This window comes from Halomonas cupida, assembly GCF_900142755.1.
Taxonomy (GTDB): domain Bacteria; phylum Pseudomonadota; class Gammaproteobacteria; order Pseudomonadales; family Halomonadaceae; genus Halomonas; species Halomonas cupida.
The window spans coordinates 284,765-332,590 of the sequence record NZ_FRCA01000002.1 but is presented as its reverse complement, the minus strand read 5'-3'; the positions used below and the strand labels follow the sequence as shown (position 1 = coordinate 332,590).

Below are 47,826 nucleotides of genomic sequence, written 5' to 3'. Positions count from 1 at the left end.
GACGTTGCGGTCAGTGACGATGGCGCCACGGTCACCGGTTCCGGTGAGCCGGGCGCAACCGTGACGGTAACCGACCCGGATGGCACGGTGGTTGGTGAAGGCACTGTCGGCGACGGAGGTCAGTTCGAGGTCACGCTGGATACCCCGCAGGTGGATGGTGAAGCGCTGGAAGTGGTCCAGGCTGACCCGGCAGGCAATGCGTCGGAGCCCGCCACCGCGACTGCACCAGACAACACTGCGCCGGCGGCTCCTGCCGACGTTGCGGTCAGTGACGATGGCACCACGGTCACCGGTTCCGGTGAACCGGGCGCAACTGTAACCGTGACTGACCCGGATGGCACGGTAATCGGTGAAGGCACTGTTGGCGATGGTGGCCAGTTCGAGGTCACGCTGGATACCCCGCAGGTGGATGGCGAAGCGCTGGAAGTGGTCCAGGCTGATCCGGCAGGCAATGCGTCGGAGCCTGCCACAGCCACGGCACCGGATAATACCGCGCCGACTGTGTCGATGGATCCGCTGACCACCGACGATGTGACGCCGGCACTAAGCGGTACGGTGGATGACCCGGACGCGACCGTAACGGTCAGCGTGGATGGCACGGATTACGATGCCACCAACAACGGTGACGGCACCTGGAGTCTGGCGGACGACACCCTTGCGGCACTGCCAGTCGGCGATACTACCGTCACGGTGACGGCTGCCGATGCAGCAGGCAATGAAACGGCCGTGGATGCGACGATCACGATCTCCGACAGTGGCGGTGGGGTCACCGCCAGCCTGAGCTTCGATGATGGCGGTGACGAGCTGTTGAGTGCCACCGAAGCGGCCAATGTCACTCTGAGTGGTGAGTTGGAGCCCGGCAGCACTATCACCAGCCTGATCATCAGTGATGGCACCACCGAGGTTACAGTGGCCCCGGCGGATATCAGCATCGACGCGGACACCGGCGCGATCACGGTCGTTGGTCAGGATCTGAGCAGCCTGGTGGATGGCGAGATCACCGTCACCGCCGAGGGCACGGATGCTGCGGGCGGCGCTCTCTCGCTGACTGATACCACGACCCTGGATGCGACGGCACCGACCGTGGCACTGGATCCGTTGACCACCGGCGACGCGACGCCGGCACTGAGCGGTACGGTGGATGACCCGGATGCGACGATTACGGTCAGCGTGGATGGCACGGATTACGATGCCACCAACAACGGTGACGGCACCTGGAGCCTGCCCGACGATACCCTGGCGGCACTGCCGGAAGGGGATAACACCATTACCGTGACGGCCACCGATGCGGCCGGTAATGAAACGGCAGTGGACGCGACAGTGAGCGTGGACACTACCGGTCCCTCCGATGGCGATGGTCTCAACAGTATTGCCTTTGATGATGGCGGCGACGAGCTGCTGAGCGCCGATGAAGTTGCCAATGTCACCCTGAGTGGCCAACTGGAAGCGGGCAGCAGCATCACCAGCCTTGTCATCAGTGACGGCACCAATGAGATCACTGTAGCGGCCGCCGATATCACGGTAGATGGCGCGGGTGTGGTGACGGTCGCAGGGCAGGACCTGAGCGGTCTGGCGGATGGCGAGATCACCGTTACCGCCGAGGTCACGGATGCTGCAGGCAACACCGGTACCATCACCGACACCACCACCCTGAGTGTTACGGCCCCCGACGCTCCCACCATCGCTTTGGCTAACGATACAGGCGTCGCCGCTGATGACGGCATTACCAGCGATGGGGTTGTTAACGTCACAGACCTTGTAGCCGATGGCACATGGGAATACTCAACTGACGGGGGGGCGACCTGGGAGGCCGGTTCTGGCGGTAGCTTTGAGTTGCCGGAAGACAGTTACGCTGACGGTAATGTGCAGGTGCGCCAGAGTGATTCGGCTGGCAACATCAGTGCTGTTGCCTCACTTGGTGCGATAGTGGTCGATGCGACCGGCCCTGGACAGCCAACTCTGGCGATCGCCGAGGCGGATGACGGTCTAATCGACTCAGGGGAGATGGGCGATGGCATTCAGACCGAGGTAACGCTGGGGGCGAATACTGAAGCAGGGGATACCCTGACCCTGATGGTTGAAGACGGTGCGGGAAATACCGTCAACACTATCGATTACACCGTGACCGAAGACGACGTGGCGGATGGCGCCTCCAGCGTGACCATTCCCGTCTGGCTGGATAATGGCAGTTATAGCGTCACGGCCAGCGCTTCTGATGCGGCAGGTAATGTCTCGGCTGCTTCCGGCGCCGTAAGCTTTGATGTCGATGCTACCGCTCCGTTTGTCAACGTCAGCAGCAGCGGGCTGTTGGGCTTGATCGGTGTGGATGCCCTGGGGCTTGTCGATCTCAGCAACCAGGTGTTCTCGGCTTACGATCCGAACAATAATCTGCAATCCGTCACGATCGAAATGAGCACTGTACTTTCGATCACTCAGATATTGAGTCTGCTGGGGGTTGGTGAGGACTCCTTGAACTACTCGCAGGACCTGGCTAACGAATTGGGGTTGAACGTCGAATTCGAAGAAATGTTCATGCTGTTGGGCATAGGTAACCCTGCGACGCTGACAATCACTGCTGCGGATGGTGGCACCATCGACAATCTGGCCATTAACGAATTTCTGGCCACGGTAAGTATGGGAGGAGGCCTACTCGGAACCGACGTCAATGTGCTGCCAACCTTTGCTATCACGGGGACCGCTGCTGATGGGCAGTCGGGAACGGATACGGCAACTGAACTGGCTGATCTTAGCCTGCTGAACCCGAATAGCAGCTTCATCACGGAAGGTACCAGTGGTGCTGACACCCTTGAAGGTACAGATGATAGCGATCGCCTGTATGGCTATGAGGGCAACGACACTCTGATCGGCGGTGGGGGCAATGACATCCTGCGCGGCGGTGCTGGTGATGACACGCTGCAGATAAGCGATGACACCTTCATCATGGTCGACGGTGGCGATGGCTTCGATACCCTCGAACTGGATGGTGGCTTCGATCTGGATGTCACTCAGGTTGAGGGCAGCCTGGAGAATCTGGAGCGCATCGACCTGGTGGATGGTGATGCCGGTTCAACCCTGACGCTGGACGAGGACTCGGTCATCGAGCTGACCGATGCCGACAATATCCTGCAGATCGCGGGTGACGAGGCAGATACCCTCAATGCCTCGGGGGCCGCTGCTACCGGTAATCAGCAGACCATCGATGGTTCCGTCTATGCGGAATACTCGCTTGGCAGCACGACCTTGCTGGTCGACGAAACTGTCAACGTGGAGGTGGCCTGATCGGAAGAAACCGGAAGAGAGGTGGTGGAAGGCGCTTCGGCATAGCGCCTCTCTTCCGGACAGCCGTTCTTCAGCGAGGAAATCGTCTGTCGGGAAATAGCTGTCCGTCGGGAATGAGTGGTCTGTCGGGAATTCTGGTTGCTGCCATGGCGATGTCGCCTGGCAGCATTCAGGCCATGACGTTGTCCGAGGCAGTGAGCCGCGGGCTGGCCATCAACCCTGCAGTGATGTCAGCAGAGGCGGAGGCACGTAGCGTGGCGACGGAAGTTGATATCGCCAGGGACAGCTATTGGCCGTCCGTCAGCATGTCTGCTGGTCCCGAGAACGAGGTATTCGGTGAAATCGGTTACGACGTCACCGCCACCCAGGTGTTGTATGACTGGGGGCGCATCGCTGCTCAGGTGGACACGGCATCGGCGGAGCACCGTGAGAGCCTTGCTGCTCTCAAGGTCACCAGTGACGAAGTCGCACTCGATATCATCGAGCTGTATCTGGATGTCATCGCTGCGCAACGGCGTGTTGCCGTAGTGGAGGAATATCTTCAGCGTCTGGATGAGCTGGCGGCGATGACTCAGGAGCGAGATGTCAGTGGCTATAGCGACCGTAGTGAAAGCGAGCGGGCCAGCCTCGATCTGGCCCGGGCTCGGGAGCAGCTATCTATCGAGCGAGGCAGCCTGAGTGAAGCACAACGACAGCTGTCGGTGTTGTTGCAGCGCGAATTGCTGACGACTCAGGAACCCGTGCCGCATAGTGACCTGCTGGAGACACTGGAATCTCCCCAGGTGCTGGACGATGCCATTGCCGAGGCACCGGCTCTGAACCGGAGTCAGGCCGGCGTGGTGGCTGCAGAGGCGCAGTTGGATGAATCGCGTGCTGCGCTGAAGCCGCAATTGAATCTGGAAGGCTCTCTGTTGCGCCGTGAAATCGGTGGCCAGGTCGAAGATGACCAGGTCATCGCCTTGCGTGTGCGTATGGAACCGATCCAGGGCCTGTCCAACTGGCGTCGTGCCGAGGCGGCAACACAGCGAGTCGAGGCTTCAAAATACACCCATAGAGCGACCTTGATGGATCTGGAGCGTACTGTCAGCGGCCTGCTGGAACAGCGCGATGTATTGATGATGCGTCAGGATGTGCTGCAGCAGCAGGTGCGCAGCGCCGAGGGTGTGGCGGCCACCTATCGCGAACAGTTCGATGCCGGTCTTCGCGATGTAGCGGATCTGCTCAGTATCGAACGTGAACGTTTCGAGGCAGCTCGCCAGAGCGTGGACCTGAAGGTCGAACTCTATCGGCTGCAGTATCAAGCCGCTTCACAGTTGGGAATGCTGGATGCCGTAATGCCGGGCATACCAGCACACATGGCAGGAGACAGGAATGAATAGGCCATGAACAGGACGTCAGGTTTGAGGAGGTATGTGACTTGGGCCTTGATGCCGTGGAATGGCAGAGTGATATCGAGACAGACAGTCATCAAGGGCAGGGCGTTAGATAATCTCAGGAGACAGAAAAGCCGAGAACTCAGCGGTATCCGATGTTTTATGCGTCTGGATGTTCGGTTTCTTTACTATATGTAAAAGAGTTTTGAGTGGACCACATATCTCTATGCCTATGGCTTTGTCGAGAGAGGGATATATGCTGTAAGTGGTGCAGTTCTGATGTAAGGCGTTGTTTTTATGGAGAGTGTTGTGCTGCTGTTTTTTTGTTTGAATGACTGTGAATAGAAAGTCGCGATATAGGCTATTGCTCTTTGTTTTTCTGTAACCAAGTGTGTTTTTTTGGATTCCATATGTTTGTTTTATTGTTTTATTTGTTATTTCTTCATTAATACTGGCGTTATTGTAATTAACTGCATAAGCTGGTGCTTAAGTGTATTCAGAGTCGTATAGAAATCCATTTTCTACATCCAGGCTATTGAAATGAGTAGAAAATAACTACAAAAGGATTCGATGAATGAATATCAAGACCACGCCGCTTAATGCAGGGTTTGAAGAAGCAGCTTCCTGGACTTTAGTTGGAGATGTGGCTGTTCAAGAGCCTTCGAAAGTTCTGCTGGACCTTGCTCCAGCCAATATTCAACAGCTAACCAGAGACGGTTCCGATCTTGTCATCGAGACTGTGGACGGCCAGTCCATCAAGATCCTCGACTTTTATGTAGATAGTGGCTCTGGAACCAGCCAGCTCTACCTGGTGGATGAAAGCGGGGAAATAGTCTGGGCTCAACTGGGCCCGGCGGCAGCGGATGGAAGCGTTGCTGTGGCGAGCTATATCCCTCAGGGAGAGATGGCTGACTTCGCCATGGTGACTGCTGCAGAGCCATCATCTGATGATGGTGTAGCTGGGTGGGCAATCCTGGGGGCCCTCGGAGCTGCTGGCACCATCGCGGCTGTCGCCTCCGCGGGTGGAGGTGGCAGTAGCGGTGGTGGAAGCGATGCAGATACCACCGCCCCGGATGCTCCCGCCAATGTCGCGGTAAGTGATGATGGCACCACCGTCAGCGGGGATGGTGAGCCGGGCGCCACCGTGACGGTCACCGACCCGGATGGCGTGGTGATCGGTGAAGGCACGGTTGATGATGATGGTCAGTTCGTCGTCGAGTTGGATGAACCGCAGACCGATGGTGAAGCGCTGGACGTCACCCAGACGGATGCGGCGGGCAATGAGTCCGAGCCGACCAATGTGGTAGCTCCGGATACCACCACCCCGGATGCCCCCGCCAATGTCGTGGTAAGTGACGATGGCACCACCGTTAGCGGTGATGGTGAGCCGGGCGCAACTGTAACCGTGACCGACCCGGATGGCGTGGTGATCGGTGAAGGCACGGTTGATGATGATGGCCAGTTCGTCGTCGAGTTGGATGAACCGCAGACCGATGGTGAAGCACTGGACGTCACCCAGACGGATGCGGCGGGCAACGAATCCGAGCCGACCAATGTTGTTGCTCCCGATACCACCGCCCCGGATGTAACTCTGGACCCTCTGATTACCAACGACACCACACCGGCCTTGAGCGGCACGGTGGATGATCCGGACGCCACCATCACGGTCACCGTGGATGGCACGGAGTACGATGCCACCAACAACGGCGACGGTACCTGGAGTCTGCCTGACGACACCCTGGCGGAGCTGCCGGAAGGCGACAGCACCGTCACCGTGACAGCCACCGATGCGGCGGGCAATGAAACGGTCGTGGATGAGACAGTGACCGTGGATACCACCGGTCCCTCCGATGGCGATGGCCTCAACAGCATCGGTTTCGATGATGGTGGCGACGAGCTGTTGAGTGCCGACGAGGCGGCTAGCGTGACGCTGAGCGGCCAACTGGAGCCCGGCAATACCATCACCAGTCTGGTCATCAGTGACGGCACCAACGAGGTTATTGTCGCGGCGGCGGATATCAGTATCGATGCCGCGGGCGTGGTAACGGTTGTCGGCCAGGATTTGAGTAGCCTGGACGACGGCGAGCTCACTGTGACGGCCGAAGTCGAGGATGCGGCCGGCAACACCGGTACCATCACCGACACCACCACGCTGGATGCGACCGCGCCTGATGTGGCGCTGGATCCGCTGACCACCAACGACACCACACCGGCCCTGAGCGGCACGGTGGATGATCCGGACGCGACCATCACGATCACCGTGGATGGCACCGACTACGATGCCACCAACAACGGCGACGGTACCTGGAGTCTAGCCGACGACACCTTGGCGGCGCTGCCGGAAGGCGACAGCACCGTTACCGTGACGGCCACCGATGCGGCGGGTAATGAGGTCTCGGTGGATGAGACAGTTACTATCGACACCACTGGTCCCTCCGATGGCGACGGCCTCAACAGCATTGCCTTTGATGATGGGGGCGACGAGCTGCTGAGTACCGATGAGGCAGGCAGCGTGACGCTGAGTGGCCAACTGGAGCCCGGCAATGCCATCACCAGTCTGGTCATCAGTGACGGCACCGACGAGATCACCGTGGATCCGGCGGATATCAGCATCGATGCCGCGGGCGTGGTAACGGTGGCCAGCCAGGACCTGAGCGGCCTGGTGGACGGCGAGATCACCGTCACTGCCGAGGTCACGGATGCGGCCGGCAACACCGGCACCATCACCGATACCACCACGCTGGATGCGACTGCTCCTGCTGCGCCACTGATTGAGCTGAGCAACGATACCAATGTGGATGGAGATGGTATTACCAGTGATGGAAACGTCGCGGTGACTGGCATAGAGCCTGAAGCAAGTTGGGAGTTCTCGGTTGATGGTGGCACGACCTGGGAGCCGGGAGCCGGGGATAGCTTTGTCTTGCCAGAGGGTGTGTACGCCGAGGGTGACGTCCAGGCTCGCCAGACCGATGAAGCCGGTAATACCAGTGAACCAGGAGAGCTTGGAGCGGTGGAGGTGGACTCCACGGCACCTGCAGTGCCAGTGGTCGATGCCAGTGATGGAACTGTGCTGTCCGGCTCGGCGGAAGCGGGCACTACGATCAATATTGATGTCGATAACGACGGCAGCATAGATAGCACCGTTGTCGCCGATGCTGCGGGTAACTGGAGCGTTCTGTTTGATCCGGCACTACCCGATGCTACAGAGGTGTCCGTCACTGCATCCGATGAGGCTGGTAATACCAGCGATCCTGCGAGTGTCACGACCGATGTCGATCTCGCTGATACAACTCCGCCTTCTGCACCACTGATTTCTGCGGTTGATGATGTCGGTCCGGAAACGGGGGAATTGAGCAGTGGCGAGAGTACCGACGATCAGCAACCGACATTGATGGGTACGGCCGAAGCCGGCAGTATCGTGGAGGTATTTCAGGATGGCTTATCGATCGGCATAGCGACTGCCGATGCCGTCGGAAACTGGAGCCTCACCCCGGATGCTCTGGCTGAAGGTGACTATAGCTTTACTGCGGCGGCAACGGATGCTGTGGGGAATGTCAGCGTCGAAAGCAGTGCTTTCGAGCTGACCATCGATATTACTGCTCCGGATGTAACTCTGGATCCGTTGACTACCAACGACACTACGCCAGCCCTGAGCGGTACGGTGGATGATCCGGACGCGACCATCACGGTCACCGTGGATGGCACGGAGTACGACGCCACCAACAACGGCGACGGTACCTGGAGCCTGCCTGACGGCACCCTAGCAGAGCTGCCGGAAGGCGACAGCACCGTCACCGTGACGGCCACCGATGCGGCGGGTAATGAAACGGTCGTGGATGAAACAGTGACCGTGGATACCACCGGTCCCTCCGATGGCGATGGTCTCAACAGTATTGCCTTTGATGATGGCGGCGATGAGCTGTTGAGCGCCGACGAGGCAGCCAGTGTGACGCTGAGCGGCCAAGTGGAGCCTGGCAATACCATCACCAACCTGGTCATCAGTGACGGCACCAACGAGATCACCGTGGATCCGGCGGATATCAGTATCGATGCCGCGGGCGTGGTGACAGTCGCTGGCCAGGACCTGAGCGGTCTGGCCGACGGCGAGCTCACTGTGACGGCCGAGGTCGAGGATGCGGCCAGCAATACCGGCACCATCACCGACACCACCACGCTGGATGCGACCGCACCGACGGTGGCGCTGGATCCGTTGACCACCAACGACACCACACCGGCCTTGAGCGGCACGGTGGATGACCCGGATGCGACGATTACGGTCACAGTGGATGGCACCGACTACGACGCCATCAACAACGGTGACGGGACCTGGAGCCTGGCGGACGATAGCTTCCCGGCACTGGCGGAAGGCGACAACGATATTACCGTCACTGCGACGGATACCGCCGGTAATAGCCGCTCGGTGCCTGGCGTCGTGGTAGTCGATGTCACTCCGCCCGAGACCGGGGATGGCCTCAACAGTATTGCCTTCCTGGATGGTGACGGTGTCGTCGATGACGCCGAGGTCACCAGTGTTGCGTTGAGCGGCCAGGTGGAAGTAGACAGCACCGTCGATAGCATTGTGATCAGTGATAGCGACGATGCCACGGCAGATATCGTCGTTGATGCGGCGGATATCACGCTGGATCCGGATACCGGTGAGGTAACGGTGGAAGGTCAGGATCTGAGTAGCCTGACCGATGGTGGGCTTGTCGTCACCATGACGGTGACTGATGCCACAGGCAATACCGGTACGGTGACGGATACTTCCACGCTCAATGCGGTCGATGATGACCCTCAGGCATTCTCGACGGACACCAGCTTGCTGGGGCTTGTTGGGCTTGATGCGTTGGGCTTGCTTGATCTGAGTGACCAGGACCTGGCGGCCTACGATCAGGATGGTGATCTACGTGAGGTGGTGGTCACCAACAGTGCCTTGATTGGCGTGACTCTCGGCGCCATCGGCCTTGACTACTCAACCGCTCTTGCGGATGAACTGGGGTTATCCGTGGTTCCGGATTCCGATTCGGGGATACTTAATGTGCTCGGCCCCAGCTACTGGTTGACCATCACCGATGCTGGTGGTGGCGATATCGATAACCTGGCCATCAACGAGTTCCTGGCCACCGTGCACTACGCCAACAGTACGCTGGACCTTTCCCTGCTGGGTGGGACCGAAGTCGAGGTGACCGATAGCCGAGACGCCACGGACAGCGCGGACTCCGGTAGCCTGGTAGGTTTGACGCTACTTAGCCTGCAGAGCATGCCCGACTACATCCAGGAGGGCACCACTGGCGACGATACCCTGACCGGTGATGGAGGCCATGACCGCCTGTATGGCTATGAGGGCAACGACATCCTGATTGGCGGTGGAGGTAATGACATCCTGCGCGGCGGGGCTGGCGATGACACCTTGCAGATCGGCGATGACGGCTTTGTCATGGTCGACGGTGGCGATGGCTTCGATACCCTTGAACTGGACGGTGGCTTCGATCTGGATGCCACTCTGGTTCAGGGCGACATGCAAAACCTGGAGCGCATCGACCTGGTGGATGGTGATGCTGGTTCAACCCTGACTTTAAACGAGGAATCTGTGATCGAACTGACCGATACCGACAATATCCTGCAGATCGCGGGTGACGAGTCGGACACCCTGAATGTCTCGGGAGCTACGGCGACCGGCAATCAGCAGGACATCGATGGTTCCGTTTATGCGGAATACGACCTTGGCAGCACGACCTTGCTGGTCGACGAAACTGTCAACGTGGAGGTGGCCTGATCGGAAGAAACCGGAAGAGAGGTGGTGGAAGGCGCTTCGGCATCGCGCCTCTCTTCCGGACATCCGTTCTTCAGCGAGGAAATTGTCTGTCGGGAGATAGTTGTCCGTCGGGAATGAGTGGTCTGTCGGGAATTCTGGTTGCTGCCATGGCGATGTCGCCTGGCAGTATTCAGGCCATGACGTTGTCCGAGGCAGTGAGCCGAGGACTGGCCATCAACCCCTCGGTGATGTCAGCAGAAGCGGAGGCGCGTAGCGTGGCGACGGAAGTCGATATCGCCAGGGACAGTTACTGGCCTTCTGTGAGCATGTCTGCCGGTCCCGAGAACGCAGTATTCGGTGAAATCGGTTACGACGTCACCGCCACCCAGGTGTTGTATGACTGGGGGCGTATCGCTGCTCAGGTGGACACGGCGTCGGCGGAGCACCGTGAGAGCCTCGCGGCTCTCAAGGTCACCAGTGACGAAGTCGCACTCGATATCATCGAGCTGTATCTGGATGTCATTGCTGCACAACGGCGTGTTGCCGTAGTGGAGGAATATCTTCAGCGTCTGGATGAGCTGGCAGCGATGACTCAGGAGCGAGATGTCAGTGGCTATAGCGACCGTAGTGAAAGCGAGCGGGCCAGCCTCGATCTCGCCCGGGCTCGGGAGCAGCTATCCATCGAGCGAGGTAGCCTGAGTGAAGCACAACGGCAACTGTCGGTGTTGTTGCAGCGCGAGCTGCTGACGACCCAGGAACCCGTGCCGCATAGTGACCTGCTGGAGACACTGGAATCTCCCCAGGTGTTGGATGACGCCATCGCCGAGGCACCGGCTCTGAACCGGAGCCAGGCCGGGGTGGTGGCTGCAGAGGCGCAGTTGGATGAATCGCGTGCTGCGCTGAAGCCGCAATTGAATCTGGAAGGCTCTCTGTTGCGTCGTGAAATCGGTGGCCAGGTCGAGGACGATCAGGTCATCGCCTTGCGTGTGCGCATGGAGCCGATCCAGGGTCTGTCCAACTGGCGTCGTGCCGAGGCGGCAACACAGCGGGTAGAGGCTTCAAGGTACTCGCATCGGGCGACCCTGATGGATCTGGAGCGTACTGTCAGCGGGCTACTGGAACAGCGCGATGTATTGATGATGCGTCAGGATGTGCTGCTGCAACAGGTACGTAGTGCCGAGGGTGTGGCGGCCACCTATCGCGAACAGTTCGATGCCGGTCTTCGCGATGTAGCGGATCTGCTCAGTATCGAACGTGAACGTTTCGAGGCCGCTCGTCAGAGCGTGGACCTGAAGGTCGAACTCTATCGGCTGCAGTATCAAGCCGCTTCACAGTTGGGAATGCTGGATGCCGTAATGCCGGGCATACCAGCGCACATGGCAGGAGGTAGGAATGAATAGATCCGGGACAGGAAGCCGGGATCCATTGCGTGAAGGTCTGGTGCTGTTGTGTGAGCACCAGAACCAGACCAGCAGCGTCGCAGAACTGGGCGATGGTATGCCTCTTGAACAGGGGTGCCTGCCGCTGTCGCATGTGGCTCGGGCGATGGCAAGAGCCGGGATGAAGGCTCGGATGGTCGAGAGTCGGATAGAAACACTCAACGAGACATTGTTTCCCGTGCTGATCGAGCTCAACGATGATCGTTGGGTGGTGGTCGCGGCCCGCTCGAATGACCAATTCACCGTCTTGACGCCGGAAAGTGCTGGTGGCTGTGAAACCTGGCAGGAGAGCGAGCTCGCGGAGCGCCATACCGGCACGGTGGTAGTGGCTCGTCCACAGTTCAAGCCCGACCAACGCGCTGGCGACTATGCTCGGGAAGCACCGGGACACTGGCTCAAGACGCCACTGAAGGAGCGTCGTGGGATCTACGCAGAAGTGGGGGTGGCTGCATTGATGGCCAATCTGCTGGCCATCTCCACGGCGATATTCGCCATGCAGGTCTATGACCGGGTCGTCCCCAATGAGGCCTTCTCTACCTTGTGGATTCTCGCCAGTGGTGTGGCGCTGGCGGTGTTGCTGGAGTTTCTGTTGCGCAGCCTGCGAGCACACCTGCTGGATTCCACCGGCAAGGGGCTGGATCTGGAGCTGTCGTCACGGCTGTTCGACCAGGTGATGCAACTGCGTCTGGCGGCAAAACCGGGGTCGACCGGGGCCTTCAGCAGCCAGATTCGTGAATTCGAGTCCGTCAGGGAATTTCTGACCTCTGCCACGGTGGGGGCAATCAGTGATATTCCCTTCGTATTGCTGTTCCTGGGTGTGATCTTCTTCATTGGTGGCCCCATGGTCTGGGTGCCGATCGCTGCCATTGTATTGATGGTGGTACCGGGCCTGCTGGCTCAGGGGCGACTGTCCCGACTGTCGCGACAGAATCTTCGCGAAGGCGCGGTACGCCAGGGCGTTCTTCTGGAGTCGATCGAACATCTGGAGACGGTCAAGGCGACCCATGCGGAAGGTCGGCACCTCGCGCTCTGGGAGAACCTGTCCCGGGATCTGGCAGAAGCCGGTATGCAGCAGCGTAGCCTGTCAGCGCGCCTGGCCTATGCCGCCGCCACCGTGCAGCAGCTCACCTATGTCGGGGTAGTGATCGTCGGTGTTTACTTGATTGCTGCGGGTGAACTCACCGTCGGGGCATTGATCGCCTGCACCATTCTTACCTCGAGGACTGTAGCGCCGATGTCGCAGGTGGCCAACCTGCTGGCGCGCTGGCAGCACGTCAAGGTGGCCATGGAGGGGCTGGATGCCCTGATGGAAGCGCCGGTGGAACGTCCCCCGGGAAGAAATTTCGTCCGTAAGCCGAAACTCCAGGGCAACTATCAGCTGGAGAATGTGGCACTGTCCTGGCAGGAAGATGCTCCCGCAGCGCTGGCATTGGCGGCTCTGAGGGTGGATGCCGGTGAGCGGGTAGCACTACTGGGCGGCAATGGGTCCGGCAAATCGACCCTGTTGCGTCTCATGGCTGGATTGGTCGATCCTGGATCCGGCAGTGTGGTGCTGGACGACGTCCGCATGGAGCAGATCGACCCGGTGGATCGGCGACGGGCCATCGGCTATCTCCCCCAGGATATTGCCCTGTTCCATGGCACCCTGAGAGACAACCTGACTCTCGATGGCGGGGCACATGATGACGATGCTCTGCTCGAGGCGCTTAATGGCGTTGGGCTGGGCAAGTTCGTACGCCGTCACCCGCTGGGCCTGGATATGCCTATTGCCGGTAATGGCAGCCTCTCGGGAGGCCAACGCCAGGCCGTAGGGCTTGCCCGCGTCATCCTGCAGGACCCACGTATCGTGCTGATGGATGAACCCACGTCCGCTTACGACCAGACCAACGAGCAGCATGTGATTCACTTTCTCGAGTCCTGGCTCGAGGGGCGAACCCTGCTGGTATCGACACACAAGAAGTCGCTGTTGTCATTGGTCACAAGAGCGGTTGTTCTGAAGGACGGCAAATGTGTCATGGATGGCCCGGTGAATTCTGTTGTCAACGGCAACCGGGTGGAAGTCTCTGCCTCGCGTGATGCGAGACAGCGCCTCAATACAGTGAACCAGGATAAGGAAGATCGCCGCGATGTCGATGCAGGCTACACAACAGCACCTGGCAACTGAAAAGCAGGCCCTTGAGCAGCTTCGGCCGAAGGCAGGGCCACGTCGACTATCGCATCCGGTGCTTTGGCTGTGCGTATTGATCATTCTCGGTTTTGTGGCCTGGGCTTCCTGGGCCACGATCGAGGAAGTGACGCGTGGAGATGGCCGGGTAGTGCCATTGTCCCGAATGCAGACGATCCAGAGTCTTGAAGGGGGCATCCTCGCTGAGCTGCTGGTGAGACGAGGGGACGAGGTCGCGCGTGGGCAGCCGTTGCTGCGTCTCGACGATACACAGTTTCGCAGTGCCTGGCGTGAGACACTCAGTCAGACTCAGGTGCTGCGCGCGGCCATTGCGAGACTCGAAGCGGAGGTTCTTGAGCAGGAGAGTATCGAGTTTCCCGACACCATTGATCCCGATAGTGAGCTGGCCCGGTCCGAGCGTTCACTGTTCGAGGCACGCCGTTATCGTCTGAAAGAGGCGGAACGCTCGATTCAGAACGAGATGGCGGTCACACAGCAACAGATCAACATCCTCCAGCCATTGGTGCAGAGGCGTTCGGTCAGCGAAATGGAGTTGCTGAAGCTTCAGCAGTCTGTTGCCTCCCTGGCGGGAAAGCTGGCCGAGATGCGCAACACCTATGTCCAGGATGCCTACTCCGAGCTTTCCAGCAAGCAGGCTGAGTTGTCTGCCATGGAACAGACCCTGCTGCAGAGAAATGATCAGTTGCTGCGTACCGAAATCCATTCCCCAGTGAATGGCCGGGTCAATGAGGTCATGATCAACACGGTGGGCGGTGTCATCCAGCCAGGTGATCCAATCATGGAGATAACACCGCTGGAGGATCAATTGCTGATCGAAACGCGTATTCGTCCCGAGGACGTGGCCTTCATTGCGCCAGGTATGCCGGCCAGCGTCAAGATCACCGCCTACGACTACACGATCTATGGCGACCTGTCAGGTACCGTTGAGCAGATCAGTGCCGATACCATCGAGGAGGAAACGCCACAGGGCAAGAAATCCTTCTATGAGGTGCTGATACGTACTGACGAAGCCCATCTGGAAAGGAAGGGAGAACGTCTGGACATTCGCCCTGGCATGGTGGCGCAGGTGGATATTCAGACCGGAGAGCGGACTCTGCTCAGCTATCTGTTGAAGCCGTTGGTGAAAGCCAAGCTTTATTGAAGGAAAGCTATGCCGGCGGACATCATGTCTGGAATATAACGGATGTCCCCTGGTGTCTGGTATCCGACACTTGTCAGCAGCCAGGCGTTGAATACGGCAATGCCCCGCGTATCGCGGGGCATTGCCGTATCAGGAATCAGCCACTGTTGTTACGAGGCGTGCACCTGTCCTGGAGCCGAGCTGTCCTGCTGGGTACCTGACTGTGGCTTGACTCTCCAGATGGCGATGTTGGCGTAGCCATAGAAGATGGATATGGCGATGACCAGCATGTGATACCAGAGAAACGGCAGATAGCTGAGGGTCGATACGCCAAGGGTCGTGGCCATGAATACACCTCCATCGGTCCATGGCACCATGGGGGTGGTGATGGTGCCCCCGGCTTCGGCGTTGCGGGACAGGACTCGGCGGTCCACTCCCTGGTCATCATAGTTCTTCTCGGTAATGGTGCTGGCGGTAATCAGCGAAACATAAGCAGCGCCACCGAAGAAGTTACCGAAGAAACCTCCCAGCATGGTGGAGATCGTCAGGCGGCCCGGGTTGTTGGCCCAGCGCAGGAAACCATTGCTGATCGCCTGAAGAATGCCTACTCGCTTCATCAAGCCGCCAAGGCCAAGAGCGAAAAGGATCAAGGCCACCACTCCCAGCATGGACTCGATACCCCCGCGGTTGAGCAGCGTGTTGAGAAATTCGACATCCGACTGCATGGCATTGCCGACATAGGCAATGTTGATGGATTGGACGGGGTCAACACCCTGAACCCACCAGGCACAGAGACTGCCCAGTAGCGCGCCGAAGGTGATGACCGGTATAGCAGGGTAGCGCCGAGTCAGCAGAATGATGACAACAGCGGCGGGCAGGAGCAGCCAGGGAGTGATGGTGAAGTGGCTCTGCAGTGCCTCCATGGCGATAGCGGTACGAGAGGTATCAACACCGTCGCTGATATAGAAGAAACCGACAACGATGAACAGGACTGAGGCAATCAGGATTGCCGGAGCACTTACCCACATCATCGAACGTATATGGTCCACCAGGTTGACCTTGCAGAGAGAGGCGGTCATCACCGTGGTGTCCGAGAGAGGGGACATCTTGTCGCCAACGTAGGCGCCGGAAATGACGGCCCCCGCGACGAGTGGCAATGGAATACCGAAGCTATGCCCTATCCCCATCATGGCCACCCCAGCGGTTCCTGCGGTACCAAAGGAAGTGCCGGTCGAAAGGGAGGTGAGGGCACAGATCATGAATGCGGCAAACAGGAATATCTGAGGGTTCATGACCGTCAGGCCGTAGTAGATGATGCTGGGTACAATCCCTCCGGCAATCCAGGTCCCGATCAGAGCACCTACGGTGGTCAGGACGAGTACAGCCTCCATGCCATTGTGAATTCCATCGATCAATCCTCGCTGCATGCTGTCATAGGGAACCTTCAGGCGCAGGCCCAGCGCCATCACCAGAAACCACGAGGCAAAAAGCGCCAGCTGGATAGGAAGCTGAAGGACATTGATACTGAGAAACATGATGGCGATGAAGCCGATCATTATCGCCATGACTTCTGTCATGGTCGGTAGTCTTGAAGAACCCATGGGGGATGTCATGATCTCTCCTTTTGGAATTGTTGTCCGAGTGATGCTGCAAGGGCGAGGTCAGGCAAATCGATTTGCCTTGTAGTACTCCAGGTCGGGCAGGGGGAACGTTGCCGGAGTCTCTCCATCGGTTGCCAGTTGGGTGATGATCTCGGCGGTTACCGCCGCCTGGGTCAGGCCAAGGTGGTGATGGCCGAATGCCAGTAGTACCTTGCCGTCCTTGACGGAATCGATGATCGGCAGTGAGTCGGGAAGTGAAGGACGAAAGCCCATCCAGGCTGTCGCCGAACCAGCATCCAGTTCCGTCTTGAACAACCCCTGACTGAGCGGGTGCAATTGCCATGCGCGTTGCATGTTGGGAGACTGCTTGAGGCCAGCAAACTCGACGGTCCCTGCCAGTCGCAGGCCCTCCTCCATGGGGGTCATGATGAAGCGACGCTCGAGTGAGGTGACGGCCACCGGCAAGCGGTTCTGCTCACCTGGCAGCATCAGGTGATAGCCGCGTTCGGTGTCCAGAGGTACTCGAACGCCGGCCAATGCTTTTGCCAGAGACGCCGAGTGGGCGCCACAGGCCAGCACCACCTTGTGTGCTCTGATCTGTCCTGACTCCGAGGTCTGCAGGGTGACTCCCTGATCGTCAACCTTCCCTGTCAGCACTTCATTCCTCGTGAACTGCACGCCATTGTGGCGAGCGGCCTCGACCATGGCGTTGACAACGCGCCAGGGATTCACCACATGTGCCGTGTCCGGAAAGAAGAGTCCACCCCTGATGCGTTGCGAGAGTTGGGGGGCCAACTGTCGAATGGCATCGCCCTGCCAATGTTCCACGTTGACCTGCTGCTCGAGCATTCGTGTGTGGAGTGCATCAATGTCGTGGCGGGTATCGGCCCGTTCGTGGATCAGGAAGGAGCCCTGATCCTTGAGAAGATGGGAGTGATCAATGGATGCCAGCAATGCGCGCCAGGTACTCAGGCTTGATTGATTGAGCGCGCGGATTCCCGCGACCGTCTTTCGGTAAGGGGTCTTGCGCAGATTCCAGAGCAGGCGTGAAAACCAGGGGATTGCTCTGGGGAAGTAGCGCCAGTCAAGACGAAGTGGGCCCAGAGGATCCATCAGCATCCCGGGCAGACGCTTGAGTATTGAGGCATCGGCGATAGGAAATATCTGCTCTGTCGCCATGTGTCCTGCATTGCCCCAGGAAGCTCCCATTCCGGGATCGTTCTGGTCGATAACCAGCACGCGAAAGCCTCTCCGGCTCAGCATCAGGGCACATGCGGTACCTATCACACCAGCGCCGATAATAGCGATGTCAGCATCATTGCCAGAGAGGCCGCCTGGTGAGGGAGACACTTGCATATGGAGTCCTTGGTCTTATTTTTGTCGATTGTATAAAATATAAGATATGCCGTGATCGGGATCAATATGAATATCAATCCGCGTCGGAAACCAGAGTCGGAAACCAGAGTCGGAAACCAGAGTCGGAAACCAGAGCCGGAAACCAGAGTCGGGACCCGTCAGGTACAGGCCATACTGGCCGGAGAAATCAGAAAGATGGGCTGTGGTGGTGCCGGGAGTGAGGATACAGGTCGTCGAAGAGTGACAAGACAGCAGGGGAGTGCAGAGAGGCGCCAGGACAGGGTGTCAGTTTCCTCAGGCAGGGTCGCTCATACCCTGTAGTGACGAGTAACGGCGATCTGCACAGAACCACAGTCCCTCCATGTCCCGATGCACTGGGCCAGGGAGGGAATATGGCCTGGAAGGAAGATGGCCAGAATCAGCACTGCTCTGTCAGTGTGGTGCGTTCTTCCAGAACCGCCACGATACCTTCGCATGCTTCCTGAATATGGGTTTTCAGCAGCTCACAGGCTTGTTCGACATCACCCCTGCGAGCCAGTTCGAGAAGCCCATGATGCTCCCTTTCTGCTTTCTCTATTTCCTGGGTATAGAGCAGCTGCATGCGGATATAGCGATCCGACTTGGTGTTCAACTGGCTGATGATGGCGAGCGTCTCGGGCAGCTCGGAAGGTGCATAGAGCGCATGATGAAAGGCGAAGTTGTACTCGCTCCAATTACCGATCTCGCCCCCTGAGTCCAGAGCCTTGTCGTACTTCTCGAGAATATCTTCCGCCTTCTTCAGATCGGCATCCGTCAAACAGTCGATGGCACGACGGAGAGTATGCGTCTCGAGCAGAATGCGCAGTTCGAACAGCTCGCGAATCCTGGCCACGGACAGTTCAGTGGTGAAGGCGCCGCGGTGAGGGTGGAACTCCACGAGCCCTTCGGACTCGAGGGTCAGAAGGGCTTCGCGAACGGGAATTCGGCTGACATCATAGTCGCTGGCCAGGGCATCCTGTCGGAGTTGTGTGCCGCCCTGAAACTCGCCGCCAAGAATGCGTCCACGCAGGTCGTCGGCAACGAATTGTGCCCGTGTCTTGTAGGTGGCCATGGCCCGCGTTCCCCCAGGCAAGTAGTTTTGCACATTGTATACAAACTACAATGAAAGTCCATGTAGCCGTGCCTTCAGGACCCTGGAAGCTGGGGCGGGCCACTATCTCGAATGGGGCGGCAGGGTGTTCAGTTCTGCTGCTGCATTACTGATCTAGAGATGCCGACCACTGGGTATACCACTCGCGAAAGAGCTGATATTGCGTTTCGGCGTATCTACGTTGTGCGTTGCTCAGCGCATCCGTCTCGTTGAAATGCAGGGAGTACTCCTTGTCACCGTTGAGCACCATGAGGTGCTTGTAGTAGAGAACGAGGTCCGGTCCTTCATCGAAGGACGACAGCACCCCCAATGCTGACTCGAGTTCCAGTGCAAGTCGGCGTGCCTCGACATCACCCCGTGCTGCCTGTTTGCAGAGTGACACCAGATGCAGCACTTCTCGTGGCAGGGCGTTGCCGATGCCGGTGATGGCGCCAGTGGCCCCACAGTTGACGAATCCATGAAAGACATTGGTGTCGACGCCCACCATCAAGGTGATGTCATCGTCCTGTGAGGTGATGTTCTCCGCTGCATATCGCAGGTCGCTGGCCCCACCGAACTCCTTGAAGCCGATCAGGTTGGGGTGTTGGCGACGCAGTTCGAAAAACAGGTCGGCACGGGTGGCAAAACCATAGTAGGGGCTGTTGTAGATCACCGCCGGGAGTTGGGGAGCCGCGTCGAGGATGGCCGAGAAGTGGGCTCTCTGAGCGACAACGGAGGTTCCTCGAGACAGCACGCGAGGAATCACCATCAACCCCTGAGCCCCCACTTCGGCGGCATGCGCGGCATGGGATACGGCCTCTCTGGAGTTGACGGCGCCGGTACCGACAATGGTGGGAATACCTGCTTCAACCAGCCGTGCGACGCCCTGCTGGCGCTGTGCTTCCGTCAGTAGTGGCCAGTCCCCCATGGATCCACAGTAGACGACGCCACTCATACCGATATCGATGAGCTCCTGTCCCTTGGCGACCAGGGCGTCATAGTCCGGTTGGCGGTCTGAGTTGCAGGGAGTCATGAGAGCAGGAATACAGCCTGTGAAGATGGTGTCATTCATCTATCTGGTCCTTTTGGTCCGTGGTTTCATTGCGTGGCAGTCTGCCCGAGCTCACCGTGGTGGATGGGCAGTGGAAGGTTCCTGTCGGTCTGTTTACTCGGCTTGGTGCGAGCCTGTTGCAGAGCTTTATCGGGCAGGTATCACGATGCGCAGATTCCCCAGGCAAAGGGATCCTGTTCATCGATCAGCAGTGTGGCTTCGGCACTCAGGAAGGCTTGGCCCTTGATGTAGGGGCGCACGCGATCACCCTCCCACTCGTAGTAGCCTTCGAATTGACTGCCGGTGATGCTGGCTTGTGTCCAGCGGGCACCGGGAGCGAGCTTTCCATCGGCGGCAAGGCAAGCCAGTTTGGCACTGGTGCCCGTGCCGCAGGGGGAGCGGTCGTATGCCTTTCCAGGGCAGAGTACAAAATTTCGGCTATCGGCCACCGAGTCGTCGCTAAACAATTCGATATGGTCGATCAGCTCTCCATTAGCCCCGGTGATGGCCTGGGCTTCGAGTGCCTGGCGAATGGCCCAGGTATATTCGGTCAGTGATTCGACGTTACTCAGTTCCAGGCTGTGACCATGCTCGCTGACAAGGAAGAACCAGTTACCTCCCCAGGCAATGTCGCCGTAGACCGTGCCATGTCCGGGAACGTCGACGGGCACCTGCTTTCGGTGGCGCCAGGACAGAACATTGCGCACGACCACCGAGCCGTCGTCCATGAGCGTCGCGTCGACCGGGCCCACGGGTGTGTCGATTCTATGTGAGCCGGGGGCCATCAAGCCGAGATGGTGCAGGGAAGCGACGAGGCCGATGGTGCCGTGGCCACACATGCCCAGATAACCGGTGTTGTTGAAGAAGATGACTCCGCAGGTGGCGTCTGCCGACTCTGGCTCGCAATACAGGGCGCCGACCAGAACATCGTGCCCTCGTGGTTCCAGCATGCTGGCGCACCGCCACTGGTCATATTGGCTACGCAGTGCATCACGTTGTTCCGCAATGGTGGCTCCCGGTAGGGAAGGAAAGCCATCCATGATGACTCGAGTGGGCTCACCTGCCGTGTGGGAGTCGATGACATGCACGTGTTTCATGGGGCACCTGTGTTGATCTTGTCGTTGTCGGCGATCGGAATTTCATTGCTGCTTTGGTGTTTTTATATTTTATACAATCTTCAATGTGCTTTGTGAAGTCATCATCACGCAAGGTGGGCAGGCGATAGCGGCAGCTCTGAATGTCAGGTGCAGGACTGTCGAGCGCCATGGCAAGGCGGAAGCCGACAGCGGACGGGCCCGGGGTGTCAGGGAACGGGACTGAAGTTCAGGTAACGTGGAGGCGGAGAACCGGGAGAAAGGCCCCCTTCCCGGCAACTACCGGCAAGGGGGAGAGTAGGCTTGTCACAGGTATCAGGACAGTCGCTGCCTGAAATCCTCGTAGCCGAATTCGCGGACGATCTTCAACTCATCGGTTTCGGAGTTCCATACCGCGATGGCCGGTAGTCGGGTGCCATTGAAGGTAGTGGTCTTGACCATGGTGTAGTGCGCCATGTCCTGGAATACCAGGCGCTGACCGGGCTGCAGGGGAGTGTCAAAGCTGTAGTCGCCGATCACATCGCCCGCCAGACAGGTCAACCCGCCGAGACGCCAGGTGTATGGGCGTTCGCCGGTTTCGCCGCCACCGATGATGCCGGGCCGGTAGGGCATTTCCAGAATGTCCGGCATATGGCAGGTCGCCGAGGTGTCGAGGATCGCCTGGTCGACGGCATTCCAGCTGGTGTCCAGCACCGTGCTGACCAGTACACCAGTACCGATGGCCACCGCTTCCCCCGGCTCCAGGTAGACCTGTACCTGGTGGCGGGCAGCAAACTCACGAATGCAGGCAGCCAGATCGTCTCGCTGATAGTCAGGGCGAGTGATGTGGTGACCTCCACCGAAGTTGACCCAATCCATGCGTGCCAGCAGATGCCCGAAACGTTCCTCCACTGCCTGTAGTGTGCGTTGCAGAGGGGGAAAGTCCTGCTCGCACAGGGTGTGGAAGTGCAGGCCGGAAACGCCCTCCAGGCTCGATTCGTCGAGCTGGGACAACGGAATTCCCAATCGTGAACCCGGTGCACAGGGGTCGTAGATCGGCACATCTCCTTCGGAGTGTTCCGGGTTGATGCGCAGGCCGAAGCGCAGCTGGGGACGCTCGGCCAGTGCCGCACGAACCAGGGGCTGGGCACGCTGCCACTGGCCGCAACTGTTGAACACCACATGGTCGGCAATACGCAGGATCTCGACCAGGTCAGCATCGCTGTAGGCTGCGCCGAAGACATGAACTTCACCGTCTCCGTGCTGGCCACTGTAGTATTCGCGACCCAGTTGCGCCTCGTGCAGGCCACTGGCGCAGGTACCGCTCAGGTAGCGCGAGACCATGGGCGCAAAATGCCACATGCTGAAGGCCTTGAGCGCCGACAGGACCTTCGCGCCACTGGCTTCGGCAACCTCGGCGAGGATGCGCAGGTTGTGCTCCACGGCGACTTCGTCGACCACGAAACAGGGTGACGGAACGCGCCTGGTATCCAGGCGCGAGAAGTCACTGAACTGATGGATTTCCACGGATGCTCCCAGACTGTTGCCTTGAAGGACTATTGCCTTGAAGGGCTAGAGCTTGAAGGACCGGAACCTGGAGGACTACAGGTCCTGGCCTTTCTGCACGTCGAGGCGGAAGGACGGGTCCAGTTCCACCGCTTTCCAGGGCAGACCATACTGGTTCATGTCGGCCATGAACGGATCCGGATCGCACTGCTCCATGTTCCAGACACCCGGACGCTTCCAGTGACCTTCGAGGATCATCTTGGCACCGATCATCGCCGGTACGCCGGTGGTGTAGGAGATGGCCTGAGACTTCACTTCGGCATAGCAGTCTTCGTGGTCGCAGATGTTGTACAGATACATCAGCTTTTCCTGACCGTCCTTCTTGCCACGGACGACGCAGCCGATGCAGGTCTTGCCCTTGGTGCGTGGGCCGAGGGTGGACGGATCCGGCAGCAGCTTGGCGAGGAACTGGATCGGCACGATCTGCTGGCCGTTGTACTCCACCGGCTCGATGCCGGTCATGCCAACATTCTCCAGCACTTCGAGGTGCTTGAGGTAGCTGTCACCGAAGCTCATCCAGAACTGGGCGCGCTTGAGGCTCGGGTAGTGCTTTGACAGCGACTCCAGCTCCTCGTGGTACATGCGATAGATGTTATAGCTGCCGACGTTCTCCGGGCACTCGAAGCGGGCCATCTTCGACATCGGAGGAGTGGTGACAAAGTCGCCATCTTCCCAATGACGGCATTCGGCACTCACTTCACGGATGTTGATTTCCGGGTTGAAGTTGGTGGCGAAGGGATAGCCGTGGTCGCCGCCGTTGACGTCGATGATGTCCAACTCCTCGATCTCGTCGAAGTAGTGCTTGGCGAGATAAGCGGTGAACATGTTGGTGGCGCCGGGATCGAAACCGCTACCCAGCAGGGCGGTGAGGCCGGCTTCCTTGAATTTGTCCTGATAGGCCCACTGCCAGCTGTACTCGAACTTCGCGGTATCCAGTGGCTCGTAGTTGGCAGTGTCCATGTAATGCACGCCAGCGGCCAGGCAGGCATCCATGATGCTCAGATCCTGGTAGGGCAGTGCCACGTTGATCACCAGCTCGGGGCGTTCCGCTTCCAGCAGTGCGGTCAGTTCAGCGACGTTGTCCGCATCCACCTGGGCGGTACGAACCGGGCGCGGCAACTGAGCGGCGATGGCCTTGCACTTGGACTCGGTACGGCTGGCCAGCAGGATGTCGGTAAACACCGATTCCAGCTGTGCACACTTGTGGGCTACGACTGCGCCGACGCCGCCGGCACCAATGATGATCACTTTCGACATGAAGAGAGTCCCCCCGTCTTGGCTTGGGCAGGAAGTGCCCGTCAGGATGTTTCAGCCCGGTAGTCGTGAATGCCTGTTCACGCGATCTCGGTGCCCACTGGATTCTGCTTGATGAGTCCCCGGGGCCTGGGAGACCGTCCCGATAGCACTGTGCCGATGCAGATGCTCGTAGTCTAGCGTCTATTCCGGCGGGCGCATGCTAACCGGGTTTTGCATTATGCGCCATGCCTCAAGACGACTTTACGACAGTTTATTGCGGCAGCCGTCAGAGACGGGCTCTGACCGAACTCCTGTCCGCCACCTTCACCCTTCAGAAAGCCAGGGACTGACATATGGCAGAGTACCTTTATCGACAGCGCATTGTGCTATCATTGATTTCATTGAAATCGAAAGAAGGGCCACGCCATGGCATCGATCACGATTCGTAATCTTGATGATCAGTTGAAGACTCAGTTGCGACTTCAGGCCGCCCGTCATGGGCATTCAATGGAGGAAGAGGTTCGCAGGATCCTGCGTCATGCCTTGGCTCAGCCACAAGGGCGAGGGCTGGGCAGTCGCATTCACGAAAGGTTTGCTCAGTTGGGGGGCGTCGAACTGGAGTTACCCGAGCGCAAGGATGATCCTCGTGGCGCAGAGTTCGACGCATGATTGTGCTTGATACCAATGTGGTGTCCGAACTGATGAAGGCTGAACCGGAAGCATCAGTCGTCAAGTGGCTCGATGCTCAGGACGCCTGGTCCGTGATGGTATCTGCAATTACGGTAGCTGAAGTTTTCTACGGGATCGAACGCTTGCCTGATGGCAAGCGGAAGAGTGACTTGAGCGCTGTGGCAGTTGCCATGTTTGGTGAGGACTTCGCTGGCCGCATTCTGCCGTTTGATGGAGAGGCAGCTATTTGTTATGCCGAATTGGTGGCCACCAGGGAACGTTCGGGGCGGGGAGTGAGTGTCGCTGATGCCCAGATTGCTGCGATCTGTCGTCAATATGCATCTGGACTGGCGACTCGCAACATCAAGGATTTCGAGTGCCTGGGGATCGAACTCATCAACCCCTGGGATGTGTAGTGCTCCTCACAGACCTTCTGATGGGAGGCTTCTGGTGGCTTGAGCAATATCGTGCCGTGGCTATTGAGTGCTTGCTCGGAACTCTCCCCTTGAGCTAAAGGATATAGCTCCACATTTCCTCTCAGGGGTTATTACACCATGTCTGATTCCGTCATCCTGACTACCTCGTCGCAGCTCGAAGGCTATCGTGTCGTCGAACACCTCGACATCGTCTCGGCCGAGTGCGTGTTCGGCATGAACATCCTCAAGGACATGTTCGCCGGGATCCGCGATATCTTCGGAGGGCGTAACAAGTCGTCCCAGAATGCGCTGCGTGACGCGCGGGTCTCCTGTCTTGAGGAGTTACGTCGCGAGGCTGGCGAAATGGGGGCCAATGCAGTGATCGCCGTGGATCTGGACTACAGCGAGATTTCCGGCGGTGGCAAGTCGATGCTGTTTCTGGTGGCCACAGGAACAGCGGTTCGGGTAGAAAAGGCTTGATTGTCACCGCTGTAGCGACTTTTTCGGTCGATGGGGGCTCACTCAAGCCATTCCGCACTACACACCTTGTTCTCATCGGGTCTATGCTGAACGTGTAGGGAACAAGACGGACACAACAATGAAACTCTACGAGATCCGCTTCACGATAAACGGTCGGCGGAGCATGAGGTACTGTCATTTCCCCCGACCACCGACTCTGGAAGATGCAAGCAAGGCTCTGGCTGCTCGACTTCAGTTGCCCAATGCCGACTCTACCCGCTCTTTCACTGACCTGGTGGAAGCCAATGATATTGCCGATGTGCGATGGCGGCTCGTCGATAGCCGGCCATCCATGGTGGCGATGATACCATTGCCCGGACGTCGACCGGGGCGCGTCCATGAATGAACATATCCAGTGGAATCTGATTCCAGGTAGTCGATGAGTGGTTCCCGGTAGCGCCGGGGCAGTGGCTCAAGGAGCAGTGTTTCAGGTCGAAAATTCAGGTCGAAAAGATCTGACCGAAACGTTGCAGCCTCATGCCAGCAGCACACCACCGATGATCAACAGGTACTGGAGCAGAGTGACCGCACATTGGAGCCTCAACAGCCGTCGACTGCCTCTGGTGCGCTCGACCAGACTGCGATTGGCCGCAGGCCTGTTGGCCAGGCGTAAGTCGACAAGGATGCTGTCCATGGTTTCCGGGTGCAGCCCGCGAGCCAGGCGCTCGAACAGTGCCCGATCAAAATCGGTTCGTGCCGCCAGATAGAGTTGTACCAGGCCCAGTAGAGCGGCGACGGCCATGGCAATGGCGACGATTCCAGGGGTATGGTGGCTGATGATCAGGCCAAACAGCGCACCGGCAGTGGCCAGCAGGGAGCTGTACGCTGCCAGGCGCCCCTGAGCCAGCAGGTCTGCAGCGATCCCGGCCTGGGTATGTTGCAGCTCGTTCATGTTGCCTCCCTGTTGCCGTCCTGCCCGTTGTCTTTCTGCAGGGCCGTCTTGATCAGTTGCCGATGACGTTCGTCGAGACGAATGCTCGGACGTTTCTCGGCAATCATGGCAATGGCCGTATCGATGCTGGTGGCCCTCCCCGATTGAACCAGCCAGAGAGCGACTACGCTGGCACTGCGCGAGTAACCCAGCGCACATACCACCAGCACCGGACCCTGTTTGTGCTTGAGTTCGAGACGCGTCGCCGCGGCGGCCAGGTCTGACGGTGGAGCATCCACCAGGTCCAGCATTGGCTGACAGAACCAGCTCACGCCTGTGTCGGCCAGGTTGCCGGGCGCTGGAAGCTCGGCGGTCAGGTCCAGCACAGTCAACTCCCTCTCTGACAGTTCTACCACCGGAGCGACGCGGCTGTTCAAGCTGTGTGCGGTGGGAAAACGGCCCAGCCACACTCCGTCAACAATCTCACAGGCTTCTGTCTGGCCCCGGGTCCACCACCTCGAATTGAGCCAGGCTCCGAGCAGGTAGGGCAGCAATAGAAGCCTGGCGGCCAGTGTCATGATGCCCTGTGGATCCTTCTGGAAGCCGTTGATGCCGATTACCAGATAGTTGGCGGCGACCAGCGCCAGAGATACCGCCGGATACCACAGCCACAACCAGGCACCGCCGCAAAGCATCGCCATGGCAGCAAGTAACACCGCGCCTACAGTGTAGTAGCCGAACAGCCTGATGCGACGGCGATCCCGGCTCAGTTGCAGCGATTTCAGGGGCGAGACGCTGTGCAGTGGCCATAGCCACAGGCAGAACAGTCCGAGCAGAGCGCCGGTGGGAACGTCGATGAAATGATGCTGCCAGGTCGTGAGTACCGAGAGCCCAACCAGTATGAACCAGAGGTGCAGCAGCCCACGGAGCAGGCCCTGGACATGGTGGCTGTACAGCGACCAGAGAATCACGACCAGGGCGATATGCAGTGAGGGGGCCTGGTTGTAGGGGCGATCGAAGCTGCGCAGGGCACCGAACAGCCTTCCCGGTAGACCATCGACCTCCGGTTGACCAAAGCTGAACGCCAGTGGCGTGATGATGAAAAAGGTGACAGCGATGATCTGAACGGTCAGTAGCCGCCGTACATGAATGCCGAGTTCATGGCGTGTCGAACAGACAAACAGCGAGCCTGTGTAGAACAGGTTGAGCGACCAGTAGGGCAGGATCGACCAGGCAACGAAGGGAATGTTGGCTTCCCAGTCGAAGACGACGCTCGGCACATGAGCACGCTGCGTGGCCAGCCAGTTGGCGAGACCGTAGGAGGCATAGAAGAAGATGCCTAGTGCCACCAGCCACGCCAGGGCCAGCCGCCAGGGCCGGGGTGTCGGTTCTGCCGGGATGGCGGCCATTCAGGAGCCGACCTTGCGAGCCAGGCTGACCGTGAAGATGCCCCACTCATCGATGCGCTGGTCGATCTTCTCGAACCCGGCCTCGGCCACCAGTTGGTCGAGTTCAGACTGGGTCCGGCGGCGCATGACCCAGGCCTGGCCACCGCGATGGCTGGTCAAGGCGCGGGCGATGAATTCGAGCTGCGGGTGCCAGGGCTGGCCGGTGTATATCAGGTAGCCGCCGGTCTCGACGGCATCCCCGAGGCCGGCCAGTGAGCGCCGTACGGCGCTGTTGTCGGCGAATAGCTCGTAGAGACCGGAGACAATCGCCAGGCTGGGCCCGGGAGCCAGGATCGCCAGTGACTCCCGGTCGAAGGCATCGCCCTGTTCGAAACGGGCGATGTCGTCAAGCCCCGCAGACTTGATCATGGCCAGGCCGGCGGCGACATTGTCGGCGTCATAGTCGCGCAGCAGTACCGACTGGGGGCGTTGCTCGGTCGTCACCAGTGCATCGATGACATAACGGCCATGTCCCGCGGCAATATCCAGCACATGGATCGGCAATGCCTGGTCGCTCAGCAGTGCCATGGCCTGCTCGAGCAACGCTTCGATATGCTGCTTGCGTTGGCGAATGCCACGCCAGCCAATCGACTCGAGGTAGGCGCGGTCGATCCAGCGACCGGCAGTGCCACGCCCCTGAGGTTGATGGCGGTAGACATAATCCAGCGTGGTGCCGGAGTCGAACCCGGTCTGGTGGCCGATGCGTATGCCCTCGGAGAGCCTGCTTCCCAACAGCAGTCCTGCACGGGTCAACGACCAGTATGCGCGACGCGGTGACAGTGTGGGTAAAGGCGTCTCGAGACGGTCGACTTCGGCGCGGGTGTAGCCGACCTGGTCAGCATCCAGCAGGCAAGGAGTGTGCTGTGGAGTGGCAAAGCAGCGCTCGATGAAGGCGCGGATACGATCGGTTGCCTGCGTTCGATCCCTTTCGCCCAGAGTATCGTGGAAGAAGCCCTCCAGCACATGGCGCTCCTTGATCGGACTGGACAGATTCTCGTAGAAGCGATGCTGCGGCGTGTGGTGCACCACCCAATCCTTGCCGGAGATCAGTAGCTGTGTCGGTGTGGTGATGGCGCCGGCATCGGCCACGATACGCTTGCCGGCCTCGAACAGCTGAACAAGGATCTTGACGGATATGGCGCGGGAGACCAGCGGATCGCTATCGAAGGAGGCCACTCGTTGTGGGTCGTGGGTCAGCAGCTTCGCCTTGACGTAGCTGTTGACGTAGAAGTGGCCACGCAGGGCCTGCAATAGCTTCAATCCCGGTATGGCCAGAGGCACGTAAAGCTTGACCTTGAAGGCGGGCGAGGCGAGCACCTGGCAGCGAATCGGTGGCGCGTAGTCATGAACCCAGGTGGATACCAGTACGGCGCCGACGCTCTGGGCGACCACTGCGATATCGCTGACGACGATGCCATGGGTGGCCTCGATATGCTTGATGAAGTCATCGACATCGCGTACCGAGGCATCCAGACCCGGGCTGTAGCCACGCTCACCGGGAGAGTGGCCATGGCCCCGCGCATCCCAGGCGAAGAAGGCGAAATCCTCGAGTTGCAGTTCATCGACCAGGTGCGCCATGCGCTCGGAATGCTCATGTCCGCGATGAAACATCACCACGGCCCCGCGCGGGGTATCGCTTACTGCGGGCCAGTGGCGATAGAACAGCTCGACGCCATCGAAGGTCGTGAAGTGACCGGATTGCTGCGGTCTGTGCTTTGGTCTGTCCTGTGGCGGCATGCGACTCTTCTCCTGAGTTCAATTATTAACCCGGCATGCTTTCATGTTGGGTTAATAGCGGCACAGGGACGTGCCGCCGTCGGCCATCAGACCGACGCGAGACCGCACCACACCAGCAGATCCGCGCATCTGCGCCAGTGTGGTGCGGACGACAATCAAATCGATCAGGATGAGCTATTTGATTGCCATGTTAATAGCGGCACAGGGACGTGCCGCCGTCGGCCATCAGGCCGACGCGAGACCGCGCCACACCAGCAGATCCGCGCATCTGCGCCAGTGTGGTGCGGACGACAATCAAATCGATCAGGATGAGCTATTTGATTGCCATGTTAATAGCCAGGTCAATCAGCCAGAGCGCCTCTGGCGCGATTGATGATCGTCCATGTCAGCAATATGCAGGCAATGATCAGCGCCATGTTCAATAGCCAGGCCGGTTGGCCGGCGATGGCCACCCACAGTGCCAGAGTGCCGAACAGTGCGGCACGGTCACTCTTGCCCATGGGGCCGTCATAGCGGCGTGGGCCACCCAGAGCCTGGCCGAGAACACCGGTCATTTCACTGATGGCGGCCAGGATGACCACCAGCACCACCGCTGCGGGGGACAACGGAGCCACCAGCGCGAAGGGCAGGTAGAGAGCAGTATCGGAAAACACATCGCCGAGCTCGTTGAGGATCGCTCCCAATCGGCTCTGCATGTCATGTTCGCGGGCCAGCATGCCATCGATGGCGTTGAGTGCCATGCGTACGAACAGTACCAATGGCACCAGCCACAGCGGCCAGTTGTGCTGGGGCCAGATGGTCAGCGCCAGCCCTGCTGCCAGTGATAGCGCCATGGCTGCCAGCGTTACCTGGTTGGCGGTGATGCCAGCCCCGGCAAGCCGACCAACAATGGGGCGGAGCCAGGCCTGAAAGGCGGGTTTCAGCTGGTAGATTGAAGGCATTCCGTTACCGGTTGCTGGGGCTGCTGGCGCGGTGCATTGCGCTTCGATGGGCGCTCGCGAATCAGCCCAGTATTACGCATTTACGAGCCAAACAGGAAGCTCGGGCATTGCCTGTTCGGGCATATCCAGCTGTTTCACCATGACCACGGGGTGCATTCGACGATGATGTGCTGATTCTGCGGCTGACACCGTGGCAACTGGGTAGCGTTCGTTTGCTCTGAACAAGGATTCCGCCTACACCTGAATATCAGAGCAGGCTGGCCACAACCATTCAACGAGGGCCCATGGACGCTGGCGGTACGACTCGAGGTGAAAGCCGTGGTGTGGCGGGGATGCTGCGTTTCCTTGGCCTGGTGATGTTGGGCGGAGTGATCGGCGGATTGGCCGCAGGACTGGCGGCAGGCTTCGTCAGTCTGGTGCTGTGGCTCAACGATGTACTGCTGATTTCGGCCCGTGGCCGCATGATGTTTGCCAATGCCGAGATTCTGGCCTTGGCGACGCTGCTGGTACCGGCACTGGGTGGTCTAGTGGTCGGCCAGTTGCATCGTGCCATTCGTGAACAGCGCCCCCATGGGCCTGCGGATGCCATCGCTGCAGTGCAGACACGTCGCGGCCGTTTGCCGTTTCGGGCTGGAGCACTTTCGGCGTTGAGCGGACTGGTGTCGTTGGGCTGCGGTGCCTCGGTAGGGCAATACGGGCCGCTGGTGCATATCGGTGCCACGGTGGGGTCACTGGGCGCACGCCTGCTGAGGCTCGGACGCTCGGATGACAATGTCACCATCGCCTGTGGGGTGGCGGCGGTGATTGCTACCGCCTTTCACGCTCCCCTGGCCGGGATCGTATTCGCCCATGAAGTGGTTCTGCGCCATTATGCGCTGCGGGCCTTCGCTCCGGTGGCAGCCGCCGCCATCGTGGGCCATGTCATTTCCACCAATGTGCTCTCCTGGGGGGCACTCTTCCATGTCGCGGAAACCGCTCTCCCGCGTCCCTGGGAGTTCGGCATCTTCGTGATCATCGGTGCTCTCGGAGCCCTGGTGGCGGGGGGCTATATGCATGCCATTCTCGCTGTGGGGCGCTGCTCGGCGCGTCTTTCCCTGAGGCCTTCATTACGCCCGGCTGTTGCCGGGCTGGGGCTCGGGCTGGTCGCGCTCTGGGTGCCGGACATTCTGGGCATGGGGCGAGAAACGCTGCGCTTCGCGACCATCTCGGGTGCCTTCGGGGGGATCGAGCTGGCAGTGGTCATGTTGTTGAAGATTGCTGCCACGGCGCTATGTCTCGGTATGGGGTTCGGCGGCGGTGTGTTCAGCCCGGCCCTGTTGATCGGCACGCTGTTTGGTGCTCTCTGTGGCACCCTGGCCGGTAACCTCGGCTTCGCCGAGGACACCTTCATCTTCTACGCCGTCTGCGGAATGGTGGCGGTGACCGCGCCAGTGATCGGGGCTCCCTTGAGCACGTTGTTGATCATCTTTGAACTGACCGGCAGTTATGTCCTGACCACGGCGGCGCTGGCCAGTGTGACCCTGGCGAGTCCAATTGCTGCGCAACTGTTTGGCCGCTCGCTTTTCGATATTCAATTGGCGTCTCGGGGGCTGGATCTTTCGGCGGGCCGTAACCTGGCCGTCATGAAAAGTGCGCGCCTCAAGTCTCTGTTGAGCCAGGATTGTGCGACGCTGAGCCCATCTCTGAGCGTGGGGGCAGCCGTCGAGGAACTGGGCGGCAGCGGGCATGCCGAGGCACACCTGGTGGATGCACAACAGCGTTACCGTGGCACCGTGACACTGGCGCAACTGGAGACCATGCGCCGGAAGGGGCAGAGCGGAAGCTCGTTGAAGGACTGCCCACGTATCCCACGTCCGGTGTTGTGTCCCGATACTTCGGTGTGGACGGCCATGCAACATATGCAGGAGGTGTCGGGTGAAGCGCTGGCGGTGGTGGACGACAAGGGAACGGATACCTTTCTTGGTGTGGTCCACGAAACCAGTATTGCGCGTGCCTTCCTCAACTACAGCGAGGAACTGCGTCAGGAGGAGCATGGTGTTGGCTGAGCATGGACAATCTGCCCCTCGGCGGCACCGTTGGTGGTTGGTGTCGATATCGACGCAGTGGGCACTGTTGCTGGCTCTTGCTTTGTCAGCGACGCTGTTCGCTGCACCAGTGCTGGCGGAAGGCGAACAGCGTCGAGAGCTGGTCGTGCTCAGTTGGGGCGGAGCCTATGAACGTGCGCAGCAGCGTGCCTTGTTCGAGCCTTTCACCGAGGCCACCGGGATAGCGGTGCGAGTGGAGGAATACGACGGTGGCATCGAGGAGTTGCGCGAGGCGGTCACGCAGGGAAACGCTCCCTGGGACCTGCTCGACATGACGCGCAGCAGTGCTCGAGCAGCTTGTGCGGAGGGCCTGCTGGAACCACTGTCGACATCGATACTATCGCCTGCTCCAGATGGAACTTCTGTCGGGCGTGATTTCCTCGAGGGGTCGTTGGGTCGGTGCTGGTTTACCCATTCCATCTTTGCCACGGTAGTTGCCTATCGGCGTGATGCCTTTCCCGGTCGTCGCCCCACTCGAATTGCCGACCTTTTCGACCAGCAGCGTTTTCCGGGGCCACGTGCATTGCAGCGTACCCCGGCAGCCAATATGGAATGGGCGTTGCTGTCCTACGGGGTGCCGCGCCAGGAGCTCTACCGGCTGCTCAGTACGCGACGTGGTCTGGCGTTGGCCCTCGCACGTATCGATGACATCGACCCTCTGCATTGGTGGGTGGAGGGGGAAGAGCCGGTCAGCATGCTGGCCGCCAATCAGGTGGTCATGGCATCGGGCTACAATGGGCGTTTCTTCACCGCCATGGTCGAGCAGAATCTACCTATCGAGATCCTCTGGGATGGACAGATCCAGGAGCACGAAGTCTGGGCCATACCGCGTCATGCAGAGGGCGCCGAGGTTGCCCGCCAGTTCATCGGCTTCGCTACGACGACGGATCGTCAGACGGCGTTGGCCAACCTGATTCCCTATGGCCCATCGCGCCATTCGGCGATCCTCCAGGTCAGCACACATCCGGATCATGGAGTGGATATGCGCCTGCATATCCCCACCCATCCCTTGAATGCCGAGCGTGCAGTGCGGCTGGACGATGACTGGTATGCGAGTACCTACAGACGGGTGGGGGACTACTTCCGGGCGGCCCTGCTGGAGAAGGAAGGCAGCAGCGTCCCGCCCCAGCGAGGCGGGGAGTGAGGCTGCCTCTCAATCATCGTGATGAGGCGACGGCACTGGACTCGCATCGGCGGGGAATGCCTGAGGAAGATGGCTGCCGACGGCTCGTGAAGGGGGCAAGGGTGTGCTGAGCTCGAACACTGCCAGCCCGAGGACCCCGAGGTTGTGGGCGGCGCCTTGTTCGCTGTTGCTGGTGTCGGCATCGCCGACCGACGAGAAGCGGAACGCGGCCACTTCAGTGTTGCTCCTGCGAAAGCCGCTGATGGTCAGGATCCTGCCGGGTTCCAGCACATACCCCCGATGGTGGAGGCTGCCCGGCTGACCATTGAGGACATCCAGGCCATCAACGGCGGATACCACTTCGTAGGTACGATTGCCGAAATTGCGCAACCGCAGTTCGTAGTGCTCTCCTGCTGCTGCCTGCAGATGGAGGTCGCCGTTGTGCTGCACGAGATCCATCTTGTTGCCATCCTGATCAAGGACCGCGAAGGTCACTCGGCCATTGATCATCGGTATTTCCTTGATGGCGGTGCCTGGTGAGCGAGAGGCGCTGTAGTAGATCTCACTGCGCTCCAGTGGTGAATCCGAGACGCGCTCGAGATTGACACGGGTAACACGGGACTCCAGGCCTTCCCCCCACTGTGTGCCCTGGTATTGACCTTCGGTCGAGTCCATATCGTGTTGAGGGTTGGATATCTGTGGATAAAGGGAACAGCCGGCCAGCAGCAGGAAACCCACCAGCAACACTGGCAGAATGGGCTTTATACGACGCATCAGAAACACTCCTTGTTATGTGATTATCGTCGGATCGTATTTTTCAAGGCGGTATATTGTAGGTGGTATTCGGATTTGTGGTAGAGGTTGAAAGCAATTCGGCAATTACAGGCCTGGGCTGCGTTTACGCCATTCGATCGGCTGGATCAGGATGCGTTGGTCGAGGCTGCCATCCCAGCTCACATGTAGACCGTGGCGGTTGACAGTGGAGACGACCGCCCGGGCGACACCAGCAGCGCTCTCCTCACTGTTGTCGAAGGCACCGAAGGCCAGGTGAACTCGACCTGATTCCAGTGCCGTGTCGACATCCTGACCGTGATAGAACACGTATCCCTGTGGTGTCTCGCCGGCCTGTTGACGAGCATCGAAGACTTCCATGGTGTCCGCCAGGCCGTCGGACTGAGTATTGCCGGCATAGTGCAGGGCAATGATGCCGTTGTTGTCCAGTGACTGAAAGGCATTGTCCAGCCGGTCCCAGTCCGTGGTACGTGGCCATTGTGCCTGGCTTTCCTGTTTGTCAGCCAACCTTCGTTGTATTTCGGTGTCGATCCATCGGTGGTCAGTTGCCGTCAGTTCATCAGGAGATGGCGATTGGTCGGCGATGATGTCATGAATGTCCTTCGGTGTCTCGAAGCCTCCCCAGATCAACAGATGGATCTGCCTGGCAGTATCCCCGTGGTTCAGCTGACTATGCTCGTCGCTCTGCGGCTCGTTGCGGCGGGCCAGTAACGACTGGAGAAGCTTGAACATGACGACGTCCTTCTTCCTGTCGGAGGGCAATGCTGTAGGACTGCGGTGTTGCTCGGCACTTGTTGTTGAGAATAGAGCGTTACACCGGCCCCCGCGACTTCTCGATGCTTCGTCCAGAGCGCGTAGAGGGGGTAGGTTGAGTTCGAGTTGCTGATTGGAGTGCGACCTCCGATGGCTGCACCAGCGGCCGGGAGGGGAGTTTTGTCTGAATTTTTGTATACATTTTTACAATTAAATTGTATTCATTGTGGGCGGTCCAGGAGGGGCGCGTCTTTCTTCTGTGACCCACCCCCTGTGGCTCACCCTCCTGCGACTCAGGTCGCCGCCGTCTCTTCCGAGTTCGAGACACTCTTTCGCGCCTGACGCGAAGGGAGGAGAGAGGATGTATCAGGCCTTCACCAGAAGAAGAATGAAGTCGTTGAGGAGCGTACGAAGATGATGTCAGGACTGATGCTGCTGTATGTCGGCGCAGTGCTTTTCGTGAATGGCGTCTGGATGCTGGGGAAGATCGGTGATCGAGAGGTCTCTGTCATCAATACCCTTGTGGGAAGCTTGAGCTTCCTTGTTGCCTGTTGGCTGATCTTTCACGACCCCGCAGATGAGCGTTCCATCAATGCTGGGGCTTTCACCTTCCTGTTTGCCTTTACTTACCTGTGGGTAGCGGCCAACCAGTTTCTCGGTGCTGATGGGCGGGGGCTTGGCTGGTTCAGTCTTTTTGTCAGCATCACCGCCGCTGTTGTCGGGGGCAATGCGCTGCTGGGTAGCGCACTGTCACTGACTCTGTGGAGCAGTCTCAACTGGTTGGCCTGGGCAGTGCTGTGGTTCGGCTTCTTTCTGCTGTTGGCGATGGGGCGGGATATCAAGCGTCTGGTGGCGATATATACCATCGTCTGCGCGATATTCACCGGCTGGGTACCAGGCGTGCTGATTCTCGAGGGCGCCATGCGCTTTCAATAGACTGACAACTCCCTGGACCAACGATCGGACTGAGTCCCGGAGTTGCTGGAGGGCTCGGTATTGACCCGGTACGCTTTCATGTTGGGTTGATGGTGGCACAGGGACGTGCCGTCGTCGGCCATCAAGCCGACGCGAGACCTCACCACACCAGCAGATCCGCGCATCTGCGCCAGTGTGGTGCGGACGAAAATCACATCGATCAGGACGAGCTATTTGATTGCCATGTTATTAACCCGGCACGCTTTCATGTTGGGTTGATGGTGGCACAGGGACGTGCCGTCGTCGGCCATCAAGCCGACGCGAGACCTCACCACACCAGCAGATCCGCGCATCTGCGCCAGTGTGGTGCGGACGAAAATCACATCGATCAGGACGAGCTATTTGATTGCCATGTTATTAACCCGGCATGCTTTCATGTTGGGTTAATGGCGGCACAGGGGCGTGCCGCCGTCGGCCATCAGGCCGACGCGAGACCGCACCACACCAGCAGATCCGTGCATCTGTGCCAGTGTGGTGCGGACGAAAATCACATCGATCGGGATGAGCTATTTGATTGCCATGTTAATAACCCGGCATGCTTTCATGTTGGGTTAATGGCGGCACAGGGACGTGCCGCCGTCGGCCATCAGGCCGACGCGAGACCGCACCCCACCAGCAGATCCGCGCATCTGTGCCAGTGTGGTGCGGACGAAAATCAAATCGATCAGGATGAGCTATTTGATTGCCATGTTAATAGTGGCTTTCAGGCTACCACCAGTGCAGGGGATAGCGCCGGTGGCGCGCCAGGTTGTTGACCAGCACAGCGACGCTCAGCATCAACAGACAGCCTGCTGCGACGGGGACCAATGCATAGCTCCAGCCCAGACCATGTACTTCACTGGAGCCGATCACGGCGATCAAGGCAGTGGCCCCACCCGGAGGATGAAGGGTATGGGTCAACTGCATCACCAGCACTGCTGTCGATACGGCGACCGCAGCAGCCAGCCAGGTATCCCCCAGCCATTGCCAACTGAGCACACCGACCATGGCCGACAGCACATTGCCACCGAGCACATTGCGTGGTTGTGCCAGAGGACTCTCGGGAGCGGCATACAGCAGCACAGAGGTGGCGCCGAAGGAGCCGATCATCAACAGGGTATGCGAAGTGAGCCAGGCGCTGCTCAGCCAGCCGACACCCGCCATGCCGGCGAAGGCACCGAACCATGACCAGAGCGCATCGCGCCAGCAGGGGCGAGGGCGTGCAGGGCTGGCGCCCTTCATCTTGTAGAGGTATGTCTTGACCATTAATGCGATTCAGTCGGGGTTATCGAAAGGGCGCTAAATATCGCAGATATGAAGATGATAAAGAAATGCATTTTTAGCATGATGTTATGAATGTCATTCAAGATGCAGCAACCCCACCACCTTCTGCCACAGCCGGTGATGGGGATTGCGGCTGTTTCATCAGGCGTTGGATGACTGTGCCCAGATGTTGACACCACCGTCAGTGGCATGACGCTCGATGGCGTCCAGTTCTTCTTGGCTGAAGTCCAGGTTGTCGAGTGCCTTGACGCAGTCGGTAACCTGCTCGGGGCGGCTGGCGCCGATCAGTGCCGAAGTGACCCGCCCGCCACGCAAGACCCACGCCAGTGCCATCTGTGCCAGGCTCTGGCCGCGCTGCTCGGCGATCGCATTGAGGGCGCGGACCCGCGCCAGGTTGTCGTCACTGACGTGATCCGAGCGGATGGCTCCGCCTCTGGCCAGACGGCTGTCCTCGGGCACACCGTTCAGGTATTTGTTGGTCAGTAGTCCCTGAGCCAGCGGTGAGAAGACGATGGATCCCATGCCTTCGGCATCGAGGGTATCAAGTAGGCCATCTTCTTCGATCCAGCGGTTGATCATCGAATAGCTTGGTTGATGGATCAGACAGGGAGTCCCCAGATCACGCAGAATCGCTGCCGCCTGGCGAGTGCGTTCGGCGCTGTAGGAAGAAATCCCCGCGTAGAGTGCCTTGCCTGAACGTACTGCATGATCCAGTGCGCCCATGGTTTCTTCCAGCGGCGTTTCCGGGTCGAAGCGGTGGGAATAGAAGATGTCCACATAGTCGAGCTTCATGCGCTTGAGGCTCTGGTCAAGGCTCGACAGCAGGTACTTGCGGCTGCCCCATTCACCATAGGGGCCAGGCCACATGTGATAGCCGGCCTTGGTCGAGATGACCAGTTCGTCGCGATGGCCTGCGAAGTCGTTGTGCAGGATGCGGCCGAACATCTCCTCGGCAGAGCCCGGAGGCGGGCCATAGTTGTTGGCCAGATCGAAGTGGGTGATACCGTGATCGAAGGCGGTATGGCAGATGGCTCGGGCATTGTCCTCGTGGGCGTTATGGCCGAAGTTGTGCCATAGACCCAGCGACAGTGCTGGAAGCTTCAGACCACTGCGTCCACAGCGTTGGTAGCGCATGTGCTCATAGCGATCGGCGGCAGGCTGGTAGCTCACGGGCATCTCCTTGGGGGAATGGGGTCAATGTTGCTGCACTCTAACAGTCGGCACGGAAGCCTGATGAGTAAAAAGACTGTTTGGTATAGTGAACAATGAGATTCACAATGATGGAAATAGCCAACAGTTGATGGTGTCTGCCGGTGCGTGAACACAAGAAGGCCGAGCGTCTGATGCTCTTTATTGAGGTGGCGGAGGCGCTGAGTTTTTCTCGAGCAGCAGAAACGCTCGAGGTTTCTAGAGGCTATCTGTCCGAACAGATCCGACGCCTGGAAGCGGAGCTGGGCACGGCGTTGTTGATTCGCTCCACGCGCAGTGTCCGTCTGACCGAGGAAGGTTTGATGGTCTATCGGCACATGGCCGGGGTTCGCGGCAGTCTGGTTGATCTGGAACGGGAACTGGCCCATTCCCGCGAGGGGTTCTGCGGCGAGCTGCATATTACGGCCCCGGTGCTGTTCGCCGAGCGCTTTCTGCTCGATGTCTGCCATGCCTTCCAGCGTGAGCACCCGCAGCTCAGGATACATCTTGATGTCAGTTACACCAGTCATGATCTGGGACGGGATCGCTTCGACCTGGCCTTTCGATCGACGCTGTCGCCACCGCAGAACATGGTGGCGCTGCCACTCTGGCATTATGCCACCGTCTGTTGTGCCGCCCCCGAGTACCTGGCCCGAAGGGGAACGCCGGAGCAGCGGCATCAACTGGTCGACCACGATTGCCTGAGGTTCGTCGGCCATGATCGTTGGTCGTTCAGGAATGGAGAGATGGATATCTCGGGCTCGATGGCCATCAATGATCACCGTCTGCTCAAGCAGTTGGCGCTGGAAGGGCGAGGCATCGTGCGTGTTGCGGAGTATCTGGTCGATCGTGAACTGGCTGATGGACGCCTGGTCAGGTTGCTGGAAGGTGAGGAGAATGACGGGCGAGTCATCCACATGATCTATCCACCACACCTGCGCGAATCCGCTCGTCTTCGGGCCTTTATCCGGGCCGTGCGTGATGCCATGCCAGACGACTCGTGAAGTCTGTACGGGAGGACGAAACTGGAAGCAGAGGGGGAGCCACAACCATGAGGGCAAGAGTCCTGGGGTAGCGAATGGTCTATCCTGGTCGGATGTGGTGATTTCCCCGCTCGGGCAATGGAGATGGTTGAAGAAGATGGTTGAAGAAGATGGTAGAAGGAGATGGCAGATGGCAATGACAGACAGCCGGGACAGTAATGGTCCGGTGCTGGTGACTGGAGCTACCGGTTATGTTGCAGGCTGGATCGTCAAGGAACTGCTTGATGCCGGCCATAGCGTGCACGCCGCTGTGCGGGATCCGGACAACGAGGAAAAGGTTGGGCATCTGCGCGATATTGCGGCCAATAGCCCAGGCCACCTGGTGCTGTTTCAGACAGACCTGCTGAATCCCGACTGCTGGGCCGAGGCCATGGCGGGGTGTAGTGTGGTGATTCACACGGCGTCACCCTTCATCACCGAGGTCGACGATCCCCAGCGTGAGTTGATCGAGCCGGCGCTGATGGGCACGCGCAATGTTCTCGAACAGGCCACGCGGACGCCGGAAGTACAGCGTGTGGTGCTGACCAGTTCCTGTGCGGCCATCTATACCGATGCCATCGAGTGTCGAGATGCGTCGGGTGGCAGGCTCAACGAGGATATCTGGAACACTACGGCCTCACTGGATTACCAGCCCTACTCCTGGTCCAAGGTCGTTGCCGAGCGCGAGGCCTGGCAGATCGCTGGGCAGCAGTCGCAATGGCAACTGGCAGTGATCAACCCTTCGTTGGTGATCGGTCCGTCATTGAATGCCAACCCCACATCGGAGAGTTTCAGGATCGTCCGTCAACTCGCGGATGGGACTTCCAGATTCGGAGCGCCACGGTTTTCCATCGGAGTGGTCGATGTGCGCGACCTGGCGCTGGCGCATGTCGCGGCAGCCTGTCTGCCAGGTGGTGGCGGGCGCTACATCGTCAGTGGTCACGATACTGATCTCTACGAGATGGGCCGAGTGCTGCGCGAGCGTTTCGGCAGGACATATCCGCTTCCTCCGCGCGTCTTGCCGCGCTGGCTGGCGATGCTGTTCGTGCCAATGATGACCGGCGTGTCACGCCGTTTTGTGGCGCGAAATGTCGGGCATCCCTGGCGGGCCGACAATACCCGTAGCAGACGTGACCTGGGGCTCCATTATCGGCCCATGCAGGAATCGATGGAGGACATGTTCGTGCAGATGATCGAGCGAAACCTGGTATAGAGGTTTCTTTACCCGAGTGAGGAGTCGCGCGTTGATACGCTGTTCACAACCAACAGGGCTGCCGCTCATACAGACTGCGTCAGCCCTGTTGGTTGTGATGACCACTGGTGTGATGCCTGTCGATGTCAGGCCTCGTAGATGGGGGTGGGATAGGTTCCCGGACGCAGTAGGTTGATATCCACTTGCTGGATATCACGCAGCCCACACAGCGCCAGGGTGGTGTCCAGTTCCTTGTGGATGATGTTCAGGCATTCGGTCACTCCCTGCTCCCCCATGGCGCCGAGCCCGTAGAGGAATGCACGTCCGATGTAGACACCCTGAGCGCCAAGCGCCACGGCCTTGAGGACATCCTGTCCTGACCGGATACCGCCATCCATATGCACTTCTGTACGGTTGCCGACGGCAGCGACGATATCCGGTAGTGCCTGGATCGACGAAGCCGCGCCGTCGAGCTGGCGCCCCCCATGATTGGATACAATCACCGCATCCGCACCGGCTTCCACCGCCTTTTCGGCATCTTCGGGCTCCATGATGCCCTTGATCACCAGCTTGCCTCCCCAGCGATCCTTGATCCACTTGACGTCGTCCCAACTGAGTTTCGGGTCGAACTGGGTGGTCGTCCAGTGGGACAGGGATGCCAGGTCATGGGCGTCACCAATGTGCCCGGCGACATTGCCGAAGGTACGTCGCCTGGTCTTGAGCATGCCGTAGCACCAGCGCCATTTGGTCGCCATGTCCAGGATGTTGCGTACGGTGGGGCTGGGTGGAACGGTGAGGCCATTGATCACGTCCTTGTGGCGCTGGCCGATGATCTGCAGATCGGCGGTCAGTACCAGCGCGGAGCACTCTGCTGCCTTGGCTCGATCGATCAGGCGATTGATGTAATCGTGGTCACGCATCACATAGAGCTGGAACCAGAAAGGCTCCGGGCTGTGCTCGGCAATATCCTCGATGGAGCAGATGCTCATGGTCGAGAGGGTAAAGGGGACGCCGAACCTTGCCGCGGCCCGGGCGGCAAGAATCTCGCCATCGGCATGTTGCATCCCGGTCAACCCGGTTGGCGCCAATGCCACGGGCATGCTGACCTTCTGACCGAGCATGGTGGATTCGAGGCTGCGGTTGTCCATATCCACCATGACCCGCTGGCGCAGACCGATGCTGGCGAGGTCTGCGCTATTGGCTCGGTAGGTGCTTTCGGTCCATGAGCCGGAGTCGGCGTAGTCGTAGAACATCCGGGGAACACGACGGCGTGCCAGACGCTGCAGATCTTCAACGCAAGTAATGACCATAGGGGCTCCACAGGTATAGAAGATGCAATGCCCCGCCCTGGCCGAAAGCCTCAGGTGCGTCGCGGTTCCAGCGGGCAGGGCATCAAGACGATGTCAGAACGTTATCCAGCTACCTGTCCTTGTCCAGGTGCTGTCAGTCGGTGGGGACGCCGTTCTGCCACTGATCCCAGTGATCGACGATGTCATCAACGACGCGAGAGCCGACAAGTTCGATGTTGGCGACGGTTTCGGCGAAGCCCCCGGCAGTGTTGCCCGGCGCTGGGTCCAGGTGTTGCTGAGTGGTCTCGTTGGGGTTGCCCTGATCGAAATTGACAGCGCCACGCAGACTCATGATGCGCTCGGTGCCGTGCAGTCGATCGATGACCTGGGTAATGGCGGCGGCCTCCATCTCGGTGATGACGTAGTCATCGGCCCCATACAGCTCGGTCATGTACTGGGCTTCGGCGGAAAGGCCGGGCCCATGGAAGAAGGTATCACCGGTCATGTGGGTTCCGGTGCGGACGAAGGGCGTGCGGCGGGCCATCTCATCGGGATAGCGTTGGCGGTACTGCCGGGCAGACTCGGAGTCTTCCAATGGTGTATCCGCGCTCAACGCCATGGCACGCTCGACCAGTTGCGGGTTGAGCTGGTAGACACGAATGTCCTCGTAACCTTCGCGCGGCTGAAAGAGGGGCTCTCCGGGCTTGCCTTCCTCCGCTGCCCAGCGATGACCGAGATCATAGTCGACCAGCCAGGTCGCCCAACTGACCATGCCGATGGTGCCCTGAGACGGGGGCGTTCCGGCAACACCACTGAGGACGAACCAGGTATCGGAAAAGTCATAACGCGGGTCGAGCAGAATCGCTTGCATCGAAGACGATGACGCGACCTTGCCCATGCCAAGTACCGAGCCACAGACACCGGCATCGTTGCAGTAGAGTTCATGAGTGGCGCCTCGTACTTCCACCGGCTCGGCATTCTGCCAGTAGTTTTCGTACCAGCGCTGAAACTCTCCGGCGCGGTCACCGGTGTTGTCACCGATCTCGAACATGCTGGCGATGAACACCTTGACCGGGATCGGGTCGCTATCGTCATGGGCGATTGCTGTGGTGGTCAGAGCAAGGCCGGCGACGGCAGTCGCCAGTGGAAGCGCCGCGCGCTTGAAGGTAGGAAACATGGTGGACCCTGGTGAAGAAACACGAGAAAGGTCAGTCTAGTCAGTTGCTTGTCGGTTGTCTGTTGGGCTTTGGAAGAATGTTGGAGAGTGCGTGAGCAGTGGAGGGGGCCGGTTGCCGGCTGTACATCTATCGAATATCGAGTACCCCGTCGAGTTCGTGGAGACAGTACTCGAGTTTCTGTTGTCACCTTGAACCCGGCCTGGTGTGTATCGCGAGAGCTACGTCGTAGCTGACTGTCCGGGGGACCGGAACTCCCCGGCTATACTGGGCTGGTATCGAGCTTCGTAGAGGGGATTCCAGATGATGCAGCCTTGCTGGCCCTACCATATATACAGGCTGACAGCCGACGATCTGACATTGATGGATGCCCTGTTGAGCACCTTCGGCGAGGCATTCGAGGAGGTGGAGACCTATGGTCGTGCCAGGCCCCGGGCGGACTACCTCCGGCGGCTGCTCGGCGGCGACACCTTCATCGCGCTTGCTGCCTTGAAGGATGATGAGGTCGTGGGCGGACTCGCGGCTTATGAGCTGCACAAGTTCGAGCAGGAACGCAGTGAAATCTACCTCTACGATCTTGCCGTTGCCTCAGGACACCGACGGAAGGGGATTGCGACGGCCCTGATCCAGGCGCTCAGAGAGATCGCCGCAGCGCGTGGGGCCTACGTGGTTTTCGTACAGGCAGACCTGGGCGACGAGCCGGCAATAGCGCTCTATACAGGTCTGGGCACAAGGGAGGATGTCGTGCATTTTGATATCCCCATTTCCGTGATAGAGCGCTGATAGGGGCCAGCCGACCTGCTTCGATCAGCTGGCCCGGTCCCGGTGATGCGTCAGTTGTCATCCATGGTTGCGGGAATCGCCGACAGAGTCTCTTCATCAGAGAGCAGGTCGTGGAGGGTCTGGGAGGCCAGCTGTGAGCCGCCGTCCATGACTTCATCCAGCCACAGCAGTGCCTGTTCGCGGTTGGCATTTTCCAGCCCGTTGGCGGTCAACCAGGCCTTGGCCAGCGCCAGCCGTGCCGAGGAATGTCCCTGACGTGCCGCGGCGAGCAGATAGTCCGCCCCCTTGCGCACATCCTGGTCGATGTTCTCGCCACGCAGGTACTCGCGCCCCAGGGCGGCCTGGGCGCCGGCATTACCCTGCTCGGCGGCTGCGGTCAGCAGGCGTTGGCCTTCGGCCGCATTCTGCGCAATGCCTTCATCCCCGCGAATCAAGGCCGTACCCAGTTGCGCTTGAGCGGCGAGGCTGCCGGCATCACTGGCCTGCTGCAGCCAATGTCGTGCCTGCTCTGGGTCTGCGGAGAGTCCTTCACCCGTGAGATAAGCTTCGCCAAGGCGTTGTGCGGCAAACTCGTTACCGGTCGCGGCGGCCTCCTCCAGCAGACGCTTACCGCGCTCGGGGTCGGCTTCCACACCGTTTCCGGTCAGCAGTAACTGCCCCAGATCGGCACGCGCGCCCGAATGGCCTCCGGCCACGGCGACCTTGAGGAACTCGGCCCCACGGGCGGCATCGCGTGCGAGACCATTACCGTCCAGATACATTCGGCCCAGGTCTGCGGCGGCACCGGGGTGCCCCTGGCGTGCTGCGCGCTCCAGCCAGCGGCTGGCTTCGGCGGGGTTGCGTTGCACGCCCTCGCCATTGAGATAGGCACGTCCAAGGTCGGCCATTGAGGCGATGTGGCCGTCTCGAGCCGAAGCGATCAAGGCGTTGATGTCACCACTTTGACCGCGATCCCGTTGGGTCCGGCCAAGCTCGGCAGCGGCGGATGGGTGGCCTGCCTGCTCGGCGCGCTGCAGCCAATCGGTCGCCATGGTGAGGTCGCGGGGCACACCGGTTCCTTCGCGATAGGCACGGCCCAGCACGACCATCGCATAGGCATCGCCAGCATTTGCCGCTTCCTCCAGCAGTTGCTGGCCACGTTCGGGCTGAGCCGCTCCGAACTGGCCGGCCAGCATGGCTTCACCGAGCCGGGTCTGTGCGGTGGTATCACCGGCATTGGCGGCTTCGGTCAGCAGCTTTTCCGCTTCACTGGGGTGATAGGGGAGAGGGCCATCTTCCTGCAGATAGGCTTCGCCCAGAGTACGCATGGCACCGGTCTGGCCTGCGGCGATGGCTTCTCGCAGCAGCGCTTCACCACGGCCGGGATTGGCGGGAACACCTCGGCCTTCCAGGGTGATCTGTCCCAGCAGTTCGGTGGCGTAGGGGTGGCCGATTTCATGGGCGCGTTCGAGGTAATCAGCGGCCATGAAAGGCTGGGTGGGTACCAGCTCGTCATCGAGGTAGACCCGGGCCAGTTCGGTCATGGCCAGGGCATCGTTCTCGCGGGCGGCGCTTTCGAGCAGTGTAATGCCACGGTGGGGCTGGGCCGGTTGGTGTTCGCCGGACAGCAGTGCTCGGCCTAGCGTGGTGGTGGCGTTGACGGAGCCTTCGGCGATCGCGGCTTCCAGCCACTGCTGACCCTCTCGTGGGCGTGGAGCGATACCGTCGCCTTCCAGCAGAACCTTGCCGAGGCGCTCCATGGCGCTGACATCACCATTTTCGGCGGCCTGGGTCAGTAGCTCGATGCCACGTTCCGGGCTGCGTCCATCAAGCATATCGCGACCGACCTGAGACAGTGCCGAGGTATCACCGGCCTGAGCCGCCTGGGTCATCCAGTGGACGCTCTGCTGCGGATCATTGATCAGGCCATCCTCGGCGTAGAGGCGAGCCAGCTTCTTCATCGCATTGACATCGCCGGCACTGGCCTGCTTGCGCAGCTCGCCTGCGTACTGTTCGGCATACTGCTGCGAAAGGGTGGCATCGCTGGGTAGCCAACCGCCGTCATGCCAGGCTTCGGCCAATGCCTTCATGGCATCGGGGTTACCGGCTTCGGCGGCCTGTTGGTAGAGCTGGCGCGCCTGCTCTGGATCGGCCTCGATACCTTCCGCGCCACGCGACAGCAACTGAGCCAGCCGGACGCCTTCATCGCGGCCCACCTGGTTTTCCTGGGCATCGCGCAGCAGATACCAGGCGAGTAGTGGCTGATTGGGGACACTGTCGTCCTCGGTATACAGGCGAGCAAGGTTCAGCGCCGCCTGTCCGTGGATCCAGGACGGCGTACGCAATGCTTCGCTGTAATACTCCTCGGCCTTGAGTTTGTCGACCTCGACACCTTTCCCCTGGTCGTAGATCTTGGCCAGTTCGTAATACGCCTGGGGAATGCCTTGATCGGCCACCCCCTTGAGCTTGGCGATGGCCTGAGGTGTTTGCTCCTGTTCGACCATCTGGCGGGCTTCCTCGATGGTGTTCTTCTGAACCCAGTCGGGATTGAGTGGCGGCTCGTAGTCGAACCAGGCCTCGTACTGGGGGGGCAGGGGAGCTGTACCCGGACCCGCGAGTTGAGTCGAGGGGGCAGCGCAGCCAGTGAGCATCATCATCATGGCCACCGACGTCGTCAGTGGCAGTCGACGGTGGTGCAGGTGACTGCACAGGGGGTGTCGCAGGGAAGTCTGGAATCTGGTGTTCACATCAGCCTCGCTTGTCAACTGGATTAATCGGATGCACTGGCGTCCTGCCCGGAAGAGTCCACGGAGCCTTCCAGACCCTTGAAGGCCTGGGTTTCACGCTTTTCGTCGTTGATCACGATGTGCTGCTGGGCGGCTTCATCCATGAAGTACAGGGTGATATAGCCACCGGCACTGCGGTTGTAGATGGGCCGCACCTGCTGGAGGAATTCCTCGATACGGGCGTCCGGGAAACGACGCTGGTAGATCTCCATCCACGAGAAGTACTGGTTGTCCTTGAGGAATCCGGTGTACTGCTCGAGCGGTGCCATGTCGCCGAGGGCAACGGGATCCTTGAAGATGCGCAGGGCGAAATCCACTGCGTCATGGATGTCCTTGCCATCGACCTCGAGGTCGAAGATCGGATAGCCCTGGCGGGCGATGACCTGCATGTTGGTGATCAGGTAGAGCAGGGCATAGTTCTGGTAATGGGTAGCACGTCGGCCACGGGCGACCTCAAGCGGAAAGGCTCCTTCCTCCGTCATGTCCGAGAGTGCCGAGTGGATGGCGCTGACACCGAAGCGAAACAGTTCATTGTCCTCGGTCAGCACACCGATCACGCTGGCGTACAGTGCCCTACGGTAGAAGTGGTTGTTGCAGCAGCTGTTGCCTTCCTGGCCGGGAATCTCGACATGTCGATGCGCCAGTTCGTTGAGCCACTGTTCGATGCGCTTGCGCTCCT

Annotated in this window: 36 protein-coding genes (1 of these 36 running past the window's edge); 17 read left to right on the top strand and 19 right to left on the bottom strand. The window is 59.6% G+C overall.

Translation table 11 applies throughout. The features are described 5' to 3' along the window. From BUE38_RS05655 to BUE38_RS05630, 6 genes are all read left to right on the top strand, one after another. Window positions 1-3,279, top strand: a 3,279-nt coding sequence (locus BUE38_RS05655) for an Ig-like domain-containing protein (protein ID WP_200802141.1), incomplete at its 5' end; no start/stop codon positions are given. 146 nt (window positions 3,280-3,425) lie between these two features. Next, window positions 3,426-4,658, top strand: coding sequence for a TolC family protein (locus BUE38_RS05650; RefSeq protein WP_159438855.1), 1,233 nt, complete (start codon window positions 3,426-3,428; stop codon window positions 4,656-4,658). Between the two features lie 637 nt (window positions 4,659-5,295). Continuing rightward, the gene (locus BUE38_RS05645; protein ID WP_159438854.1) at window positions 5,296-10,428 is read left to right on the top strand and encodes an Ig-like domain-containing protein; all 5,133 of its coding nucleotides are present in this window, start codon (window positions 5,296-5,298) and stop codon (window positions 10,426-10,428) included. A 146-nt stretch (window positions 10,429-10,574) separates the two neighbouring features. Then, complete coding sequence (locus BUE38_RS05640; RefSeq protein ID WP_159438853.1) at window positions 10,575-11,807, top strand: TolC family protein; 1,233 nt, start codon at window positions 10,575-10,577, stop codon at window positions 11,805-11,807. Continuing rightward, complete coding sequence (locus BUE38_RS05635; RefSeq protein WP_084541743.1) at window positions 11,800-14,010, top strand: type I secretion system permease/ATPase; 2,211 nt, start codon at window positions 11,800-11,802, stop codon at window positions 14,008-14,010. The genes BUE38_RS05640 and BUE38_RS05635 overlap by 8 nt, the downstream gene beginning before the upstream one ends. Continuing rightward, on the top strand, window positions 13,973-15,172 hold the full coding sequence (locus tag BUE38_RS05630) for an HlyD family type I secretion periplasmic adaptor subunit (protein ID WP_234986787.1): 1,200 nt from the start codon (window positions 13,973-13,975) through the stop codon (window positions 15,170-15,172). Before BUE38_RS05635 ends, BUE38_RS05630 begins: the two co-directional genes overlap by 38 nt. 149 nt (window positions 15,173-15,321) lie before the next feature. On the opposite strand, the gene nhaC is transcribed toward BUE38_RS05630, so the two are convergent. From nhaC to BUE38_RS05595, 7 genes are all read right to left on the bottom strand, one after another. Further along, entirely contained in the window at window positions 15,322-16,764 is a 1,443-nt protein-coding gene (gene nhaC, locus BUE38_RS05625) for a Na+/H+ antiporter NhaC (RefSeq protein ID WP_073434041.1), read from the bottom strand. 48 nt (window positions 16,765-16,812) lie between these two features. Then, window positions 16,813-18,108, bottom strand: a complete 1,296-nt coding sequence (locus tag BUE38_RS05620) for an NAD(P)/FAD-dependent oxidoreductase (protein WP_073434040.1) — start codon at window positions 18,106-18,108, stop codon at window positions 16,813-16,815. A gap of 418 nt (window positions 18,109-18,526) precedes the next feature. Continuing rightward, a complete protein-coding gene (locus tag BUE38_RS05615; RefSeq protein ID WP_073434039.1) occupies window positions 18,527-19,198 on the bottom strand; it encodes a GntR family transcriptional regulator in 672 nt (223 codons plus the stop codon). Window positions 19,199-19,343: 145 nt separating this feature from the next. Next, window positions 19,344-20,288 (bottom strand): dihydrodipicolinate synthase family protein, encoded by a 945-nt coding sequence (locus BUE38_RS05610; protein ID WP_073434038.1) that lies wholly within the window; start codon window positions 20,286-20,288, stop codon window positions 19,344-19,346. A gap of 140 nt (window positions 20,289-20,428) precedes the next feature. Beyond that, window positions 20,429-21,364, bottom strand: a complete 936-nt coding sequence (locus BUE38_RS05605; protein ID WP_073434037.1) for a 4-hydroxyproline epimerase — start codon at window positions 21,362-21,364, stop codon at window positions 20,429-20,431. A 312-nt stretch (window positions 21,365-21,676) separates the two neighbouring features. Beyond that, the gene (gene nspC / locus BUE38_RS05600) at window positions 21,677-22,867 is read right to left on the bottom strand and encodes a carboxynorspermidine decarboxylase (RefSeq protein WP_234986786.1); all 1,191 of its coding nucleotides are present in this window, start codon (window positions 22,865-22,867) and stop codon (window positions 21,677-21,679) included. Window positions 22,868-22,942: 75 nt separating this feature from the next. Continuing rightward, window positions 22,943-24,163, bottom strand: a complete 1,221-nt coding sequence (locus BUE38_RS05595) for a saccharopine dehydrogenase family protein (protein WP_073434036.1) — start codon at window positions 24,161-24,163, stop codon at window positions 22,943-22,945. A 405-nt stretch (window positions 24,164-24,568) separates the two neighbouring features. Here BUE38_RS05595 and BUE38_RS05590 point away from each other — a divergent pair, with 405 nt between their 5' ends. The 3 genes from BUE38_RS05590 to BUE38_RS05580 all read left to right on the top strand — a co-directional run bounded on the left by BUE38_RS05590 (window position 24,569) and on the right by BUE38_RS05580 (window position 25,707). Further along, the gene (locus BUE38_RS05590; protein ID WP_073434035.1) at window positions 24,569-24,811 is read left to right on the top strand and encodes a FitA-like ribbon-helix-helix domain-containing protein; all 243 of its coding nucleotides are present in this window, start codon (window positions 24,569-24,571) and stop codon (window positions 24,809-24,811) included. Further along, window positions 24,808-25,227 carry a type II toxin-antitoxin system VapC family toxin gene (locus BUE38_RS05585; RefSeq protein WP_073434034.1) on the top strand — a complete coding sequence of 140 codons (420 nt, stop codon included), beginning with the start codon at window positions 24,808-24,810 and terminating at the stop codon, window positions 25,225-25,227. The genes BUE38_RS05590 and BUE38_RS05585 overlap by 4 nt, the downstream gene beginning before the upstream one ends. Window positions 25,228-25,365: 138 nt before the next feature. Continuing rightward, complete coding sequence (locus BUE38_RS05580; RefSeq protein WP_073434033.1) at window positions 25,366-25,707, top strand: YbjQ family protein; 342 nt, start codon at window positions 25,366-25,368, stop codon at window positions 25,705-25,707. 514 nt (window positions 25,708-26,221) lie between these two features. Here the strand turns inward: BUE38_RS05580 and BUE38_RS05575 are convergent. From BUE38_RS05575 to BUE38_RS05565, 3 genes are read right to left on the bottom strand one after another with little or no spacing between them, the layout of a single operon-like run. After that, window positions 26,222-26,638 (bottom strand): hypothetical protein, encoded by a 417-nt coding sequence (locus tag BUE38_RS05575; protein WP_073434032.1) that lies wholly within the window; start codon window positions 26,636-26,638, stop codon window positions 26,222-26,224. Then, window positions 26,635-28,026 carry a phosphatase PAP2/dual specificity phosphatase family protein gene (locus BUE38_RS05570; RefSeq protein ID WP_073434031.1) on the bottom strand — a complete coding sequence of 464 codons (1,392 nt, stop codon included), beginning with the start codon at window positions 28,024-28,026 and terminating at the stop codon, window positions 26,635-26,637. Before BUE38_RS05570 ends, BUE38_RS05575 begins: the two co-directional genes overlap by 4 nt. Then, window positions 28,027-29,802: a bifunctional alpha/beta hydrolase/class I SAM-dependent methyltransferase gene (locus BUE38_RS05565; protein WP_073434030.1), complete on the bottom strand. Its 1,776-nt coding sequence runs from the start codon at window positions 29,800-29,802 to the stop codon at window positions 28,027-28,029. 169 nt (window positions 29,803-29,971) lie between these two features. On the opposite strand from BUE38_RS05565, the gene BUE38_RS22375 reads away from it, so the two are divergent. After that, window positions 29,972-30,175 (top strand): hypothetical protein, encoded by a 204-nt coding sequence (locus tag BUE38_RS22375; RefSeq protein WP_143166207.1) that lies wholly within the window; start codon window positions 29,972-29,974, stop codon window positions 30,173-30,175. Here BUE38_RS22375 and BUE38_RS05560 read toward each other — a convergent pair. Next, window positions 30,144-30,743 (bottom strand): CDP-alcohol phosphatidyltransferase family protein, encoded by a 600-nt coding sequence (locus BUE38_RS05560; RefSeq protein WP_073434029.1) that lies wholly within the window; start codon window positions 30,741-30,743, stop codon window positions 30,144-30,146. The genes BUE38_RS22375 and BUE38_RS05560 overlap by 32 nt on opposite strands. Window positions 30,744-31,027: 284 nt before the next feature. On the opposite strand from BUE38_RS05560, the gene BUE38_RS05555 reads away from it, so the two are divergent. Beyond that, entirely contained in the window at window positions 31,028-32,788 is a 1,761-nt protein-coding gene (locus BUE38_RS05555; protein WP_234986785.1) for a chloride channel protein, read from the top strand. Continuing rightward, window positions 32,781-33,971, top strand: a complete 1,191-nt coding sequence (locus BUE38_RS05550; RefSeq protein WP_234986784.1) for an extracellular solute-binding protein — start codon at window positions 32,781-32,783, stop codon at window positions 33,969-33,971. The genes BUE38_RS05555 and BUE38_RS05550 overlap by 8 nt, the downstream gene beginning before the upstream one ends. A gap of 9 nt (window positions 33,972-33,980) precedes the next feature. Here BUE38_RS05550 and BUE38_RS05545 read toward each other — a convergent pair whose 3' ends face one another. Both BUE38_RS05545 and BUE38_RS05540 read right to left on the bottom strand, forming a co-directional pair. Further along, complete coding sequence (locus tag BUE38_RS05545; protein ID WP_073434028.1) at window positions 33,981-34,724, bottom strand: hypothetical protein; 744 nt, start codon at window positions 34,722-34,724, stop codon at window positions 33,981-33,983. Window positions 34,725-34,829: 105 nt separating this feature from the next. Beyond that, on the bottom strand, window positions 34,830-35,474 hold the full coding sequence (locus BUE38_RS05540) for a DUF6891 domain-containing protein (RefSeq protein ID WP_073434027.1): 645 nt from the start codon (window positions 35,472-35,474) through the stop codon (window positions 34,830-34,832). 435 nt (window positions 35,475-35,909) lie between these two features. Here BUE38_RS05540 and BUE38_RS05535 point away from each other — a divergent pair, with 435 nt between their 5' ends. Together BUE38_RS05535 and BUE38_RS22370 are read left to right on the top strand one after the other, a co-directional pair. Continuing rightward, window positions 35,910-36,431, top strand: coding sequence for an AmiS/UreI family transporter (locus BUE38_RS05535; protein ID WP_073434026.1), 522 nt, complete (start codon window positions 35,910-35,912; stop codon window positions 36,429-36,431). An 89-nt stretch (window positions 36,432-36,520) separates the two neighbouring features. Continuing rightward, window positions 36,521-37,225, top strand: coding sequence for a hypothetical protein (locus BUE38_RS22370; protein ID WP_143166206.1), 705 nt, complete (start codon window positions 36,521-36,523; stop codon window positions 37,223-37,225). On the opposite strand, the gene BUE38_RS05530 is transcribed toward BUE38_RS22370, so the two are convergent. Continuing rightward, window positions 37,179-37,715, bottom strand: coding sequence for an HPP family protein (locus BUE38_RS05530; protein WP_073434025.1), 537 nt, complete (start codon window positions 37,713-37,715; stop codon window positions 37,179-37,181). The genes BUE38_RS22370 and BUE38_RS05530 overlap by 47 nt on opposite strands. A gap of 159 nt (window positions 37,716-37,874) precedes the next feature. Next, entirely contained in the window at window positions 37,875-38,903 is a 1,029-nt protein-coding gene (mgrA, locus tag BUE38_RS05525) for an L-glyceraldehyde 3-phosphate reductase (RefSeq protein WP_073434024.1), read from the bottom strand. Between the two features lie 143 nt (window positions 38,904-39,046). Here mgrA and BUE38_RS05520 point away from each other — a divergent pair, with 143 nt between their 5' ends. Together BUE38_RS05520 and BUE38_RS05515 are read left to right on the top strand one after the other, a co-directional pair. Continuing rightward, window positions 39,047-39,925 (top strand): LysR family transcriptional regulator, encoded by an 879-nt coding sequence (locus tag BUE38_RS05520; RefSeq protein WP_073434023.1) that lies wholly within the window; start codon window positions 39,047-39,049, stop codon window positions 39,923-39,925. 169 nt (window positions 39,926-40,094) lie between these two features. Continuing rightward, complete coding sequence (locus tag BUE38_RS05515; RefSeq protein WP_200802140.1) at window positions 40,095-41,156, top strand: NAD-dependent epimerase/dehydratase family protein; 1,062 nt, start codon at window positions 40,095-40,097, stop codon at window positions 41,154-41,156. A gap of 125 nt (window positions 41,157-41,281) precedes the next feature. Here the strand turns inward: BUE38_RS05515 and BUE38_RS05510 are convergent, their stop codons facing one another. Continuing rightward, window positions 41,282-42,445, bottom strand: coding sequence for an alpha-hydroxy acid oxidase (locus tag BUE38_RS05510; protein ID WP_073434022.1), 1,164 nt, complete (start codon window positions 42,443-42,445; stop codon window positions 41,282-41,284). A gap of 133 nt (window positions 42,446-42,578) precedes the next feature. Continuing rightward, window positions 42,579-43,601, bottom strand: coding sequence for a purine-nucleoside phosphorylase (locus BUE38_RS05505; protein WP_073434021.1), 1,023 nt, complete (start codon window positions 43,599-43,601; stop codon window positions 42,579-42,581). A 304-nt stretch (window positions 43,602-43,905) separates the two neighbouring features. Here BUE38_RS05505 and BUE38_RS05500 point away from each other — a divergent pair, with 304 nt between their 5' ends. Next, a complete protein-coding gene (locus BUE38_RS05500; RefSeq protein ID WP_073434186.1) occupies window positions 43,906-44,382 on the top strand; it encodes an AAC(3)-I family aminoglycoside N-acetyltransferase in 477 nt (158 codons plus the stop codon). Window positions 44,383-44,432: 50 nt separating this feature from the next. On the opposite strand, the gene BUE38_RS05495 is transcribed toward BUE38_RS05500, so the two are convergent. Beyond that, window positions 44,433-47,108, bottom strand: coding sequence for a tetratricopeptide repeat protein (locus tag BUE38_RS05495; protein WP_234986783.1), 2,676 nt, complete (start codon window positions 47,106-47,108; stop codon window positions 44,433-44,435). A gap of 23 nt (window positions 47,109-47,131) precedes the next feature. Then, window positions 47,132-47,826 carry the 3' portion of an alginate lyase family protein gene (locus BUE38_RS05490; protein ID WP_073434020.1) on the bottom strand. It continues 598 nt past the right edge of the window, so the window shows 695 of its 1,293 coding nt (coding positions 599-1,293); its start codon lies off the right edge, out of view; the stop codon is at window positions 47,132-47,134.

Excerpts from the sequence above, each read along its gene's own strand:
- BUE38_RS05650 (WP_159438855.1), top strand. The coding sequence starts at position 3,426 with ATGGCGATGTCGCCTGGCAGCATTCAGGCCATGACGTTGTCCGAGGCA.
- BUE38_RS05640 (WP_159438853.1), top strand. The coding sequence starts at position 10,575 with ATGGCGATGTCGCCTGGCAGTATTCAGGCCATGACGTTGTCCGAGGCA.
- BUE38_RS05635 (WP_084541743.1), top strand. The coding sequence starts at position 11,800 with ATGAATAGATCCGGGACAGGAAGCCGGGATCCATTGCGTGAAGGTCTG.
- BUE38_RS05630 (WP_234986787.1), top strand. The coding sequence starts at position 13,973 with ATGTCGATGCAGGCTACACAACAGCACCTGGCAACTGAAAAGCAGGCC.
- nhaC (WP_073434041.1), bottom strand. The coding sequence starts at position 16,764 with ATGACATCCCCCATGGGTTCTTCAAGACTACCGACCATGACAGAAGTC.
- BUE38_RS05620 (WP_073434040.1), bottom strand. The coding sequence starts at position 18,108 with ATGCAAGTGTCTCCCTCACCAGGCGGCCTCTCTGGCAATGATGCTGAC.
- BUE38_RS05615 (WP_073434039.1), bottom strand. The coding sequence starts at position 19,198 with ATGGCCACCTACAAGACACGGGCACAATTCGTTGCCGACGACCTGCGT.
- BUE38_RS05610 (WP_073434038.1), bottom strand. The coding sequence starts at position 20,288 with ATGAATGACACCATCTTCACAGGCTGTATTCCTGCTCTCATGACTCCC.
- BUE38_RS05605 (WP_073434037.1), bottom strand. The coding sequence starts at position 21,364 with ATGAAACACGTGCATGTCATCGACTCCCACACGGCAGGTGAGCCCACT.
- BUE38_RS05595 (WP_073434036.1), bottom strand. The coding sequence starts at position 24,163 with ATGTCGAAAGTGATCATCATTGGTGCCGGCGGCGTCGGCGCAGTCGTA.
- BUE38_RS05590 (WP_073434035.1), top strand. The coding sequence starts at position 24,569 with ATGGCATCGATCACGATTCGTAATCTTGATGATCAGTTGAAGACTCAG.
- BUE38_RS05585 (WP_073434034.1), top strand. The coding sequence starts at position 24,808 with ATGATTGTGCTTGATACCAATGTGGTGTCCGAACTGATGAAGGCTGAA.
- BUE38_RS05580 (WP_073434033.1), top strand. The coding sequence starts at position 25,366 with ATGTCTGATTCCGTCATCCTGACTACCTCGTCGCAGCTCGAAGGCTAT.
- BUE38_RS05575 (WP_073434032.1), bottom strand. The coding sequence starts at position 26,638 with ATGAACGAGCTGCAACATACCCAGGCCGGGATCGCTGCAGACCTGCTG.
- BUE38_RS05570 (WP_073434031.1), bottom strand. The coding sequence starts at position 28,026 with ATGGCCGCCATCCCGGCAGAACCGACACCCCGGCCCTGGCGGCTGGCC.
- BUE38_RS05565 (WP_073434030.1), bottom strand. The coding sequence starts at position 29,802 with ATGCCGCCACAGGACAGACCAAAGCACAGACCGCAGCAATCCGGTCAC.
- BUE38_RS22375 (WP_143166207.1), top strand. The coding sequence starts at position 29,972 with ATGAGCTATTTGATTGCCATGTTAATAGCGGCACAGGGACGTGCCGCC.
- BUE38_RS05560 (WP_073434029.1), bottom strand. The coding sequence starts at position 30,743 with ATGCCTTCAATCTACCAGCTGAAACCCGCCTTTCAGGCCTGGCTCCGC.
- BUE38_RS05555 (WP_234986785.1), top strand. The coding sequence starts at position 31,028 with ATGGACGCTGGCGGTACGACTCGAGGTGAAAGCCGTGGTGTGGCGGGG.
- BUE38_RS05545 (WP_073434028.1), bottom strand. The coding sequence starts at position 34,724 with ATGCGTCGTATAAAGCCCATTCTGCCAGTGTTGCTGGTGGGTTTCCTG.
- BUE38_RS05540 (WP_073434027.1), bottom strand. The coding sequence starts at position 35,474 with ATGTTCAAGCTTCTCCAGTCGTTACTGGCCCGCCGCAACGAGCCGCAG.
- BUE38_RS05535 (WP_073434026.1), top strand. The coding sequence starts at position 35,910 with ATGATGTCAGGACTGATGCTGCTGTATGTCGGCGCAGTGCTTTTCGTG.
- BUE38_RS22370 (WP_143166206.1), top strand. The coding sequence starts at position 36,521 with ATGGTGGCACAGGGACGTGCCGTCGTCGGCCATCAAGCCGACGCGAGA.
- BUE38_RS05530 (WP_073434025.1), bottom strand. The coding sequence starts at position 37,715 with ATGGTCAAGACATACCTCTACAAGATGAAGGGCGCCAGCCCTGCACGC.
- BUE38_RS05515 (WP_200802140.1), top strand. The coding sequence starts at position 40,095 with ATGGCAATGACAGACAGCCGGGACAGTAATGGTCCGGTGCTGGTGACT.
- BUE38_RS05510 (WP_073434022.1), bottom strand. The coding sequence starts at position 42,445 with ATGGTCATTACTTGCGTTGAAGATCTGCAGCGTCTGGCACGCCGTCGT.
- BUE38_RS05505 (WP_073434021.1), bottom strand. The coding sequence starts at position 43,601 with ATGTTTCCTACCTTCAAGCGCGCGGCGCTTCCACTGGCGACTGCCGTC.
- BUE38_RS05500 (WP_073434186.1), top strand. The coding sequence starts at position 43,906 with ATGCAGCCTTGCTGGCCCTACCATATATACAGGCTGACAGCCGACGAT.